A 56,058-nucleotide genomic window follows, 5' to 3' on the forward strand; every position below is an offset into this window, starting at 1 on the left:
GAGCGCATGGGAACGTGCTTGGCAATCATGGCTCCGCCCTCGGCCGTACTACTTTTTCCATGATGCGGCTCATCTCATCCCGCATCGTTTCGATCTTGGACAACAACGCGTGGATCGTGGCCGGAGTGAACCCCGCCACGCGGGCATCGTTCGTGAGCCAGAGTTTCAAGAGGCCTCCAAGACGACCCAGATCGCCATTCACGCGAACCATCTCGCGCACCTGCGCTGCGTCGATCACGCCTTGGATGCGATAGCCCATCCCGACCAAGCGCAAATAGGTCGATGTGCTGTGTCCACCTGCATTCGCCATCGCCTCAATTTCGGCACGTTCTTCCGGCAAGCAGTAGACCTTGATCGGCGAGCAACCCTTCCGGGTCACGTCCTTCGCTTTGATTTCCACAAATGTCCCCATTACTCGTTGCCGGCTCTGCCGACTTGCCTCGCAAAGCGGGATTTCCGTTGAGCACCGAAGGTGCGAATAAGGAAAGTGAAGTAGGAACGCCGGCTTGCCGGTGGGACTACTTCACACATCCTGCCCGCTAAACCCATCTGTTTTCTCCATGCATAGACTTGCAAAACGCTGCAATTGCATTTGCATTTCCTAGGTCGAATCTGCGAAGAACTCTGTTTCTCGCTGGAACAGCCGGTCCTTTCCGGTAAGACGCCAGCGATGGACGACGCCGATCCGCCCTTCGCTCTTTCTAACGATCGTCGCGAATCTCTGAACCAGCATCGAGAATGCGAGCGACTGCTTCGATAGGGAAATACACACGACGCCCGATGTACACCTTGTGGGCGTTGAGACATCGTGCCCATTCGCTCGTCGGTTTTAGCAACGCCATTCGCAGCCCCTCCGGCTTGCGACTCAGGGTTGTCGCAAGTTGCTCCAGCGTCATGACCGCACCGTACTGCTCTTTCAGGATGTCGAATGTTGTACGCACACACTTGGCCAGACTGGTGTTGATTGATGTCGATATGTGAATTCTTGGGTAAGCAGGGATAGAATTGCAGCGCGAGTAACTAGGGGTTTTCTTACTAGGACTTAAAGACCTATGGCACGGCCTGCTAGGACTGATTCAGAGAAGAAGCGAGGTGGAATGCGTGCGGCCGCACTACTGCACGCACTCGCTCGTCACGTCGGCGCCGAGAATCCATATCAGTTCGCCACGCGTTTCGATGCTCGGATGAACAGCACTACGCACACGTCTGGCAAGTGGCGATTGAATTTCGGAGGCGGTCAAGCCTTGTCGATCAATCAGCTCAAGCTGCTATCTCAATTTGACGCCAGAGCTAACTTGTTGCACGAACGCGGCCCGGCCGATCTATGGATTGCGTTGTGGGGCGATGCGCATGATCTTTGGCAACTCTGTAGATCTCGCCTTTGCCACATGGGGCCGAGTCTTGATGACCGAATCTGGTCAGAGGTCGCTGACGAATTCGCCGACGAGAAAGCGTTCGATGTGACGCTTGCTGATTTCGAGGGTGAGGTTTTGTTGGCGGAGGCCAACCAAGCGCTACTTCCGTTACGTTACCTTTCCGAGGCCGTGGCGTTGCATCGCTTGTTTCAGACGATGAGCACACTAGCCTTGCTCAGTTTCGACGGCGTGGGAACTTACCGTTGCGTGCGTATTTGTCTCGACAACGCCAACGTGACGGCTGAGCTATCGCACCACGGCATATTGGAGAGCATACGAGACGAGCTGGCTGCTATCGTGACGCGACCGGAGGCTACAGTACCTGCTGAAGAGCGGTGGGAAACACTGAGGTCCAGGCTCGATTGGATTGGCTAGCCACCGCGAGAAATTTTAGCGGCTAAAACACCCGCACATTCTTGACAGATGAGGGACAAGAGCCAATGAACAGCTGTAGCCGAGTTCGCGCCTCAGACGCATGACGCGACATCGGTCCCTCAAGTGTCAAGTAACACGGATGAGTTGTATAACGCTGGACTAGACCAAACAGACAGCGCCAGATCGTCTGACTTAGATCGGCCTAAGCGGCCGATAGCCGTGCAGCGCCTAAAGACCGGTCTGAGTCATTCGCAGCCAGGGGGCTGAGCGGCCACCGTCACCGGACATTCACTGGGTAGCAGCTCGTTTGACAGCTGAGCGCCGACACCGGGCACCCGCCACAGCACGACCGCGGAGTGGTCGTCAACGACCGACTCAGCGCGGCGCCAAAGGCGGTACGATGCGACCGCAGATGAGCAACTGCCCATGGCCGAAGGCAGCTGCGTGAGCCGAAGGATCTCCGCTACAGCGGGCTCTCCGCCTGGGTCGCCTAGTTTGCGTCTTGGGCGCTACTCGTGCCGAGAGCCGGGCTTCGCCCGAGGCTGCCTGACGGCACTCAGCGGGTGTGCCGGCAGATCTTGACGTCGCCTTGCTGCAGTGCGACTGAGTTCAGTCAACGCGCCGCAGTGTGTTGTTGGCCAGCGGCGCGGCCAACAAGTGGCTGGGCCCGCCGTGTTCCTTAGAGCTCGCCAGCAGGATCTTGAATGCGGCCCGGCTGGCGCCGAGGTATACGCGCGACACATAGCGCCTTCGCGTGCCTTGGCCCTGGTCCTCGTCGTAGTCCGCACTATCCGCATGGATGAGGAACACGGTGTGGAACTGCAACCCTGCCACAAATTCCGGCATGCTGAAGACACATTTGCTCTTGGCGTAGCGCAGCTCCTTGAGGTCTTCGCGGGTGGTGATTGGCACGAATTTTTCGCGGACCCGGCCGGCGACTTGGATCTTGTCGAACAGCGCCTCGTTCAGGCACAGCACCGCCACCTGGCTGCCGCCACCGTCGATGTCGCGCGCCAAGCGGGTAGCCTGCTCAAAGACGTTGTCGACTAGGCTGATATCAGTTTCGTAGACGGTCAGGGTCGGCGTTTCGCCGTCGTCCTGCTGCGACTCGGCCACGTAAGTGGCGTACTCGCCCTCCAGGTCCATGGCCGGGAAGGAAGCGTCGAGGTCGCGCAAGAATGCGGTGATCTGAGGTGTCGAGCGATAGACCTGCTTAAGTTCGGTAAGCACGGATTCGCCAACGCCCGGGTTGCGGAATTTCTCCATCCCGCCGCTGAAGGCGACGTCGTTGGTTCCTTGCTTGATGTCGTACGCCATGAGCAAAGGCCAGCGGCCGCCGACCTGCGCCCGCGTTTTAAACAGGTTATGGAGCAACATGGCCTCGGCGCGCGTAAAGTAGTGATATTCGTCGACGAACACTAGGTCAAAGCCATCACGCTCGCGCAAGGCCCCCCACTCGTGCGTGCCGAGGTAGCCGCCAAAGTCCGCGATCATCTGATCCATGCCCAGCATCTTCGCCGCCCGCAGCAGCGCCCGGTAGATGTCGTGGATTTCCAGGACCACGCGGCGATGGGCTTCGCTTGGTAGAACCATTTGCCAAGGCTCCCTAGAAGCGGCACGCGCATAGCGGTTAGCCTCGTGGGTGTCCTTCTTGATAGCTTCCAGGTCCAATACACAAGCAAACTCGTTCATTAGTTCGTCAATGAGCGAGGCGTCTTCGCCGCGATTCTTCAGGCGCTTTTGAAAATCCGGACAACCGGGGAACAAGTCCAGCACGATCCGAGGATCAGTCACAACTTGGTCAATGGCCTGCTCGATGAGGATCCGCTGGTATTCTCGTCCGTCACGGCCGTCCAGCGACAAGGGCCTCAAGCCCTTTTTCTCGTAACCCAGCTTCTCTTGCGCCAGCTCGTAGATGGTGCCGATCCACAGCCTGGATTGTCCGGAGGGCGTCCTCAACGATGTCCAGCGCTCCGTGGGGTCCAGTGCGTGCAGCATGCCTCGCACGGCCGTATGGGCCAATGCCGAGCTGTGGGTCAAGAATGCGAACGTTTTGTCGCTGTCAGCGTCGGCGTACAGATCGCGCAGGCACTTCACCACCATCGCTTGCGTCTTGCCAGTGCCGGCGGCGCCACGTAGCCGCACGGGCCGATCATGCGGACGATCGACAAATTCAAGTTGTTCCTGATTCAGGCGCTGTTCGTACCACTCCTGCAATGTCCCCGTACTCGCCAGCCGGACTGCCAAGGGCTCCGACAGCAGAACGCCGAAGTTGCCGACAGGGGGGGCTGCCGGCGGGTCCGCCAAAATGGCATCGCAGATGCCCTCTATCGCGCGCTGATACAGCGCATTGTCCTCCGGCACTCCATCGAGGTCTTTTGGGCTGCTAGTCACAGCAAACGCGTAGAGATTGCCGGTGCCGTCCGGTGATTGGTCGAAGTAGACCCGTTGCTGGGCGTCCCGGGAGGACTGTGCGAAAACCGAAAGCCGAGAGCCGCTGTGGTACGGCTGCCACTGAACGGGAATCGCAATGCTGCGGTCGAAGTGGCGCAATGCCACGCGGATCACCCGCTCGAACGCCGTGCGTGGCTTGGCAAGCCCGGACGCAGGCGTGAACACGGTGGTGTTGATTACCAGGTAGCCATCATCCAGGTCTGCATCGTCGGACAGCAGATAGACGATGTCATTCGATTCCACACGGCGTAGGCCATCGGTATTCTGTGGCACCTCGAATTTCTGGAGCCAGGCATCCTCGATGAATGCCCGGTCCAGAATGCTGATTGCTTTCTGGTCAATGACGAGGGCGGATACGGTCATCGTCATGGTCAAGCCTCCTGCTCGTTTTTCTTGAAGAATTCCTCGACCGTCAGTTCGGTCGCTGTTTCGCAGGCGGATTCGAAAGTCTTGGGCATGCCGATGCGCGAGAACAGGAATGCTAGCTTTTGAGTGATCGAGAAACGGATGCCGTCATTGAGGCGCCCCAGGCGATGGAAGGCATCCGGGCGGTCATGAATGCGCGCGTCCTGCTCGGTGAGATACAGTTCGGAGGCAAAGATGGTCCACATCGAACGCAGCATCACCACAAAGCCGAGACCGGCCTGTCGGGGCAGCTCTGGAAGCACGAAATAGTCTTGGAAGCCGCCGCTGTCCTTGAAGGCATTGCGCACGCTTTCCTGCTGGTTTTTTTCTTCGACACCGAAGAGTGTCCAAGCAGCTTTCAAGCGGCTGAAAGCGCTCTGGGTTTCGTCGGCGCTGACCGTGAGTGCGAACGCCTGGAGGTCGCGCAGCGGCTTGCCATTTTCGGTTGGCGCCTCGCCGGTGGCGCTCGCCAGGATTTCTTCGGCAGTCTTGCTGCGCAACCATTGCACCAGTGACTCATGTGTCAGTGACGCAAGGCCCAGTTGCCGTTTGCGGATCTGGCTATTGAGATGCTCGCATATTGCCTTGGAACGCTTCTCAGATAGCTTGCGCAACTGCTCCTGCGCCCACGGGCCTTCGATATAGACAGGCATGGGCACGATTTCCAGCCAGGTGTAGCGTTCGCCCGCTTTCCTTAGGGCGATATCGCAATCGGCCGTGATCAGGATTCCCAGCTTCTCAGCTTCGCCGGTCTTGGGATTAAGCTTGCGGATGATGTCGCCTTGGCGCACATCTTCGGTGTCTTCGATCTGCGTGAAAAAGCCCGTCATGTACCTTGTCTCTGGTCTGGATGGGGCAGCTACGCCCGTTTGTAAGCAAATGTTACATGATGGTAGCTCTCGCGTGTTGCAGCTTCGGCACAAAATCGAGCGATCAATAATCCTTGCGTTGAGGTGAGTTCAAACAGCAGAGAGACGGTCTCGAGCGCGGCTCGAGCGTTGCGTGAGAGGCCAATCGACGGCTGCACCTCGTACAGCCGGTATTCGGGGCATCGCATGTCGGCTGGTTCAAGGACCGCTTAGCACCAGACAGCGCAAATAAGCTCGTCAGCGACCACCGACAGCAACGGCCGCATACTGACCGCTGGCTTCGAGATAGTGAACAACTAGTGACGGTCAAGCGATCTCGGACCTGATCTGATGCTGACTGAGAGATCAGGTGTCGACTTACGCAGATGAGTTGACGGCGATGCCGACAGCAATACCGACCAATCCCTGGCGTTCAACATCAAACGCGAGAAATGATGACTCGCTCGGACAAGCCCCCCCACCACTTATCCCCAGGCTGGAGGCCCCTTCCTACTTGTTGAATACATGGAAGGCTATTTGAAAGACTACTTGCCCACGCACATTCACGGTCGAGATTGATTTCAAATCAAACACTTGGAAGTCTGTCGAGCGCCCTCCGTATCGGTGTTTCAGCGCTGCCGTATCGGTACTTCAGCGCAAGCGTATCGGTGTTTCTGCGCGCAGCTTCGTTGTGCAAACGCCCGCGGCACGAACTCCCACAACGGCTCGCACCTGCTGACCTTGGTATCGGTGTTTCAGCGTGGATAAGTTGCGCCGTCCACAGACCTATCCACACACGAATCACTGCGACACCGAGATCGGGATGATGTGAGGAGGGCTAGGAATCAAGCTCAGCCCATCCCTCCCGGACGATACCTTTGCTGCCGGGTACAACATGCACACGTCCTTCAGACAGCGATTGAATTCCGCGCGGAAGTGCGCCATACCCTGCGGAGTGAGGGCGTACCCTGCGCCAAACTGCATGCGCAATGCTTCCCATGGAATCCGCACCCTCCCTCGCAGAATGAACATTCGCCATGTAAGCCAGAGGTACAGGTCGATCGCCAATGGCGCACGCAGAGCATGCAATACACGCAGGTCGAACGGCACCGCGTAGTCCATGCACTGTCGGTAGAAGGCTTCCGACAGCGTCACAGTGCTCTCCCACATTGATTGCTCGTGTGGCCTGTTAGGGTTCCAGAGCAACATCCCGCTGTCGGAAAGACTGACGTTTTTGTAGGCGAAGTCATCTCCGTGGTTTGCCTTCAACGTTACGAACGTGCTGAACAATTTTGTCGCCTGAATCTTCAGCCGCGTGGTGTCGCCGCGGCGGCCGCCGCTGTTTGATAGCCCGAGTTTTCCGGCGAACTCGTTGAGGCTTCGACCAAGTGTCAGCTCGCGCGATTTGGTCCGCTTGGCCTCGCGCGTCAACCAGGCAGAGATAAGCCGAGGAAATTTTCCATATGGCAGACCGATCTCGGGATCGACCAGCATCGTGACGGTAGCGATGCCGTTGTCGCATCTGAAATGAGCACCATCAACCTTTTTATGAGGCATGGACGCCCAGATCATCGCTCGCGCCATGTATCCGATTTGCCCTGATGCAGCAGCGTCTTCTTCCTGAATCGCCAGCGCCGTGGAAATCAGGCTGGAAACCTTCGTCGAGCTGGATTTCGGCGGACCACTTCGCGCGTCCACTTCGCCCCCCAGCTCGTGCAGGGTGACTTGAGAGTCGTCCACGGATCACCTCCGGCTATCCGTGGCAGCGGCGGCATTTTGAGATTGCACCGTCTGCCGCGCCGTGCCCTGACGACGTCGCGCCACTTGCTCCGCTTTCGTTGGCCGACCTCGGCGCGATCGTTGCAACTCGGCAACATCGCAAGCTGTCGGTGCCGTCCCTCCTTCGACATGGGCGGCAAGCCAGCTCTCGACGTCCTCAAGCCGCCAAAGCAGCCGTTTGGTGTTTGGCAGACGACAAATTGGGGGAAGCGACTGCGGGTTGCGAGTAGCGTCGCTGCGGATGCTTGCGACAGACTTATGGAGGTAGTTGGAAAGTTGTTCTACGGTGAGCAGAGATTTCATGGGCGAACCACTCCGATCCCGGCTGGTCGATGACCAGCCAAGTTCGGATGAGTCCGCGGTTCCGTACCTTGCCCAGATGGACGAAGACTTTACGCTTATCGCTACTTGCCCAAATTAGCAGCGAGCACTTGTACGGCGGGGTTGTCCCCCATGTTCGCCTCGCTCTCCAAGCTATGCTGTCCCGTTAGTTTCCGGCCTCATCCTGACCGGCGGAAGTCATAAACCTGGCGATTGCCTTCGGCATCCTTTCTGGCTCACCCACCAATCCGCTTATGGCGGGGGCTGCTGAACAGTCCGTGGCTCCACGCTTTGTGGACAAGGTCCAGTTTGCTAGACCCCTTGCCCTTTGCTTTTGTCTCGTAGCCGTTCTGTACGTCTTCAGCGCGATTACCAAGGATCGTACCCGCAATTTGCTGCAATGTCATGCGCGCGGTGCGGGGCAAGCGGTGCAACCCTGGCACAAATTTGGCACACATGGCGTGCCAAAACCTGCTTCCAAATGCAAAACAACGCACTACATCGTGAGACGTAGTGCGTTGTTTTTACTGGAATTTATGGTGGAGCGGAGGAGGATCGAACTCCCGACCTTCGCATTGCGAACGCGACGCTCTCCCAGCTGAGCTACCGCCCCAACAGACAACCATCATACACACGCATTTCCGCGCTTGGCAATAGGGGTTCGCTACCCAAATGCGTCACTTCGACGGTGCGCCCGCGAGCACCCATTCGACCACGGAACGCAGATCCGCATCGCTCATGCGCGGGTGCGCCGGCATCGGAATCGCCCCCCACACACCCGAGCCGCCGTCCTTCACTTTCTTCGACAGCTTCGCGACGGCCTGCGGATCGGACTTGTAGCGCGCGGCGATGTCCTTGAACGACGGGCCGACGAGCTTGCGGTCCACTGCGTGGCAGCCCATGCAGGCGTTGCCGCGCGCGACCCTCAGGCCATCGGCGACATCGGCATGCGCGGTGCCGAGCGCACCGGCCGCGAGTGCCGCAGCCGCGGCGCCCTGCACCATCCAGTGTTTGATCTGTATCAGCTTCATTGCGGCGTCGCCTTCGGGTTGCCCGGGTGCACGCTCGACGAATTCGAGATCGGCGCGGGCGGTTGCAGCGGGGTGGACTGGACCGACGCATCGGGCACCGCACCGACCGTCGCGGAATCTGCGGGTGCGGCGGCGGCCTGCGCGCCGGACGCATCGCTCGGCGACGCAGCCTGCAACGCCTGCGCGTCCTGCGGCTGGATGTACTGGAACACCTTCACGACCTTCTCGACGCCCGGCACCTGGCTCGCCGCATCGGCGCCGCGATTGCCTTCGTCGACCGTCACGAGGCCCATCAGGTAGATATTGCCGCGCTCGCTGACGACCTTGTAGTAGTTCGCCGACACCCCCTTCGTCGCGATCAGCTCGGACTTCACCCGCCCTTCGAGATACGAGTCGTTCGCGCGCGACGACAGCGACGACGCCGGCTCGACCGACAGCTCGTTGACGATCCCGTTCACGTTGTTGATGCCGCGCACGATCTCTTCGGCGCGCTGCTTCGATGCATCGTTCGGCACTTCGCCCGTCAGCAGCACGCGGCGGTTGAACACCGTCACGTTCACGTGCGACTGATCCGGCAGCCCGTTGTTGATCTGCGTGAGCGACTTGACCTGGATCTCGCGATCCTCCGTCTGCGCGCCGAGCGTACGGCGGTCGGTCGCGATCAGCGCGCCGCCGCCTGCCGCAGCACCCAGCACGCCGAGCACGCAGCCCTGCAGCGACACGGCAAGGCCCGCCGTCAGCGCGACGAGCAACGTGGTTCTGACGAGCGTCCCTTTGACGCGGCTTTGATTCATCGACGGCTCTCCTTCGTTCAATCCTCACCCAGCAGCATCGCGTCGATGCCGTCGCACAGGCAGTGGATAGTCAGCAGATGGACTTCGTGGACGCGCGCCGCGCGAGAGGCGGGCACGCTGATCGGAATATCGGTGTCGGACAGCGCGGCCGCGACTGCGCGGCCGTTGCCGCCGGTCAGCGCGACGACGGTCATCTCGCGCTCGTGCGCCTCGTCGATCGCGGCCAGCACGCGTGGCGACGCGCCGCCCGCGTCGAGCACCAGCAGGATGTCGCCCGTCTGCCCGAGCACGCGCACCTGCTGCGCGAACAGCTGATCGGCGGCCGCCGCACCGGTGAGCCCGCCCTGCGACGCATCGGTGGCCAGCGCAATCGCCGGCAGGCCAGGACGCTCGCGCTCGAAGCCGCCGACGAGGGACACGGCAAGGTAGTGCGCAGCGGCAGCCGACGGGCCGTCGCCGCACGCGACGATCTTGTTGCCGTTCGCCAGCGCGGCGAACATCGCATCGACCGCGGCTGCGATCGGCAGCGACAGCGCATCGGCCGCCTCGGCGTGAAGCGCGGCACTGTCGCGGAAATGTTGCTGAATACGTTCGACTGACATCGATTCCTGGTGAACTGGGCGCGTGGCACGCAGCGCGCGACATCATGGGTGCGGCGAGTTTACCGCACTCCGGCGCCCTGTCCGGGGGTACGGCAAGAACTCTTTACATCTCGTCACAGCTCGCGGCTACACATCGTCGGCACGAAATGCGTCGCACAGCCAGTCGAGCCGGCCGGCCTCGAACGCGACGACGTCGAAGCGACACGCGGCGCCCGCGCCGTGCCGCGCCCAGAAACCAAGCGCCGCCGCGATCAGACGCCGCCGCTTGCGCCAGCCGACGCTCGCGGCCGCGCCGCCGTGCCGCGTGCTGCGCCGCGCACGCACCTCGACGAACACGAGCACACCGTCGGGCGCACGCATCACGAGGTCGAGCTCGCCCCCGCGCATCGTCACGTTGGCCGCGACGAACGCGAGGCCGCGACGCTCGAGGAACTGCCGCGCACGCTGCTCGAACGCCGCGCCGACCGGTTTGGATCGCGCGGCGCCGGAAAAGTTGTCGCCGGTGGCCGGCAATCCGCGCGCGCCGCCCGGCGCGGCCGGCTGCGCGTGGCACAATGCCGTCCTTGTTCCGCTTGCGCCGCGATTGCGCGCATTGCCTGCCATGACTGCCCTCCTCGAACTCGCGCAAACGCAGCATTACCCGAGCGCCGCGCTCTACGTGGTCGCGACGCCGATCGGCAACACCGCCGACATCACGCTGCGCGCGCTGCACGTGCTAGCCCTCGCCGACCGCATCGCCGCCGAAGACACCCGCAACACGGGCCAGTTGCTCGCCCGTTACGGGATCTCGAAACCGCTCGTTGCCGTGCACGAGCACAACGAACGCGAAGCCGCACTGCGCGTGATCGAGCAGCTGCGCGCGGGCGAACGCGTGGCGTACGTGTCGGACGCCGGCACGCCCGGCATTTCGGACCCGGGCGCGCGGCTCGTCGACGCCGTGCGCAACGCGGGCTTCGCGGTAGTCCCGCTGCCGGGCGCGAGCGCGGCCGTGACCGCGCTGAGCGTGGCAGGCGACTGGGCCGGCACGTTCACGTTCGCGGGCTTCCTGCCGCCGAAGTCGAAGCAGCGCGCCAGCGCACTGCAGGCACTCGTGCAACATCCGTACGCGCTGGTGTTCTACGAAGCGCCGCACCGGATCGCCGAAACCGTCGCCGCACTGGCCGACGCATTCGGCCCCGCGCGTCGGCTGCTGATCGCGCGCGAGCTCACCAAGCTACACGAGCAGTTGTTCCAGGGCACCCTGGCCGAAGGACAGACCTGGCTCGGCGGCGATGCGAACCGGCAGCGCGGCGAGTTCGTGCTGGTGGTCGAAGGCGCGCCGGCCAATCGCGACGAGGCGGACGACACCGCGCACGACGCGCTGCTCAAGCTGCTGCTGGAAGAAGTGCCGGTAAAGAGCGCGGCGAAGCTCGCGGCGGCGCTGACGGGCGCGTCGCGCAACGCGCTGTATGCGCGCGCGCTGGCGCTGAAGGATGGTTGACGCGCGGCGTGCGCGGCACGAGCCGCTGAAACGAAAAAGGGCTGCCCGAAGGCAGCCCTTTCTGCATGGGCGGACGAACCGTCGCGTTACTTGGACGACAGCGACGCTAACATCTCGTCGCGCGCCTCGCGCGCTTCCTGCGGCGACAGCCCTTCGATCTTCACGCGACCCGTGCCGGCATGCACGAGACCGATGATCTTGGCGGCCGCATACGACAGGTCGAGCACACGCCCACGCTTGAACGGCCCGCGGTCGTTGACCTTCACGACGACCCACTTGCCGGTCGACGCGTTCGTCACCTTGATGTACGAAGACAGCGGCAGCGTGCGATGCGCGGCGGTCAGCGCGTTCATGTTGAAGCGCTCGCCGTTCGCGGTGCGGCGGCCGTGGAAATCGCGGCCATACCACGATGCCCGGCCCGTCTGACGGAAATCCGATACGTCCTTGCCGTCGATCGGCTCGGCATCCGCCAGCGAAGACTTGTTCGCGTCCTTGCTGTCGGCTGCCGGCATCGATGCCAGCGCGGAATCGAAATTGAGTTGTTGCTTGTCGTCGTCCGCTTTCGCGGCGGCGGCCGTCCTGTCGACCGCACCCTTCTGATTGGCGTTGCCGGTGGTCTGGCTGGATGGCACCGCACAGCCCGTCAACGCAAAAAATAATGCAATGGTCCCGAATCGAGTCGGAAATCGAAAATTCATCGACGTGTCGCCTTCTGGTTCGGGCCGCACCGATACAACGCTGCTCAACAACGCGGATACGCGGCCCGGACGGCAAATGCGTGCACGCCCCGCTCGGATGCGAGCAGGCGGCTAGCATGGGCGCGGCTTTCGTCTCGGCCGCAACCGTCCTGATTAGTTTTCACGTCTGGCGCAACCTGTCCCCGGCAGCCTGACCAGACCCCACATGCCGCCATCGAACATGGCTTTCACGTTCGCGCGCGTCGCGTACAGCCAACGCACAGGAACGGCGGCACAGGCCTCATCCGGCGGCGCGGCAGCAGGGCCGCAGGCGGGCGCGCAGCACCCGGCCGGACAAGACGTGAGCACCGAATGCTCGGTGCTGGATACACCGCCGGACTCCCCGGCGGTCGATGCTTGACGGTGAATCCGACGCCCCATTTAACGGGGCCGAAACACCAGCGAATTGCGTGAAATTCACGCGCAATGGGGCGCATTATACATAAATCAAAACCCCATCTCGAAATTCGCCCCTCCCCAGCCATTGATTCTCACTATGGCGGTAACAATCGGATGCTCCGGGATTGCCCGCACGGCGTGCGCCGGGCGGCCCGAAGCTGGGCCGGCGGGCGGCTCGCGCGACCGGTACAATCGGTCCTTTTAGCCGCCGGTGCCCTCATGAAAGTCACGCTCATCCCGGTCACGCCGTTCCAGCAGAACTGCTCGCTGCTCGTCTGCGAAAAGACCGGCCGCGCCGCCGTCGTCGATCCGGGCGGCGATCTCGAACGGATCGAACAGGAGATCGCGCGGCAGAACGTGCAGGTCGAGAAAGTGCTGCTCACGCACGGGCACGTCGATCACTGCGCAGGTGCAAAGGCGCTCGCTACGCATTACGGCGTGCCGATCGTGGGGCCGCAGGAAGACGAACGCTTCTGGATCGAACAACTGCCGATGCAGAGCCAGCGCTTCGGCTTTCCGGCCGCCGAAGCGTTCGAGCCGGACCACTGGTTGAACGACGGCGACACCGTGCAGTTCGGCGACGAGACGCTCGAGGTCTATCACTGCCCGGGCCACACACCCGGCCATGTCGTGTTCTTCAGCCGCGCGCATCGCGTCGCGATCGTCGGCGACGTGCTGTTCGCCGGCTCGATCGGCCGCACCGACTTCCCGCGCGGCAATCACGCGGACCTCGTGCGTTCGATCAAGGAAAAGCTGTGGCCGCTCGGCGACGACGTCACGTTCGTGCCGGGCCACGGCCCTGTGTCCACCTTCGGCGACGAGCGCCGCACGAATCCGTTCGTGTCCGACAAGGCATACGGATGAACCAGACCGCCATCCCCGAAATCTACGTCAGCACCGACGTCGAGGCCGACGGCCCGATTCCCGGCCCGCACTCGATGCTGAGCTTCGCGTCGGCCGCCTATACCGAGGACAAGCAGCTGATCGCGACGTTCTCGGCGAACCTCGAGACGCTGCCCGGCGCCCACGCCCATCCGGTACAGGAAGCGTGGTGGAAAACGGAGCCCGACGCGTGGGCCGCGTGCCGGCGCGATCTGCAGGCACCCGAGGCCGCGCTCGTCGCGTACGTCGAGTGGGTCGAGGCGCTGCCCGGCAAGCCGGTGTTCGTCGCGATGCCGGCCGGCTTCGATTTCACGTTCATGTTCTGGTACATGATGCGCTTCGCGGGCCGCTGCCCGTTCTCGTGGTCGGCACTCGACATCAAGACGCTCGCGTTTGCGATGACGGGCCTGCCATACCGCAAGGCCATCAAGCCGCGCTTTCCGAAGCACTGGTTCGACGATCACCCGCATACGCACGTCGCACTCGACGACGCCATCGAGCAGGGCGCGCTGTTCTGCAACATGCTCGCCGACCTGCGCCGTCAGCAGGCTGCGCTCGCGGGCCTCGCGGTATCCGACACCGACCGGACGGAACACGCGGGGGCGGGGCAAAATCCCACGGATCCACGCGCAAATTAGCGAATCTCGCTCATCGGCACGCCGTCAGATTGCCTTTCCTTTCCCGGCCCTCTAACATTCAGCGTGTTGTAGCTGCCGCATGGAGGCGCAGGTGACGCTCGATTCCTTTTCGCAAAAAATCCTTCGCCTGTTGCAGCTCGACGCGCGCCGTTCCGTTCAGGAAATTTCCGACCAGGTCGGCCTGTCGAGCACGCCGTGCTGGCGCCGCATCAAGGACATGGAACAATCCGGCGTGATCCAGCGCTATACCGCGCTGCTCGATCGCGAGAAACTCGGCCTGCACGTGTGCGCGCTCGCGCACGTGCACCTGACCCGCCACAACGAAGGCGGCGTCGAACAGTTCGAGCGCGAGATCGCGACCTGCCCGGAAGTCACCGAGTGCTACAGCACGACGGGCGAAGCCGATTACATCCTCAAGATCGTTGCGCCCGACATCAAGGCCTACGACGTCTTCCTGCACGAACGGATCTTCAAGATCCCGGCGGTGTCGCAGGTACGCACGAGCGTCGTGCTGCGCGAAATCAAATTCGACACGCAGTTGCCGCTGTAACGCGCGGCGCGCTTCGCGAAAACGCCGGCGTCACGCCGGCGTGGGCAGCGCGCGCGTGAAGCCGATCCGGCGCGCGCCGAACTGACGCTTCAGCGTGTCGACGTCGAGCCGGCCGGCCAGCGCCGCGTCGGTATCGCCCGCATCCACGGCGAGCGTCACGTCGATCTCGAGCCCCGTGCTCAGGTAGTGCAGGTCGATCGCGTCCGCATGCAGCCCGCGCTGCGCGAGCGCGTCGTCGAGCCGCGCCGTGATTTCGACGCGCGGAGGCAGCGCGAGCGCCGGACGGCGCGCCGCATCGTTCTCCGGGTCGACGTGAATCAGCGCATCCAGCACGCGCGGGTCGCGCAACACGCGCGCACGCGCGGTTTCCGCGATGTAGTGTCCTTCCGATACCGAGATCATCGGATCGACCAGGATGTGCGCGTCGACGAGCGCGGCATCGCCCATCTTGCGCGTGCGCAGGTCGTGCACGTCGCGCACGCCGGGGGTCGCCGCGAGCAGCGCACGGATCTCGTCCGTATCGGTCGTGTCGAGCGCGCGATCGGACAGGTCCTGCAGCGCGTCATAGCCGAACGTCCAGCCCATTCGCGCGACCATGAAGCCGACGATCGCGGCCGCGATCGGATCGAGCAGCCGCACCCCGGCCAGGCTGCCGACGATGCCGATCGCCACGACGAGCGACGACGCGGCATCCGAGCGCGCATGCCAGGCGTTCGCAACGAGCATCGCCGAGCGCACGCGCCGAGCCTCGCGCAGCATGTAGCGAAACAGCGCCTCTTTCGACACGAGCACCGTCAGCGCGACGATCAGCGCGGAGAAATGCACGGCCGGGATGTTTTCGAGATTTACGAGGCGATTGCCGGCGCGCCAGAGCATGCCGATACCGACCGCGATCAGGATCGCGCCGAGAAACAGCGATGCAACTGTCTCGTAACGGCTGTGCCCGTAATTGTGGTCGGCGTCCGGCGATGCACCACTATGACGATTCGCAACCAGCACGACAAAATCCGAGATCAAATCGGAAATCGAATGAACACCGTCAGCAATCAATGCCTGCGAATGCGCAACCACGCCCACGACGATCTGAAACGTCGCAAGCACGACATTCAGCACAATACTGACGAGGGTGCTCTTGCGCGCGACCGCGTGCTTATCGGCGCTTTGCGCGTCACCGGAAAACGTGGACATGAAATACGAGATATCGGTTGGGGCACGGAATTCTATCAAACGAAGCCCTCCGGGCATTCCGATAACCCTAAATTTTCCAGTTAAATCAACCGGTTATGCGAACGGGTCGCATTTCCATTCACATGGCATTTCTGACATTTTCATGACATCCCGCATACATTCCGATACCGCCATACAAAAAAGCCGCGCTCCTACACGGATACGCGGCCCTTTTGAGACAACGATTTAAACGTTTGTTTAAATCGAAAATTGTTCGCGGTCCTTGCCGGCGATCCAGCGCGGCGGCTTGCCACGGCCCGACCACGTCGCGCCCGTTTCCGGATCGCGGTATTTTGCCGCCACGCCTGCGCGCGGACGACCGACCTTGCCTGCCTTCGCACGGCTCAGGCCGAGTTCGGCGAGCGAAAAGCCGTAGTCGGCAATTTTCTGCTTCACGTCATTCAGCACTTCAGCGTATTCGCGCGACTTCGCTTCTTCGATTTGCTTCTCCAGCTTCTCCCGCTGGGCCAGCAGGTCCTTGTAAGAAGACATAGTTTCCCTTTCTATATGACCAATGGCACCGGTCTGTAGCCGGCTAGCCATTCATGGAATATTGGTGCCTCGGATTTTCGAAGGCAGAGATTAGCACAAAAAAGATTTGATAGAAGCGGGATTCACGAAAATCCCGAGATCAATTGTAAATCACGTACGCCATTTTGGGCCGCCACGGCCTTTTCTCAAATTTTCTCGCGGTTACATAGAGATTAGGACATTACCAATGGCGTATTAGGCCTATCAGCATACGCAATTACCCTGCATGCGCAAAATCGAAGCTTTCATCCGGCGACAAGTTCGCGAAAATCGCGGCTCGCGGCCTGCCAAACGCTCAAACCGGCATGCGCGACGTCACGTCGCATCACGCGCGCATGCAATCAGCCGATCGCGCAATGCGTCCGAATCCGCCGGAGATACATCGAATGGCGTTCGTACGCGGCGGCCGTCGCAGCGCCAGTCGGCGCCGTGGCGGTCGACGCCGAGCAGTTCGAGCCCGTCGCGACGCGCATCGCTCGCATCGTAGGCGTCCCAAAGCGCCCGTTCTTCGTCGAACCCGAGCGGCGGCAGCGTGTCGAGCCCCGTGCCGTCCACCCAGCCCATCCGGCCGAAGCCGCCGATATAGCGCAGCCGCTCGATGTCCAGCGCCCAGAACGTGAAATCGCCGAGCGCGAGATAGCGCGCGGCGTCCGGTTCGTAGCGCACGTAGCGTGCGGCGACATGCGGATCGTCGCCGAGCGGCACGAAACGGCCGAGCAGCGTCGCGCGCTCGGCATTGAGTACGTCGCCGTCCGGTGCGTCGACGACGAGAAAGCCCGCGCGCGGATCGGCGGCGAGATTGCGCGTATGTTCGGCGAGACTGCTCACGAGAATCACGGGCCGATGGTTTGCATCGGGCGCAAACGGTACGACCGTCGGATACGGAAACCCTTGCGGGTCGCGCGCGTGGGTCGCGAGTGTGCCCAGCGCGCAGCGGTGCAGCAGGTGCAGGGCAAGGGCGGGATCGATGTTCACGGTAACTCCTACGGTCGAAAGACTGACGCGGCGATGACGGCGGACGAGCACGCAATGCGTGCCGCGCGCCGGGCACCGCGCATGCGCATCGATGTTACCTGCGCGCGCGGCATGCCGCGCATCGGCCGGATGGATGGCGGATGCGCCCGTACCGGCGCCACGCAAGGCGGTCCCGATCGGCTGAACGGCAAGTGCGCCGGCAAGACCGTAAGCGGTTCGATAGAATCGGACGAATCAGACGGGCGCGACGCGCCCGCGCATTTTCCATCGAAGAGCATTCCGTGTCCGAATCTTCCTCCCGATCCTCGTCCGATTTCGCCGCCCCGCCCGACGCGCATCGCGTGCTGGCCCTGCCGGTCCGCCAGCGCGCGCGCACGGCGACGATGGCGCTGTTTTTCGTCGCCGGCATGATGTACGCGTCGTGGGGCGTGCACGTGCCGACCGTGCGCGACAAGTTCGCACTGAGCCCGGGGCTGCTGTCGATCGCGCTGTTCGCGGTCGCGGGCGGCTCGATCGCCGCGATGCTGACGATCGCGCGCTGGATCGCGCGCGTCGGCTCGCAAACCGCGTGCCTCGCGGGCGGCCTCGCGCTGTCCGCGTGCGCGGCGCTGATCCTCGTCGTGCCCGACTACTGGACGCTGCTCGCCGTGCTCGCGCTGTTCGGTTTCTCGATGGCCACGCTGGACGTCGCGATGAATGCCGAGGCGAGCGCAGTCGAGATCGCGCTCGGCAAGCCGATCATGTCGTCGCTGCACGGGATGTTCAGCATCGGCGGAATGTCGGGTGCGGCGGCCGGCGGCGCGCTGCTGTCGGCCGGCATGGCGCCGGCCGCGCACCTGGCGCTCGCGGCAGCCGTCAGCGCGGCGGTGCTGCTAGCCGCGAGCCCGGCCGTGCTGCCGCACGTGCCGCATCACGAACACGCGCATGGCGGCGGCAATCGCTGGCGCTCGTCAGCGCTGTGGATGCTCGGCGGCATCGCGCTCGTCGCACTGATCGCCGAAGGCGCGATGTACGACTGGGCGACGGTCTACATGCGCGACGTGGTCGCGGCGAGCCCAGCGCTCGCGAGCGCAGCATATGCCGCATTCTCCGGCGGAATGGCGATCGCGCGCTTCGCGGGCGACGCCGTGCGAGCGCGCTTCGGCGCGCCGCAGCTCGTGTTCGTCAGCGCGTCGCTAGCGTGCGCGGGGATGGCCGGCGCCCTGCTGCTGCCGAACCCGGTAGCGGTGCTGACGGGTTTCACGCTGATGGGCCTCGGCCTCGCGAACATGATGCCGGTGCTGTTCGCCGCGGCCGCGCGCGTGAAAGGAATCCACGCGGCCGAAGGTCTCGCGCACGTGGCCGGGCTCGCGTATTTCGGACTGCTGTTCGGTCCGGTCGTGATCGGCGCGGTCGCGCAAGCCGCGAACCTGACGATCGGGCTGTCGGTGGTCGCGCTGTGCGCGGCGCTCGTCGCGGGCGTCGCGCCGAAGGTGCTCACGCATCTGAAGATCTGACGGGCGCGCCGCGCCTGCTGCGGGGCTCCAAAAAGAAAGCGCGCCTGCATTGCCGCAGGCGCGCTTTCACCCCTTCTGTCGACCGCTTTTCAGCTTACATCTTCACTTCGTCGAGCAGCGTCTTCTTGCCGCTCTTGTAGTTGTACAGCGAAATCACGCCGTGTTGCAGATCGCCCTTCGAGTCGAAGGTCGTCGTGCCGATCACGCCCGTGTAGTTCGTCGCCGGCATTGCCGCGAGAATCTTCGCCGGGTCCGTCGAGTTCGCGCGCTTCATCGCATCGACGATGATGTACACGGCATCGTACGTGAACGGTGCGTAGATCTGGATCGGCTGGCCGAAACGCTTCTCGTACTTCGCCTTGAACGCGGCACCGCCCGGCATCTTCTCGAGCGACGCACCGGCTTCCGAGCACACGATGTTGTCGGTCGCATCGCCGGCCAGGTCGGCCAGCTTTTCCGTGCACACGCCGTCGCCCGCGAAGATCTTCGCGCGCAGGCCGAGCTGCTTCGCCTGTTTCGCGAACGGGCCGCCGGTGGCGTCCATGCCGCCGTACATGATCGCGTCCGGATTCTCGCCCTTGATCTTGGTCAGAATCGCGCGGAAGTCGACCGCCTTGTCGTTGGTCGCGTCGTGCGACATCACCTTCAGGCCGAGCGCCTTCGCCTTCTTCTCGAACTCGTTCGCGAGACCCTGGCCGTAAGCGGTCGAATCGTCGACCACCGCGACGCTCTTGATGCCCTTCGAGTGCGCGTAGTTCGCCAGTGCCGGACCCTGCTGCGCATCGGTCGCCACCACGCGGTACGTGGTCTTGAAGCCTTGCTGCGTGTACGCCGGGTTGGTCGCCGACGGCGAGATCTGCACGATGCCCGCATCGCTGTAGATCTTCGAGGCCGGGATCGACGTGCCCGAGTTCAGATGGCCGACCACCGCGACGACCTTGTCGTCGACGAGCTTCTGCGCAACCTGCGTGGCCTGGCGCGGGTCGGCCGCGTCATCCTGCGCATCCAGTTGCAGCGTGATTTTCTGGCCGCCGATCGTGAGACCCTTGGCGTTGATCTCCTCAACCGCGAGACGTGCACCGTTTTCGTTGTCCTTGCCCAGGTGTGCAATACCGCCCGTCAAGGGCGCGACGTGGCCGATCTTGACGACTTGATCGGCGGCCGCGTTGCTTGCAGCTGCAACGCACAGCATCGCCGCGGCGGTGATCGGCAACAGCTTTTGCATCTTGATATTCATGTAAGTCTCCAGTTTCGGTCCCAATAAACGCCATCGCCCGGTGCCCCGCTGCCATCCCTGTGTTTGCATTCACTGGACGATTCGCCGGTTGCATCGTTCATGCACTTGGCCTCAAGCACGTGGAGAAACAGCCGCTTTTAGCAACTGCCCGCCCGTACTTGCGCGCAAGTGTAGGTGATCAAATTAATTTGTGGGACTTTTTTGGGGTAGTGGTAACACTACCGATACGGCGCTTTGGAATAGCTACTCGAATATCGCTGCAAGCCCCGCCGGATACGGGTTTCCGCTAATCGCCAGAAGCTGGATGAAAGCTCGCTTTGAAGCATTCCCGTGCCATTTCGATTCGGTATTTTGTGCACGGGATCATTGAATGAAACGCGCGTGACAGCACGCGCGTTTCGGGCTCGGCAAAGCACCGTTCAGGCAGCTTTCGAACGGCTCACGCAGGCATCGACACGTTCATGCGGGCGTCGCACGCCATTCGGCATCGAGCGCCGCGACGAGTTGCGATGTCGTCAGCGCAGCGTCGCGGTGCCGCGCGAGCGGCGCGCCCTGCCCGGCCCACAGCGACAGATAGTCGCCGTCGTTCGCGCGCGCGGCCGCCTGGCGCAGCGGCTGCGTCAGCGCGTTCTGCACCGGATACGGCGCGGCGTCGGCGACACGCTCGCCGAGCCGCGTCATCAGCGCGTTGCGCAACCCGCGCGCATGGCGCCCGGTGATCGCGCGCGTCACCTGCGTCGACGTATCGGCGCTCGCGAGCAGGCGTGCCTTCCAGTCGGCCGCGATCGCGCTCTCGGCGCAGGTGAGGAACGCGGTGCCGAGCTGTGCGCCCTGGGCGCCCAGCGCGAGCGCGGCGGCGATCCCGCGGCCGTCCATGATGCCACCCGCGGCGAGCACCGGCAGGCCGGTCGCGTCGACGAGTTGCGGCACCAGCGCGAGCGTGCCGATCAACGCATCGTCGGCCGGGCCGATGAAGGTGCCGCGATGCCCGCCGGCCTCGGCACCCTGAGCGGACAACGCATCGGCGCCGGCCGCCTGCCACGCGAGCCCTTCGGCGACGTGCGTCGCGGTACCGATCACGTAGGTGCCGACGGCCTTCAGACGAGCGACGTCGGCCGCGTCGAGCACGCCGAACGTGAAGCTCGCGACCGGCACGCGCAGTGCGACGAGCGCATCGAGCTGCGCGCGGAAGTCGGGCGCATACCGCGCGGGCGTGGTGCCCGGCGGCAACCCGAGCGATGCATTCAGCGGATCGATCGCGGCGAGCGCACGCGCGACCGTCGCCGCGTCGGGCGATGCATCGGGCAGCACGAACAGGTTCACGGCGAACGGACGATCGGTCGCCGCGCGAATGGCGTCGACTTCGGTCGCGAGGCGATCGGGCGCGAATGCGCCGGCGCCGAGACTGCCGAGCGCGCCGGCATTGGATGCGGCCGCGACCATTGCGGCCGTGGTCGCGCCGACCATCGGCGCCTGCACGAGCGGCAGGCGCAGGCCGAAGCGTGCCGAAAACGGTGTGGAGAATGAACGGGCGGACATGGCGAATCCTTCGATGATGATGCGCGAAAGCGCTTTGTAAAGGCCGACCCATCGACTCTATCGAAGCGGCGCGGCGCCGAAAAATGAATAATCGAGATCGAAACGATCGCTGCGCGAGAAACGGGTTCGACAGCACGCGGGAGAAGCACGTCCGCATCGCGGGCGCGAGCGCTGCACCGCCCGGGGATTGGTGGCACACTAGGCCGCCCCTCTTCCACCCACGGCGCGCATCTCGCACGCCCGTTCGCCAGGAGTTCAAACGTGACTGCCCAATGGATCGACATCCCGACCGGTAACGACAGCTTCGGCGGCTATCTCGCGCTGCCCAAGCGCGGCAAAGGTCCCGCCGTCATCATCATCCAGGAGATCTTCGGCGTGAACTCGCACATCCGTGCGGTCGCGGATCAGTACGCGGCCGACGGTTTCGTCGCGCTCGCGCCGGACGTGTTCTGGCGCACGCAGCCGCGCGTCGAGCTGACCTATGAAGGCGCCGATCGCGACAAAGGCATCGAGCTGATGAAGAAGACCGACATCGGCCTCGCGGTCGCGGACATCGGCGCGGCCGCCGACGCGCTGCGCGCGCGCCCCGAAGTCGCCGGCAAGATCGCCGCGATCGGCTACTGCTTCGGCGGCCAGCTGGCGTACCGCGCGGCAGCCGCGGGCAAGGTCGATGCGGCGGTCGCCTACTACGGCGGCGGCATCCAGAATGCGCTCGACCTCGCCGGCAAGGTCACGCAGCCGATCCTGTTCCACTACGCGGAAAACGATCACGGGATCCCGCTCGAGGCCGTCGAACAGGTGAAGGGCGCATTCGCGGGCCGCGGCAACGCGTCGTTCCACGTGTACCCGGGCGCCGAGCACGGCTTCAACTGCACGGACCGTGCGTCGTACCATCAGCGCGCATCGGCGCTCGCGCACGGCCGCACGCTGACGTTCCTCGCCGAGCAGCTGTAAGAGTAAGCGGGGCCGGCACGCCGGGCCCCGCGTTATTCTCCTTTCATCGCCACGAGTCACAACGGGGGTGACAGCGATGCACTCGGACTATCTCGCGCATGACGCGATCGGCCTCGCCGCGCTCGTGCGCGAACGCAAGGCGAGCCCGCGCGAACTGCTCGACGCCGCGATCGGACAGGCCGAAGCGGTCAATGGCGCGGTCAACGCGATCGTGCTGCAGGACTACGAGGCCGCGCGCAAGCGGACGGAGCCGACCGGCGATGCCGGCGCCGACGCACCGTTCGCCGGCGTCCCGTATCTCGTGAAGGATCTCGGCGCGGCTGTCGCCGGGCTGCCGCTGTCGATGGGCAGCCGGCACTACCGCTACTTCGTGCCCGCCGACGATTCCCCGGTGATCGCGCGAAGCCGCGCGGCGGGGCTCAACGTGTTCGGCAAGACCAACACGTCCGAGATCGGCCAGATGCCGTACACCGAACCCCAGTTGTTCGGCGCGTGCCGCAACCCGTGGAACCTCGATCACACGCCGGGCGGTTCGAGCGGCGGCGCGGCGGCGGCCGTCGCGGCCGGCATCGTGCCGATCGCGCATGCGTCCGACGGCGGCGGCTCGATCCGGATTCCGGCGTCGTGCTGCGGGCTGTTCGGCCTGAAGCCAAGCCGCAACCCGTTGCTGGTCGACCTGCCGTCGAACGGCGAGCTGGTCGTGCAGCACGCCGTCGCGCGCAGTGTGCGCGACAGCGCACTGCTGCTCGACGTGACGACCGGCCAGACGTTGCCGCCCGGCGCGCCGGGCACCTACCTCGGCGCACTCGACACGCCGCCCGGTCCGCTGCGGATCGGTCTCGTCGCCGATCCGATGCTCGCGCCCGCGCTCGCCGGCGATACGCTCGCCGCGCTGGACGACGCGGCCGCCCTCGTCGAATCGCTCGGCCATCACGTCGAACCGGCGACGCTGAACATCGACCATGCCCGCGCGGCCGAAACCTTCCTCACGCTGTGGGCGACGATCGCCGAGGAGATGGTGCTCGGCGCGCGCGCGCTGACCGGGCGCAACCCGAAGCGCAACGAGTTCGAACCCGCGACGTGGGCGATGGCGGTCGTCGGCCGGCGCCTGGCGCGTGCGCGCCTGCCGGACGTGCTCGAATGGCAGCGCCAGCTCACCGTGCAGGTGGCCGGCCTCGTGTCGCGCTACGACGCGATTCTGTGCGCGACGCTCGCGGGCCCGCCGGTCAAGATCGGCGAGCTGCAGCCGACGCCGTTCGAAGCCGCGCAGATGAAGCTGCTCGGCGCGCTACCGGTGAAGCCGCTGCTGCAGGAAATGCTGTCGAAGGCATCGGAGAAGGCGTTCGCGTGGGCCGGCTGCACCGAGCTGTTCAACTTGACCGGGCAGCCCGCGATGTCGGTGCCGCTCTACTGGAACGCGCGCGGGCTGCCGATCGGCGTGCAGTTCGTCGCCCGCCATGCCGACGATGCGCTGCTGCTCCGGCTCGCGCGCCAGCTCGAACAGGCGCGGCCGTGGTTCGACCGGCGCCCGCCGCTGATGCAGGCGCAGCGCTGAACCGGGTCGAGCCGAACCGGGCCGCGGCGATAAAAAAAGCCCCGCCGGAGGAACCGGCGAGGCTTTTCGCACGCGGGCGTCGCGCGGTGCTTAACCGGCGAGTCGATCGCAGATCGTCCGGGTCGCGGACGCCGCGTTCAGCGTGTAGAAGTGCAGTCCCGGCACGCCCGCGTCGATCAGGCGCCGGCACAGATCGGTGACGACATCCGCGCCGAATGCACGGATCGCGTCGCGATCGTCGCCGAAGCTCTCGAGCCGGCGCGCGACCCAGCGCGGCACTTCCGCGCCGCACATTTCCGAGAAGCGCATCAGTTGCGAGAAGTTCGTGATCGGCATGATGCCGGGCACGATCGGCACGTCCACACCCAGCTTGCGCGCATCGTCGACGAAGCGGAAATACGCATCGGCGTTGAAGAAGTACTGCGTGATCGCGGAATTCGCGCCGGCCTTCACCTTGCGCGCGAAGTTCTCGAGATCGGCCTTGGGCGAACGCGACTGCGGGTGGTACTCCGGATAGCCCGCGACTTCGATGTGGAACCAGTCGCCATGCTCGGCGCGGATGAAGCTCACGAGCTCGGACGCATAACGCAGCTCGCCAACCGCGCCCATCCCCGACGGCAGGTCGCCGCGCAGCGCGACGATATGCCGGATGCCGTGCGAGCGGTACTGGTCGAGGATCGCGCGCAGGCTGTCGCGCGACGAGCCGATGCACGACAGGTGGGGGGCGGCCTCGAGGCCGTCTTTCTGCATGTCGAGCACGGTATCGAGCGTGCCCTGCTGCGTCGAGCCGCCGGCGCCGAACGTCACGGAGACGAATTTCGGCTTCAGCGGCAGCAACTGCGCACGCGTCGCGCGCAGCTTCTCGACGCCCTCCGCCGTTTTCGGCGGGAAGAATTCAAACGAGAGTTCGATCGGTTTCATGATTCGGAAGAGAGGCCCGCGCCGTCAGCCGAAGTCGCGCTGCCCGAAGATCAGCGCGGACAGCAGCCACGACACGATGCTGTACAGGATCGAACCGAAGAAGGCGGACCAGAAACCCGACACCTCGAAGCCCTTCAGCAGCGACGACGCGAACCAGAAGCACAACGCGTTCACGACGAGGATGAACACCCCGAGCGTGACGATCGTGACAGGCAGCGTCAGCAGGATCAGCACCGGACGAATCACCGTGTTGATCAGGCCCAGCACGACCGCGATGATCAGCGCGGTGCCGAAGCTCTTGATGTGGATCGACGGCACGAGGTACGTGATGATCAGCAGCGCGAGGGCGTTGATGACCCAGGTGAGGATGACGCTCATGGAGGGCTCCGGTTCGGTTGTCGATCTGTGCGGTCAGGCGCCGCTGCCGCGCCGCGCGCCCCGTAACGGGGCACGCACGGCGCGGCAGCGGCGGCGCATCAGTAGCGGTAGTGGTTCGGCTTGAACGGGCCGTCCTTCTGCACGCCGATGTACGAAGCCTGCTCGTCCGACAGCACGGACAGGTTCGCGCCGATGCGCGCGAGGTGCAGGCGCGCCACCTTTTCATCGAGATGTTTCGGCAGCACGTACACCTTGTTCTCGTACTCGCCGCCGCGCACGAACAGCTCGATCTGCGCGAGCGTCTGGTTCGCGAACGAGTTCGACATCACGAACGACGGGTGGCCGGTCGCGCAGCCGAGGTTCACCAGGCGGCCTTCGGCCAGCAGGATCACGCGCTTGCCGTCCGGGAAGATGATGTGGTCGACCTGCGGCTTGATGTTTTCCCACTGGTACTGGCGGGTCGACGCGACGTCGATTTCCGAGTCGAAGTGGCCGATGTTGCAGACGATCGCGTTGTGGCGCATCGCCTTCATGTGATCGTGGTTGATCACGTGGTAGTTGCCGGTCGCCGTCACGAAGATGTCGGCCTTGTCGGCCGCGTATTCCATCGTCACGACGCGGTAGCCTTCCATCGCCGCCTGCAGCGCGCAGATCGGATCGATTTCGGTGACCCACACGGTCGCGCCGAGGCCGCGCAGCGATTGCGCGCAGCCCTTGCCCACGTCGCCGTAGCCCGCGACGACCGCGACCTTGCCCGCGATCATCACGTCGGTCGCACGCTTGATGCCGTCGACGAGCGATTCACGGCAGCCGTACAGGTTGTCGAACTTCGACTTGGTGACCGAGTCGTTCACGTTGAACGCCGGGAACGGCAGGCGGCCGTCCTTTTCCATCTGGTACAGGCGGTGCACGCCGGTCGTGGTTTCTTCGGTCACGCCCTTGATGTGCGCGAGGCGCTTCGAGTACCAGGTCGCATCGATGTCGAGGTGCTTCTCGATCGACTTGTACAGTGCGACTTCTTCCTCGTTGGTCGGCTTCGCGATCACCGAACGGTCCTTTTCGGCCTTCGAGCCGAGGATCAGCAGCAGCGTTGCGTCGCCGCCGTCGTCCAGGATCATGTTCGCGAATTCACCGTTCGGCCATTCGAAGATGCGGTGCGAGAACTCCCAGTATTCGTCGAGCGACTCGCCCTTGAACGCGAACACCGGCGTGCCCGATTCGACGATCGCGGCAGCAGCGTGGTCCTGCGTCGAGAAGATGTTGCACGAGGCCCAGCGGACGTCCGCGCCGAGCGCCTTCAGCGTCTCGATCAGCACGCCGGTCTGGATCGTCATGTGCAGCGAACCCGCGATGCGCGCGCCCTTCAGCGGCTGCTGCGCCTTGTATTCGTCGCGGATCTGCACGAGGCCCGGCATTTCGGTCTCGGCGATGTTCAATTCCTTGCGGCCCCAGCCGGCAAGCGCCATGTCGGCGACGACGTAATCCTTGGAAGCCTGGGAATCGATAATGGCGTTCATCACGCCCTCCTTTCTAAAAAGTTTCTAGATTGGTGACGTGAGCGCCGTTCAGGAAGCGGGGCCGGCGCGAATCCAACGTCTCGCCGCACGGCTGCTTGGTGAAGCTCTCCGAGCCTGGCGGACACAGAAGGTCCGTCGCAACGCTCCTCGGAAAACGGGAGGGATTGTAGCAAATCGGCGCGAGAATTGCGCGGCACGCGCGGCGTCGGCGCGCGTGGGCACAAGAAAGGGTCAGGTCTCCGCGCCGACCCACGCCTGTTCGCGCAGCCGCGCGCGCAGTCGCGCGACGGCCTGGCTGTGCAGCTGGCACACGCGCGACTCGCTGACTTCGAGCACCGCGCCGATCTCGCGCAGGTTCAGCCCGCGCTCGTAATACAGCGACATCAGCAGCTTCTCGCGCTCGGGCAGCCGCTCGATCGCGTCGACGAGCGCATCGCGCAGATGGTCGTCGAGCAGCGCCGACAGCGGATCGGCGTGATCGACGCGATAGCGGTCGAGGAACGGCTCGTCGTCGGCCGCGCGGTCGAAATCCTCGTAGTAGATGAGCTGGCTGCCGTGCAGGTCCTGCAGCATCCCCTGGTATTCGTCGAGCGGCATCTTCAGATGCTGCGCGATCTCGGCCTCGCTCGCCGAGCGGCCGAGCTGCTGCTCGACCTGGTGCACCGCGTGCTCGACCTCGCGCGACGTCTTGCGCAGGCTGCGCGGCAGCCAGTCGTTGCTGCGCAGCTCGTCGAGCATCGCGCCGCGAATGCGCTGCGTCGCATAGGTCTCGAACTGCGCGCCCTGGTCTTCCTTGTAGCGGCCGGCCGCATCCATCAGGCCGATCATGCCGGCCTGGATCAGGTCGTCGAGGTCGACGCTCGCGGGCATCTTCGCGACGAGCTGCAGCCCCAGGCGCCGCACGAGCGGCGCGTATTGCGCAAGCACGTCGGCCTGGGTCATCTTTCCTTGAGCGTTGTACATCATGGCTCTCTCCTTCGCTCACGCGGCGTGGGCCGCACCCGCCTCGTACGACGGCTTGCCGCCCGCATGGACGGCGCGGCCCGCCCCCGAGCGCGGGCGCATCGGCCAGTACAGCAAGTCGGCGGCAATCTGCCGGTAGTCGCGCGCGGCAATCGACGACGGGAACGCGTCGACCGCGGTGTGCGTCAGTTCGCGCGCCCGCTCGACGAGCGGGTCGGCGCTCACGCAGCCGGCATCCGCGATCGACACCGTCAGGTAGCGGCTCGCGACGCCTGCCAGGTTGTCGAATGCGGTCTTCGCGTCCGCGTGGTTGCCGACGTGGTTGGTCAGCACGCGGAACTGCGCGAGCGCTTGCGCGAAGTGCAGGCGCTTCATGCACGCGTAGGCTTCGGTGATCGCCTTCGCGGAAACCCGCGTGACGATCAGCACGTCGTGCGCCTCGCGCGCGAGCGCCGAGAGCGCGCCGTCGGCGCCAGGCCGCGCATCGACCAGCACGATGTCGGCCTGGCCGTCGATGAAGTCGCGCAACTGCGCATCGCTGTAGCCGGCCTGCCCGGCCGCGCACAGGCCGAAGCCGGCGGCCACCCGCGTGCGCTCGCCATCGCGCAGCCGTGTCCCCGCGAGCGTCGCGGTGGCCGAACGCGCGCCGGCGCGCTCGTCGACGACGAGCACGTCCTTGCCGAGCGCGGCCAGCGCCGCCGCGAGGTTCACGACGGTGGTGGTGCAGCCGACGCCCGCCGGGCCGCCCGTCACCGCGACGACGCGCGACGCGCGTCCGGCCAGCAGGCGGCGCAGCCCTTCGGCCTGATCGATGATCCGCTTATCCAAATCGCACCTCGTGCAGTTCGGCGGTGGAACGTGCGGTCAGTGCGGAAAGCAGCGTCGGCATGTCCTCGTCTTGCGGCACGAAGGGTGAGCCGTCGCGCGGCACACAGAACGCGCTTTTCAGCAGGAAGCGGGTCGTCGCGACATACAGGTTCTCCGGCACCTTCTGGCCGGTCGACACATAGTGGACGGGCAGCTTGTAGCGGATTACCGTATCGAGCACGCCGCCCAGATGCGTCGCCTCATCGAGCTTGGTCAGGATGCAGCCGGCAAGGCCCGGGGATCCCGCCTGCGGATGTTCGCCCGCGCTGCGGTACGCCTGGACGACTTCGTTGAGCGTGTCGCCGTGGCTCGTCGCGTTGAGCAGCAGCAGGCGCTGCACCGGCGCGTTCGCGCCGTGCAGCATCGCGATCTGGTCGGACAGCGCGCGATCGCGCTGGCTCATGCCGATCGTGTCGATCAGCACAATGTGCTTGTTGCGCAGCTCGGACAGCGCGAGCGCGAGATCGCCCGCATCCTTCACCGCGTGCACCGGCACGCCGAGGATCTTGCCGAAGATGCGCAGCTGCTCGTGACCACCGATCCGGTAGCTGTCGGTGGTCAGCAGCGCGACCTTGCTCGCGCCGAAGCGCATCACGCAGCGCGCGGCGAGCTTCGCGGTGGTGGTGGTCTTGCCGACGCCCGTCGGCCCCATCAGTGCGAACACGCCGCCGCGCTCCATCAGCGCATCCTCGCTGTCGAGCACCGGCAGGTTCGCCGCGAGCACCGACTGCGCCCATTCGAGCGCCTGCTCGAAGGTCTGCGTGCCGGCGCCCGACGGCAGGTTGTCGACCAGCATCCGCACGAGCTGCGCGGAGAAGCCGGCCGCGAACAGGTGCTTGGTCAGCGCGCCGTGCACCGGGCTGCGGCGCTGGCGGTCGTGCCACATCAGGCTGTCGAACTGCTCCTGCATCATCCCGCGCATCGCGCCGAGCTCGTGCATCACCGTGTCGTTGACGACGCTCTCGATGCGCGACTTCACGGCATCGGCGACCGCGGCAGCCGCGTCGGCGGACAGGCGCGCACGCTCGGCCGGCTTCGCGGCGTCCGCGTCGTTCGCACGGGCGGCGGCGGTGTCGTTCGCACGGGCGGCGGCGGTGTCGTTCGCACGGGCGGCCGCGGCCGGCATCCGGCGTTCGGCGTCGCGCACGATGTCGCGCGCCCAGCCGGCCGGCGCCGCGTCCTGCGGTGCGGGGGCCGGTGCTTGCGGCGCGGCGGGTGCCGAGTGCGTACGGATCATCAGCGCGTCGCGCTGCTGCGTCAGGCGCTTCGCGTGCTCGACGAGCCAAGGCGCGGGTTCGGAGGCCGCCGCGGACGCCGACGTGGCGCGCGACGGCGACAGCCCGGCCGGCGCATTCGTGTCGGCGTCGAATGCAGCCGGCTCCGTCGCTTCGGCACTGGCGCCGAATACCGACGAGAACACATCCGGCAGGCCGCCGGCGCCAGCTGCATACGGATTGCCGGCCGGACGTGCGGGTGCGGGCGCGGCACCGGGGCGCGACACGATGCCCGGCACCGCGGCAGCCGGCACGGACTCCGGCACACGCGGCGCGCTCGCACGCGGGCGGACGGCAGCCGACGGCGCGACCGCGGCGAGGTCCGAATCGGCGAGTGCAACGATTTCGACGCTACCGTCATCGAGCGTGCGGTTCGACAGCACGACGGCGTCGGCGCCGAGTGCCTCGCGCACGAGGCGAAGCGCGTCGCGGCTGGTCGCGCCGGTGAATTTGCGAATGTTCAAGCGGGGCCCCCGATGACGTTAACAACTTTGATCGTGCGTGTATCCGGCACTTCGGCGTACGACAACACTTTCAATTGCGGCAGGCTGCGGCGCAGGAAACGCGCGAGCATCGCGCGCAACGCGTGCTGCACGAGCAGCACGGGCGGCAGCCCGAGATTCTGTTGACGCAGCATCGCTTGTTGCGTGCCGGTCAGAAGGTTGTGCGCAAGGCCCGGCTCGAGGCCCGGATTTGCGCCGGTGGCGAGCGCCTGCGACAGCACGCGCTCGAGATTCGAATCGAGCCCCATCACCTGCATCTCGCCCGCACCCGGATACCACTGCTGCGTGATCGCGCGGCCGAGCGACAGCCGCACCGCGGCGGTGATCTCGTACGCGTCGCCGCGGCCCGCGTGTTCGGACACGGATTCGAGGATCGTGCGCATGTCGCGGATCGGCACGCCTTCGTCGAGCAGGTTCTGCAGCACTTTCTGCAGCGTCGTGAGCGAGATCGTCTTCGGCACGAGGTCCTCGACGAGCGACGGCGCGTCCTTGCCGGTGCGCTCGACGAGCGCCTGCACTTCTTGGCGGCCGAGCAGTTCGGCCGCATGCTGGACGACCAGATGGTTCAGATGCGTCGCGACCACCGTGCTCGCATCGACCACCGTGTAGCCGTACACCTGCGCCTGCTCGCGCATCGCGACGTCGATCCACACGGCCGGCAGCCCGAACGCCGGATCCTGCGTGACGGCGCCCGGCAGCGCGGCCGTCACCTGGCCCGGGTTGATCGCGAGCCACTGGCCCGGGAACACTTCGCCGGTACCGATCTCGACGCCCTTCAGCGCGATCCGGTATGCGTTCGGCCGCAGCTCGAGGTTGTCGCGGATGTGGATCACCGGCGGCAGGAAGCCGATTTCCTGCGCGAATTTCTTGCGGATGCTCTTGATGCGCTTGAGCAGCTCGCCGTCGCTGTTCTTGTCGACGAGCGGAATCAGCCGGTAGCCGACTTCGAGGCCGAGCGGATCGATCAGTTGCACGTCGTCCCAGGTCGCTTCGTGGCTTTCGCCCGGCAACGCGGCGGGCGGTGCGATTTCGGTCACGTCGCCGGCCGCCACGCGGGCCGCCGCGCGGCGGGTCTGCGTGCGTGCCAGCCAGATCGCGCCGCCGCCGAGCGCGAGGAACGCGAAATGCGGCATGCCCGGGATCAGCCCCATCAGCACGATGATCGAGCCGGTGATGACCAGCACGCGCGGGTTCGCGAACAGCTGGCCGGTGATCTGGGTGCCGATGTCCTCGTCGGTCGCGACGCGCGACACGATCACGCCGGCCGCCGTCGAGATCACGAGCGAGGGGATCTGCGCGACGAGGCCGTCGCCGATCGTCAGCAGCGTGTAATTGGTGCCCGCCGCGGCGAAGCTCATGTCGTGCTGGACCATCCCGACGATCAGCCCTCCGATCACGTTGATCGCCATGATGATCAGGCCGGCGATCGCGTCGCCGCGCACGAACTTCGACGCACCGTCCATCGACCCGTAGAACTCGGCCTCCTGCGCAACCGCGGTGCGGCGCTTGCGTGCCTGCTCTTCGTTGATGAGGCCCGCGTTCAGGTCGGCGTCGATCGCCATCTGCTTGCCCGGCATCGCATCGAGCGTGAAGCGCGCGGACACTTCGGCGATCCGCCCGGCGCCCTTCGTGATGACCATGAAGTTGATGATCATCAGGATCACGAACACGACGATGCCGACCGCGAAGTTGCCGCCGACGAGGAAGTGGCCGAACGCCTCGATCACCTGGCCGGCCGCGTCGGGGCCGGTGTGGCCCTCGAGCAGCACCACGCGCGTCGACGCGACGTTCAGCGACAGGCGCAGCAGCGTCGAGAACAGCAGCACGCTGGGGAATGCCGCGAAATCGAGCGGCTTCATCGTGTACATGCTGACAAGCAGCACCATCACCGACAGCGCGATATTGAACGTGAACAGCAGATCCAGCAGCAGCGGCGGCAGCGGCAGGATCATCATCCCCAGGATCATGCAGATGAGGATCGGGCCGGCGAGCGCGCGCAGGTTGGTGCCGGCGAACGGGTTCGGGCGCTTGCCGAACAGGCCGGTGGTCGGGGTGCTCATGCCGCGCCTCGCGTGCCGAGTGCGTCGTCGGCTTCCTCGCGCGCGTCGTCGGTCGACACCGACGTGCCCTTGTCGAGCTCGGCCGGCACGGCGAGATCGACCGGCGCCGCCGGGAACGCTCCGCCTTCCGCGCGGAAGCGCTTGAGCTGGTAGACCCACGCAAGCACCTCGGCGACGGCCGAGTACAGCGAGCCGGGAATCTCGCGCTCGAGTTCGACGTTGTGATACAGCGCACGCGCGAGCGGCGGCGCTTCGAGCAGCGGCACGTTGTGCTCGGCCGCGAGCTCGCGGATGCGCGCGGCGACGAGGTTCACGCCCTTCGCGACGACCTTCGGCGCGCGCATCTCGCCATCCGTGTACTGCAGCGCGACAGCGAAGTGCGTCGGGTTCGTGACGACCACGTCGGCCTTCGGCACGGCGGCCATCATCCGGCGCCGCGCGATCGCGCGCTGCTGCTGGCGGATACGGCCCTTCACGTGCGGATCGCCTTCGTTCTCGCGATGCTCGCGCTTCACTTCTTCCTTCGTCATGCGCAACTTCTTGTTGTACTGCCAGATTTGGTAAGGCACATCGAGCGCGGCGACGACCAGCATCCCGGCAACGGTCGTGCCGCAGCACACGGCGACCAGATGCAGCGCGTCGGCGAGCGCCGAACCGAGCGGCTGGGTCGCGAGGCCGAGCAGTTCGTCCTTGCTGCGCCAGATCGCAATCCCGCCGATCCCGCCGACGACGAGCGTCTTCGCGAGCGACATCCCCAACTGGATCGGCCCCTGGATCGAAAAGATGCGGCCGAGGCCGGAGATCGGGTTCAGGCGGTCGAACTTCAGCTCGAAGGTCTTTTGCGAGATCAGCCAGCCGCCGAGCGCCATCGGCGCGGCCAGCGCGGCCACGCCAGTCAGCGCGAGCAGCGGCAGCAGCGCGGCGAAGCCTTCGGCGCTCGCGCTGCCTGCCGCGGACAACATCCGGTTCGTGTCGAACGCCGTGGCGCGGTCGAACGAGAAGGCGCCACGCAGCATCGTCTGCAGATGCTCACCCGACGGACCCGCGAGCAACCATGCACCGTAGAACCCGGCCGCGAGCAGCGCGAACGAAGCCAGTTCGCGCGAACGCGCGACCTGCCCCTCCTCGCGCGCCTTCTCGCGGCGTCTCGGAGTGGCGGCTTCGGTTCTGTCGAGATCGCTCTCGTCTGCCACGGGGCCTCCAGTCGGGTACGGCGACATGCCGCTTTCCAGTGACACCGATTATTCATGCGCGCGTCAAACGCCGATCGGTCGAGCAAAGCCGGGAAAGGGGGGTATTTCGGGGAATCGGACGGGCTTGTGGCGGGGGCAATCAGGGGACGAACGGCAACGCGGCGGGGGTGGGGGCGGTGAAGGCGTCGACGGAGGAAGGGAGGAAGCGGCGATGCGGCGGATTCGCCCTGGAGCTGAAGCGACGAGGCAAGCCGCCCCGAGGCGGCAGCGCCGCACGCCAGGGCGCACCGGCCCGCATGCCGGCCACGCGAGGCCGGCATGCGGGCGCGGTTCCTACCCGGCCGCCGCCTGCTGCAGCAGCCCGAGATCGAGCTTCTTCATCTTCATCACCTGCGCCATCACGCGCTCGGCGCGCGCCGGGTCGCCCGTCATCAGCCCGGACATCTGCACCGGCACGACCTGCCACGACACGCCGAAGCGGTCGCGCAGCCAGCCGCACTGCTGCGCGCGCTCGTCGCCGCCTTCGGACAGCGCCGCCCAGTAGCGGTCGATCTCGCGCTGGTCGCGGCAGTTCACCACGAACGACACGGCCGGCGTGAGCGGAAACGCCGGGCCGCCGTTCAGCGCGAGGAACGTCACCCCGTCGAGCTCGAACGATACGGTCATCACCGCGCCCTCGGCATGCCCGGACACCTGGGCACCGGCCTTGCCGTAGCGCGCGACGTGCACGATGCGTGCGTCGTCGAACACCGAGACGTAGAAGTTGGCGGCGGCCTCGGCGTCGCGGTCGAACCAAAGGAACGGCGTGATGCGTTGAAAGCGCTGGCTCATGATGCTGCCTCCTCGATGTCTTGTGGGCATCCGTGCCTGGCCTCATATCGTGGGCGCTGGATCCTTACGCCGCGCGAGGCCGCCCCGGGGATAAAAAAAGGGGCGATCGCTCGCCCCCTTTTGCTGCGGTGCCGCGTGCGCGATCAGAACGCGACGTAGGGTGCCGCGCCGCCGCTCGCGGTCTTGTCCATCCCGAAGTAGATCGTCTTGCCGTAGAAGTGCGGCATGCCGAGATCGAGCCATCCCGATGCGCCGAACGGGCCGGCGATGTCGTTGAACGCGAACGTCGACGGGTTCGCGAACAGCGAATCGGCGTTCTGGATCGACATCGACACGCCGCCCGTGGTCCCGTTCTGGCCGGTCAGCGTCGCCGTGTAGGTCGCCGTCGACGACGGGCAGTAGAACTGCGGGTTGGTCGAGCACATCGTCTGCGACGAGTCGTTGAAGAAATACGCGTTCGAGCCCGTATCGAAGAACGCGGTCGCGCTGCCGCCGAGGAACGTCGCGCTCACGTCGCCCGTCGTCGTCGACGTCATCACCGTCGACGCGGCGAGCGCGTTGTTGCTCTGCGTGCCGATCCCGAACGTCAGCTGGCCGGTCGCGCTGCTCTGCCCGCTGTTGGAAATGCTCGGCATCTGCACGATCACGCCGTTGTTGTCCGTCGCGAAACGATGGACCGGGTTGGCCACCTGCTGCGTAATCGGCACCAGCGCGACAGCACAGCTCGAATTGCCGTTCGGGCACGCGTAGTAGTTGTTGTAGGTCGCCGACGTCGACGTCGCGCAGTTCGTGCCGCAGTCCACCGGCGCCGGCCCGATGCCGAGAATGCCGTTCGCGCCGAGATCATTGGCCGAGTTCGCCGACGTCCCGCCGTTAATGCACGAGCTCGGTACGCCGGTCGTGCCGAGGTCGCCGATGATCTGCACCGGCAGCGAGCTCGCCTGCTCCGAGCCGATCGTCAGGTCGACGGTACGCACCGTGCCCCATGTGTAGCTGGACACGAACTTGCCGCATTCGGCGACCGGCGCGCCGCCGCTCGTCACCTGCGGCAGGTTGCCGAGCACGCCCGACACGGCGCTGCCGACCAGCCGCAGCCCGTACGACGCCGTGTCGACGAGCACGTTGTTGACCACCTGGCAGTTCGACGTGCCGGGCACGCAGATCTTCACGTTGACGGTCGGGATGTTGATCACGCGCGCGACGCCGGTGCCGACGGTGATCGCGGCCGTATTGGCGGTGTTGCCGTCCGATACGCCGGGGTTGCCGCCGCTATTACCGTTGTTACCGTTGTTGTCGCCGCCGTCGCCGCCGCCGCATGCTGTCACGAGCGCGGCCGTCGCGGCAGCCAGGCTCAGCAGGCCGAGCCAGCGCTTGAATGTACGAGGAATTCTCAAGGTCGCTCTCCCGCTGTCACTGGATGTCGGTGCCGGTCAGCCCGGCAGGCAGCGCCGCCGGCAGCCATGCCTGGCCCGCGAACGCGCCCATGTGGCCGCCCGTGCGGATCACGAGGTTGCTCGTGTCGACGGACACCGGTGCGCGCCAGCCGCGCGCGGCGTGGGCCGCCTGGACGCCGGCGGTGTACTGCGGGAAATAGCTGCCGAGGAGCGACGCCAGATCCGGCATCGTCGGCCCGCGCCACGCGAGGCCGAACACGGTGCCGGCCGTGGACGTGTATTCGTGGATGACGGTGCCCGATCCGAGCGCGATCTCGCGCACGGTATAGGCGGCCGCGCTCGCCTGCGCGCCGTCGGCCGAGCGCATCGCGCGCTGCAGCGCGCGCACGGTGGCCGCGTGATCGTCCGCCGGCGGCGACATCGGCGCGCCGCCCAGTTCGGCCTGTGCGTGGACGGTCCACAGCACACCCATTGCAACCGCCGCATGCGCGGCGGTCCAGCCCAAGCGTTTCAGCTTCACGTTCCCCCCCAAAGGGACTGGCTTCGTTGCCGTCGGCCCCGCTGTCAAGCTCGGCGCCGCAGGTCAACCAATGAAAGTCGTACGAATGACGCTTCGTTGCTGCTGACGCGTAGTATGCCTGCGGAGTGCGCCGGAGTGTCAAATCGACGCAGCGCGGCCCGCTCGCGGCAGACCCGGGGGGACGTGGAAGCCATGTGCACCGGGCCGCGCCACGACAGGGACGGACCGGCGCGACGCCGCAGAGTCAGAAGCCCAGGCTCGCGAGCAGGTCGTCGACCTGCGCCTGGTCCTGCACCACGTCGGACTTGCCTTCGGGCGCGACCTGCGGCCCGTTCAGCAGCGACTCGGGACTGCCGGTCGTGCTCACGTGCTCGGCCGCGAACGCGGCCGCGGTCGCCGCGAACTGCTCGCGCCGCTCGGGCGCGATGTTCTCGACGAGCACGGTGAGCAGTTGCTGCTCGATCAGGTAGACCATGTCCATGATCTTCTTGATCACCTGCCCGGTCAGATCCTGGAAATCCTGTGCGAGCATGATCTCGAGCAGTTGCGCGCTGGTCGCGGACGTCGCTTCGGGCAAACCGTGCAGGAACGCGCGCGTGTCGCCCATCAGCTCGCGCACTTCCGCGTGCTCGATCGGCGCCGCGTACCACTGCGCCCAGCGCGCGTCGAGCGCCTCGGCCTCGTTCTGGATGCGCTCTTGCACGGGCTTCGCGATCTCGATCGCGTTCAGCACGCGCTCGGCCGCCTGCTCGGTCATCGTCGCGACGTAGCGCAGCCGGTCGCGCGCGTCGGGCACGGCTTCGGCCGCGCGCTCGACATGCTTGTCGAGCCCGAGCTCGCGCATCGAATCGCGCAGCGTACGCGTAAGCTGGCCGATGCGCGCGAGGATGCGGTCGCTCGCGAGATCGGCGCCTTCGGCGTGGCTGTCGGCGTTGAACCCCGCGCCGGCGAGCGCCGCATGAATCGGCTCGTTCACGTCAGCTCCCGGCCTTCGCCATCTTGTCGATGATCTTGTTCAGCTTCTCGTCGAGCGTCGCGGCCGTGAACGGCTTCACGACGTAGCCGCTCGCGCCTGCCTGCGCGGCCGCGATGATGTTCTCCTTCTTCGACTCGGCCGTGACCATCAGCACCGGCAGGTGCGAAAGCGCCGCATCCCCGCGGATTTCCTTCAGCATCGCGAGACCGTCGAGGTTCGGCATGTTCCAGTCCGAAATCACGAAGTCGAAGCCGCCGCCGCGCAGACGCGCGAGGCCGGCCGCGCCGTCCTCGGCTTCGTCGACGTTCGCGTAGCCCAGTTCCTTGAGCAGGTTGCGGACGATCCGGCGCATCGTCGGGAAATCGTCCACCACCAGGATTTTCATGCTCTTGTCCATCGTCGTTCCTTTGCAGATTCGTTACCGTCGGGCCACGCAACCTTGCACGCGCCCCGTGACATTTCATTCAGACACGCTGTACGCGGTCGCCCATCGTCGCGAGGCGCGCCATCACGCGCCGGCTCATCTCCGCAAGCGGCGCCACCTCTTCCGCGCCGCCGAGCGCGATCGCCTCGCGCGGCATGCCGAACACGATGCAGCTCGCCTCGTCCTGCGCGAACGTGTGCGCGCCCGCGCGCTTCATGTCGAGCAGCCCGGCCGCGCCGTCGCGCCCCATCCCCGTGAGGATCACACCGATCGCGTTCTTGCCGGCGTGCTGCGCCGCCGAGCGGAACAGCACGTCGACCGACGGCCGGTGACGGTTCACCGGCGGTTCCTCCGACAACTGCGCGATGTAGTTCGCACCGCTGCGCGCGAGCAGCAGGTGCGCATGGCCGGGCGCGATGTACGCATGGCCCGGCAGCACGCGCTCGCCGTGCTCGGCTTCCTTCACCGCGATCCGGCACAGGCCGTTCAGCCGCTGCGCGAACGATTTCGTGAAGCCCGGCGGCATGTGCTGCGCGATCAGCACCGCCGGCGCGTCCGGCGGCAGCGGCGTCAGCACTTCGCGGATCGCCTCGGTGCCGCCCGTCGATGCGCCGATGATGATCAGCTTCTCGGTACTGACGAGCGGGTTGTTGATCATCGGCGCGGCCGACGGGCCGCCCGCCGCGCGCGCGGCGGCCTGCGGCTGCGGCGCCTGCCGCACGCGGGCGCGCGACGCCGCGCGGATCTTGTCGGCGAGCTTTTCCGCGTATTCGAGCATGCCGTCGCGGATCCCGACGCGCGGCTTCGTCACGAAATCCACCGCGCCAAGTTCGAGCGCGCGCAGCGTGATCTCCGAGCCGCGCTCGGTCAGCGACGACACCATCACGACCGGCATCGGCCGCAGCCGCATCAGCTTCTCGAGGAAGTCGAGCCCGTCCATGCGCGGCATTTCGACGTCCAGCGTGAGCACGTCCGGGTTGTGCTGCTTGATGAGCTCGCGCGCGACCAGCGGGTCGGGTGCGGTCGCGCACACCGTCATGTCGGGCTGGCTGTTGATGATCTCCGTCATCAGGCTGCGAATCAGCGCCGAGTCGTCGACGCACAACACTTTGATCTTCTGCACTGCGGTCATGCCTCCTGCTTTCTCGAAAGGTTGGCCGCATACGGGCCGCCGGCATTCCCGCCCGTCGCCGGCGCGCCACCGGCGCCGCGCGCGCCGAACAGCTCGATGCGCGGCCGCACCGGCGGCGGCGCGGCCGGCCGCTTCGCCGCGAACAGCTCGACGTGCGCGCGCGTCCGCGCGGCGCGCACGCGGTTGGCCTCCGCGGCTTCGCGCTCGGTCACGCCCGGCACCTGCAGCCGCAGCTTCTTCACCAGCGCGCGGCCGGTATGCGGCATGAACGCGACCTTGCGCGGATGCACGCCCTGCAGATCCTCCGCGGTGATGCGAATGCGCTCCAGCGCGAGATAGCGGCGCACGAAATCCGCGTTGCGATCGCCGATGTTGATGGTCGTCATTCCGGCCAGCACGGCGGCACCGCCGAACACCTTCGCCTCGAAGCGTTCGCGGCGCCCGCCCGCCTTGATCAGTTCGTTGATCAGCACTTCCATCGCGTACGCGCCGTAGCGCATCGAATCCGACGCGGCCGCGCCCGCATCGGCGCCGTCGTCGGGCAACATGAAGTGATTCATCCCGCCGATGCCCGCGAACGGATCGTGCAGGCAAGCGGCGACGCACGAGCCGAGCACGGTCATCAGCACCATGTCCTCGGACGTCGTGTAGAACTCGTTCGGCAGCAACTTCACGCCGGGGCGTTCGAAGTGATTGTCGAAGTAGCGATTGGTCGCGATCGGTAAGGCGCTCATCCGCGGCCTCCATAAGCGAGCATGGCGCCCGCGGCGCGGGCGGGCGCGCGCGCCCGCGTGCCCGGCACGGCATCGCGCGTCAGTTCGTACACTGTCTGCCCGCGCAGCCGGAATGCCTGCGTGACGTACGTGAAGTTCTCCGAATGACCGGCGAACAGCAGCCCGCCCGGCTTCACGAGCGGCTCGAAGCGCGCCAGCACCTGCCCTTGCGTCGGCTTGTCGAAGTAGATCATCACGTTGCGGCAGAAGATCGCATCGAACGGCTTCGCGATCCCGTAGTCGGCATCGGTCAGGTTCAGTTGTTCGAAGCGGATCATCGCACGCAGCTCCGGGCGCACCTTCACGCGGCCGGCCTGCGCGCCGGTGCCTTTCAGGAAGAAGCGCTTGAGCCGCTCCGGCGCCAGATGCTTGACCTGGTCGTAGGTATAGATGCCGGCCTCGGCCTTCGCGAGCACCTGCGTGTCGAGGTCGGTCGCGAGGATCGATGCGCCGCGCGCGGCCGATTCGCCGAGCGCCTCGATCAGCGTGATCGCGATCGAATACGGCTCTTCGCCGGTCGACGCCGCCGAGCACCACACCGACACCGGCGCGGCGCGCCCCTTCACGAAGTCCGCGAGGATCGGAAAATGGTGCGACTCGCGGAAGAACGCGGTCAGGTTCGTCGTCAGCGCGTTGGTGAACGCCTCCCACTCGAGCGGATCGTTCTCCTGCTCGAGCAGGTCGAGGTAGTCGCGAAACGTGTCGAGTCCGCGTGCGCGCAGCCGGCGCGCGAGACGGCTGTATGCCATGTCGCGCTTGTGCTCGGACAGCGAGATCCCCGCGCGTTGATGAATCAGCGCGCGGATGCGTGCGAAATCCGCGCCGGTGAACGCGAAGTCGCGCCCCGGTTCGCCCGCGCGAGGCGAGACGTCCGGTGCATCGGGTCGAAACTGTGCGCGCGCGTCCGGCATGACTTAGAAGGTCTCCCAGTCGTCGTCGGACGTGCCGGCAGCTGCCAGCGCAGGCTTCTCACCGTTCAGCGCCGGACGCAGCAGCGCAGGCTTGTCAGCCGCCTTGGGCGCCGCTGCGGCGGCCGTCTTCGACAGGCGCGGGCCGTAGCCGCTCGCGGCCGGCGCGTCCTTCTGCGCGCGCGCGCCGCTCTCGGCCGCGCGCTTCGGTTCGTGGCTCGCGGCCGGGCCCGCCGCAGGCGAAGCCGGCGCGGCGCGGCGCGCGTGCTGGGCGGCAGCCTGCGGTGCCGGCAGTGCGGGCGCGGTTTCGTAACGGCTTGCCGACGGCAGCTCAGGCGCCGCGGCCGGTTCGCGCGCGGCCGGGCGCACGGCGCTGCGCGACGGCGCGAGTGCGATGCCGCCGATGACGTGCCAGCTCGACACGACCGACTTCATCTGGCGCGTCTGCTCCTCGAGCGACGCGGCCGCCGCCGCGGCCTGCTCGACGAGCGCCGCGTTCTGCTGCGTGACCGAATCCATCTGGCCGACCGCGCGATTGACCTGCTCGATGCCGGTCGACTGCTCGTCCGACGCGGCGCTGATCTCGCCCATGATGTCGGTGACGCGGCGCACCGCCTGGACGATCTCGTCCATCGTCGAGCCGGCGCGCGCGACGAGTGCCGACCCGCTTTCGACCTTCTCGGCCGAATCGCCGATCAGCTGCTTGATTTCCTTCGCGGCACTCGCGCTGCGCTGCGCGAGCGAGCGCACTTCGCCCGCGACCACCGCGAAGCCGCGGCCCTGCTCGCCCGCACGCGCCGCTTCGACCGCCGCGTTCAGCGCGAGAATATTGGTCTGGAACGCGATGCCCTCGATCGTGCCGATGATGTCGACGACCTTGCCCGAACTTGCCGCGATGTCCTGCATCGTCGACACGACCTGGCCGACCACCTCGCCGCCCTGCGTCGCGATGTCGGACGCGTTCACCGCGAGCTGGCTCGCCTGCCGCGCGTTCTCCGCGTTCTGCCGCACGGTGCCGGTGAGCTGCTCCATGCTCGACGCGGTCTCCTGCAGCGATGCGGCCTGCTCTTCGGTACGTTGCGACAGGTCGGTGTTGCCGGTCGAGATCTCGCGCGCGCCCACGTCGATCGACTCGGTGCCGCGATGCACGGCCTGCACCATCGTCGTCACGGCGTCCTGCATCCGCTTGATGCCGCCGAACAGGCGGCCGATCTCGTTCTTGCTGAACACGTTCACCGGTTGCGTGAGGTCGCCGCCGGCGATGCGCTCGAAGTGCGCGATCGCATCCTCGAGCGGCTTCACGATCAGCCCGCGCAGCGCGAAGCGGATCGCGATCACGACGATGAACGCGATTGCGATGCCGGCCGCGATCAGGCCGATCATCAGCGAAATCTGCGACTGCGTCGCCGCCTGGCGCTCGTTCGCATGCTTTTGCAGCGACGCGATCACGGCCGACGCGGCCTGGTCGTAGGCGACGAACATCGGGCTGATCCTGGTGTCGGCGACCGCGTGATACGCGGTCATGTCGCCCGCGCGCGCGGCCGCGAATTCCGGCTCGACGCCGTCCTTCACGATCGCCGTGTAGCGCGTCGAAAGCTCGTCGACGAGCGCCTGGTCGACACCGAGCTTCGGTGTCGCCTGGAACGTCTGCCAGTTCTCGTTCGACTTCGCGTAGAGCACCTGCGCGCGGTCGAGCACCTTGCCGGCCTCGGCCGTGTTGCCTGCCTCGGTCAGCGAACGGAAGCGGTCGAGCGACACGCGTGCGCGCAGCAGGTACGACGACGTATCGTCGAGCGCGTGGATCGCCGGCAGGTCGACGTGCGCGATCTCGTCGAGCGAGCGGCTCGCATGATTGAGCGCGTAGAGGCCGAGCCCGCCGACCGCGGCAGCCAGGCACACGAGGATGAGTCCGACCGCCGTGAGCGTCGTGCGGATCGACCAGTTATGCAACATTGCGGATTCTCCCGAAGTTCCTGCGCGCTCGGCGCGCTTACGCGCCGAGCGCCTCGATCAACGCCATTTCCCGGCTCGACATCAGCTTCTCGATGTCCATCAGGATCAGCATCCGGCCGTCGACCGTGCCGAGGCCAGTCAGGTACTCGGTCGTCAGCGTCGCGCCGAATTCCGGCGCCGGCATGATCTGGTCGGCCTGCAGCGTGAGCACGTCCGACACGCCGTCGACCACCATCCCGACCACGCGATGCGCGACGTTCAGGATGATCACGACGGTCTGGTGGTCGTACTCGACGCGGCCCAGATGGAACTTGATCCGCATGTCGACGATCGGCACGATGATGCCGCGCAAGTTGATCACGCCCTTGATGAAATCCGGCGCGTTCGCGATGCGCGTGACGCTCTCGTAGCCGCGGATTTCCTGCACCTTCAGGATGTCGATCCCGTATTCCTCGTCGCCGAGCGTGAACACGAGGAATTCCTGGCCCGTCGCATCGCCTTGCCCGGCGTCGCGGCGGCTGCTGGCCGCGTTCGCCGCGGCCGGATTGATCATTTGGACTTCAGCAGACACGTTTGCCCCCAGTGGGTTGAATGGCGAGAGTCAGAAGATCGCGAGCTCGGCGCCGGCTCGGGCGCCGTGCGTCGCACGGGTTTCGCGGTTCAGCGCCGCGACGTCGACGATCAGCGCGACGCTGCCGTCGCCCAGGATGGTCGCCGCCGAGATGCCGTGCACCTTGCGGTAGTTGGTTTCGAGGTTCTTCACGACCACCTGCTGCTGGCCGACCAGTTCGTCGATCAGCATCGCGAAGCGGCGCCCTTCGGTTTCCATGATCGTGACGATCCCCTGGGTCGGGTCGGTGCGTGCGCCCTCGACCGAGAACACCTCGTGCAGCGCGACGAGCGGCAGGTATTCGCCGCGCACGCGCACCACGCGCTCGCCGTTGCCGACTGTGTAGATGTCGTCGATCGACGGCTGCAGCGACTCCATCACGAAGTTCAGCGGCAGGATGAAGATCTCGCTGCCGACCTTCACCGACATCCCGTCGAGGATCGCGAGCGTGAGCGGCAGCACGATCCGCGTGGTCGTGCCGCGGCCGGCCTGCGACGTGATCTCGACGTGACCGCCCATCGACTGGATGTTGCGCTTCACGACGTCCATCCCGACGCCGCGGCCCGACACGTCGGTCACCGTCTCGGCGGTCGAGAAGCCCGGCGCGAAGATCAGGTTCCACACTTCGTCGTCGGACATGTTGTCGGGCACCTGCATGCCCTGCTTCGCGGCCTTCGCGAGGATCCGTTCGCGGTTCAGGCCCGCGCCGTCGTCGCTGACCTCGATCACGATGTTGCCGCCGTGATGCGCGGCCGACAGCACGAGCTGGCCGACCGCATCCTTGCCGGCAGCCACGCGCTTGTCGACCGTCTCAATCCCGTGGTCGAGGCTGTTGCGCACGAGGTGCGTAAGCGGGTCGATGATCCGCTCGATCAGGCTCTTGTCGAGCTCGGTCGCCTGGCCGAACGTGACGAGCTCGACCTGCTTGCCGAGCTTGCCGGCGAGGTCGCGCACGAGCCGCGGGAAGCGGCTGAACACGTAGTCCATCGGCATCATCCGGATCGACATCACCGCTTCCTGCAGGTCGCGCGCGTTGCGCTCGAGCTGCGCCATGCCGTTGAACAGGCGATCGTGCAGCGCCGGATCGAACGCGCTGGCCGTTTCCGCCAGCATCGCCTGCGTGATCACGAGCTCTCCGACGAGGTTGATCAGCTGGTCGACCTTCTCGACGCCCACGCGGATCGAGCTGCCTTCGGCGCCCGACGCAGCCACGGCGGCCGGGCGCGCGCGCTTGTCGTCATGGTGCGCGGCGGCCGATGCGGCGGGTTCCGCGTGCGGAGCCGGTGGCGCCGGTTGCACCGGCTCCGGGGCGGCGGGCGCCGGCGATTGCGGCGCGGCAGCGGCCGGCGCGAACACCTCGCCCCGCGCGGCGGGTTCGGCCGCGGCCGGCGCCGCAGCGGGTGCGGCCGGCGCGGTGCCGCGTGCGACGCGGATCTGGCTGTCGTCGATCACGAAGCAGCACACGGCGACGATGTCGTCGGACGGCACGTCCGATTCGAGCCACAGCGTCAGGTCGGCACCCGCTTCCTCGCGGCCGACGATCACGCCGAGATTGCCGAGCTCTTCGGTGAGCAGCGCCTGGTCTTTCGCGTCGACGCCCTTCAGCGTGATCTTCAGGTGCGGGCCGTCTTCGGCGGCGCCGGCGGCAGCGGTCAGGTCGGCCGCCGGATGCGTGGCCGCGACGGCCTGCTCGACCACGTGATCGGGCGCGCCACCGGTGATGGCCGGCGCCGGTGCACGCGCCGGTGCGGCCGCAGCGACGGCGGGCGCGACAGGCGCGGCGTCGGATGCGCCCGCGCCGCTCTCGGCCTTCAGCCGTTCGAGCTTCGCGCAGATCGCCGCGGCGGCCGCCGCGTCCGGCTCGGCGCTCGCCCGATAGTCGACGAGCTGGTCGGACAGCACGTCCTTGGTCTCGAGAAATGCGTCGACCATTTCCTTGGTCAGCGTCAGCTCATGGTTGCGCGCGCGGTCGAGCAGCGATTCGAGGATGTGCGTCGTCTCGGTCAGCGCGGAAAAGCCGAAGGTCGCCGCGCCGCCCTTGATCGAATGCGCGGCGCGAAAGATCGCGGCGAGATCCTCGGGGTCGGGCGAGCCGACGTCGAGGTTCAGCAGCAGTTGCTCCATCTGCGCGAGCAGCTCGTCCGCTTCGTCGAAAAAGGTCTGGTAGAACTGCGTGATGTCGAGAGTCATGCCCGGTCACCGGTTGGGTTCGTCGCATTCATGTCAGGAAGCCGCCGGCTCGGAGAGCGTCGCGACCAGATCGACCAGCACGGCCGGGTCGATCGGCTTTTCGATCCAGCCCGTCGCGCCCGCGTCCCGCGCGGCGTTCTTGAAGGCATCGCTGCCCTCGGTTGTCAGCACGAGGATCGGCGTGTCCGCATACGCGGTGAGCTTGCGCAGCGCGGTGATCACTTCGAGCCCGTTCTTGCGCGGCATGTTCTGGTCGGTCAGCACCAGGTCGTACGCAACGGTGGCGGCCATGTCGAAGCCGGCTTCGCCGTCCGGCGCCACCGTCACGTCGTAGCCCGCCTGCGCAAGCGTCGCCTGCAGCAGCGCACGCATGGTCGCGGAGTCGTCGATGGCGAGAATGGTTCGGATCATGTCTGTCTCGGAATCTGGGAAACGTCAGGGTTTCGGCGCCACGGCGGCGGCGCTCGCGAGCGCCGGTCGCGCCGCCGCCGACGGGCCGCCGAGCTGCTGCGCCAGCAGCTTCGAGCCCGCCGCGTCGGCCGACAGCGTCGTGGTCGTCTGGTCGTCGCGCATCAGCGCGTCTTCGGATTTGCGGTTCAGCACGATCACGCTGATCCGGCGGTTTTCCGGATCGAGCGGATCGGCCTTGTTCAGGTTCTGCGTCGATGCGAGGCCGAGCACGCGCATCACCTTCGCCTCGTCCATGCCGCCCGCGATCAGCTCGCGGCGCGACGCGTTCGCACGGTCGGCGGACAACTCCCAGTTGCTGTAGCCGCCTTCGCCGCCCGCGTACGGCACGGCGTCGGTGTGGCCCTGGACGATGATCCGGTTCGGCACATCGTTCAGGGTCTTGCCGATCTCGCGCAGGATGTCGCGCATGTACGGCTCGACGTGGTCGCTCGACATCGCGAACATCGGCCGCTTCTGCGTATCGACGATCTCGATGCGCAAGCCCATCAGCGTCGAATCGATGCGGATCTGCTGCTTGAACTGGCGCAGCGTCGGGTTCGCCTCGATCGCGGCCATCAGCTTGATCTGCAGGTCGTGCAGGCGCGCCTGCTCGAGCCGCTCGAGCGCACCCTGCGCCTGCGCGTGCGACTGCTCGTCGATCGGCTTCGCGACGCGCTCCGCAAGCGGCGTCGTGCCGTCCGTGCGGCGCAGCGTGCCCGCATCGAGGCTCGACAGGTCGCGCCCCCCGCCGTTGATGATGCTCGCTTCCTGCGAGCTGCGATCGCCGCTGCCGAACAACGCGGCCTTCAGCGGCGTGTTGAAATAGTCGGCGATTCCCTTCAGCTGCACCGGCGTGACCGAGCCCAGCAGCCACATCAGCAGGAAGAACGCCATCATCGCGGTCATGAAATCCGCATACGCGAGCTTCCACGCGCCACCGTGGTGGCCCTTCTTCTGCGGCGCCACCCTCTTCACGACGATCGCGCGATCCGTGTTCTTGCTCATCGGGCGCTCCGTGTCACTTCGCCTTCACGCGGCGCACGTGCTCTTCGAGCTCGGCAAACGACGGACGCTCGGTCGAGAACAGCACCTTGCGGCCGAACTCGACCGCGATCGCCGGCGCATAGCCGTTCAGGCTCGCGAGGATCGTCACCTTGATGCACTGGAACATCTTGGTCGATTCGGCGACGCGCTGCTCCGCGAGGCTCGCGAGCGGCCCGATCAGCCCGTACGACAGCAGGATCCCGAGGAACGTGCCGACCAGCGCCTGCGCGATCATCGCGCCGAGCACCGCCGGCGGCTTGTCGGCCGACGCCATCGTGTGCACGACACCCATCACGGCCGCGACGATCCCGAACGCCGGCATCGCGTCGCCGACGCGCATCAGCGCGTGCGCGGGCGCTTCGCCTTCCGTGTGGTGCGTCTCGATCTCCTCGTCCATCAGGCTCTCGATCTCGAACGCATTCATGTTGCCCCCCACCATCAGGCGCAGGTAGTCGGTCAGGAATTCGACGATGTGGCGATCGGCGAGGATCTTCGGGTATTGCGTGAAGATCGGGCTCTTGTCCGGATCGTCGATGTCGGCCTCGAGCGTCAGCGTGCCTTCCTTGCGCGCCTTCGCGAGCACGACGTACAACAGCGCCATCAGCTCCATATAGACGTCCTTCGTGTACTTCGAGCTCTTGAAAAGCGTCGGGAGCACGCGCAGCGTCGCCTTGATGGTCTTCATGCCGTTGCCGAGGACGAACGCGCCGACGCCCGCGCCCACGATCATCAGGATCTCGAGCGGCTGGACCAGCGCGCCCAGATGCCCGCCTGCCAGCGCATAACCGCCGAAGACGGACAACAGCGTCACGAGTGTTCCCACGATAATCAGCACTGCCTGTCCCTCACGAAAGACCGGCGGGGAGACCGCCGTTAAACAGGTTTACGGCAGTCGTCGGGAAAACTTTGGCTGTCGTGGGACGGCGGCGCGGCGGTGTTTACCAGCAATCCCGGGCGGTTCGCGCGGCGCGCGGGAGCCGCCCGGCTCCGCCCGCCCCGCGCCCGGCGGCGCTCAGGCGGCCGCGGCGGCCAGCTCCGCGCGTGCGGCTGCGGCCTTGCGGGTCTTGCCCGCGCGCGACGGCGGCTGGCACAGGCCGCAGACGAAACCTTGATGCGGATCATGTGCATGCGCGACAAAGTGACCGCCGCAGCGCGTGCACGGGGTCGTCTGCAGCATCCCGGAGTCGAAGAAACGCACGAGCGTCCACGCGCGCGTGAGGCTCAGCGCAGCCTCGTCGCCGGACAGGTTCACGTGCTCCAGATATAGCCGGTACGCCTTCACGATCGACTGGATCGGCTCGCATCCACCGTGGTCCTGCATGAACCGGTAGATGTTGTAGAACAGCGACGAGTGGATGTTCGGCTGCCACGTCATGAACCAGTCGGTCGAGAACGGCAGCATCCCCTTGGGCGGCGACACGCCCTTCAGTTCCTTGTACAGCTTGATCAGGCGGTCGCGCGACAGGCTCGTCTCCGCCTCCAGCAGTTGCAGCCGGGCGCCCAGTTCGATCAGTTCGATGGCGAGGGTGATTTCCTTCACCTCGATCACGACGCTTTTGCTTGCCATGGTGAATAACCGTCCGCTTGACGTTGTTCGGATGAGTGGCCAATACGCTGCCCGCCGGCGCGCTGCGCCGGGACGAACCGCAAGGCGGGGAAGGATCAGCGGATGCTTTCGACCGGCTGGCCGGCCATCAGGATGGCCGAATGCGCGTGCGCGACCACATCGCTGCGCCCTTTGTCGGCGAGCGAGGACAGCAACGCGTGATCGTCGAAGCGGAAACGGCACAGCATCTGGTTCGACGCGGCGAGCTTCACGGTCTGGGCGAGCGTGAGGTTCGCGAGCACGTCGGCCAGTTCCTGCGAGATTCCCATGCGGAACATGCCCATCGCTTTGTCTTCCCGCAGCAGGCGCTGCGCGAGGAGGAGGTACGACAGGTTGACCTCTTTGATCTCACTGAGCATTTCGCTGGTAGCGCTCATGATTCCCCCGTTAAAAACTTTGCTTTGGCCTTTCGTGTTATGAAAACGTTTGCTCGATCAGGGCGCCCTCGGCGCCGGGTCGGCACGTTTATAGTCTTACAGGGCGAATTTTGGCCAAACGGCATTTACGCCGGTATCAGCGAAGTGGCGTATGCCATGCAGGATTTGTCTGTAAACCGTGTAGGAATTTTTCCGACAAGGCAAATTGAAAGGAAGAAAGCGGAGGGGCATGCGGGGCGCGGATTCGGCCGAATGGGTTTCGGCGTCGGGCGAATTCGGCAAAAGACCGTCCGGCAAGGCTGCCGGCGAGCGAATCGGTAAAAATTATAGTGCTTTTTCACGATAGCGCAACAATAGTTGCGGCCATCCCGCTTCGTGTTTCTGCGCCCTTTTTATCGGGGTTTTCGCGTATTTCATCGTGTAACAAGCCTTAAGTGTTTGAAAAAACACTCGAACCCCGGAAGGCGGTATCGATAATGGACTCCAATAGGCGGCGGCGTCAGCCGCGCCGGCCCGCCCCGCAGCTTGCCGCCCGGCGTCCCGCGCACCGCGCCACGGACCCGGCCACGTACCGCAGAAAGCATGCGTCGGCGAGTTCCGCAACCCTTTCATCGGACCAGCATACGCATTCGAGCGCTCATGCTGGTCGACACTGGAGAACGCCCATGCGTATTGCCCAGATCGCGCCGCTTTACGAAGCTGTCCCGCCGAAACTCTATGGCGGCACCGAGCGTGTCGTGTCCTACCTCACCGAGGCGCTCGTCGAGCTTGGCCACGACGTGACGCTGTTCGCCAGCGGCGACTCCGTCACGACCGCCCGTCTCGAGGCGGCGTGGCCGCGCGCACTGCGGCTCGACCCGTCGATTCGCGATTCGATGGCGCCCCATATGCGGCTCATCGAGCAGGTCGCTCGCGTCGCGCACGAATTCGACGTGCTGCACTTCCACCTCGACTACCTGCCGTTCGCGCTGATGTCGCGTCTCGATACGCCATACGTGACGACGCTGCACGGCCGGCTCGACCTGCCGGAACTGCAGCCGGTGTTCGACGCGTTCCCGGAATCGCCGGTCGTGTCGATCTCGAACTCGCAGCGCAAGCCGCTGCCGCAGGCCGCGTGGGCCGGCACCGTGTATCACGGACTGCCCGACACGCTGCTCACGCCGCAGCCCGACGTGAAGCCCGAATATCTGGCCTTCCTCGGCCGGATCTGTCCCGAAAAGCGCGTCGACACCGCGATCAGGATCGCCGCACAAAGCGGGCTGCCGCTGAAGATTGCCGCGAAGGTCGACAAGGCCGACGCCGACTACTTCAAGGAAGTGATCGAGCCGCTGCTCGGCGAAGCGCACGTGGAATTCATCGGCGAGATCAATGAGGCGCAGAAACCCGCGTTCCTGTCGGGTGCGAAGGCGCTGCTGTTCCCGATCGACTGGCCGGAGCCGTTCGGCCTGGTGATGATCGAGGCGATGGCCTGCGGCACGCCGGTCGTGGCGTTCAACCGCGGCTCGGTGCCGGAGGTGATCGAGGATGGCCTGACCGGCTTCATCGTCGAGGACGTGCAGGGCGCAGTGGGTGCGCTGCACCGGATCGACAGCCTGTCGCGCGACGCGATTCGTGCGCGTTTCGACACGCGCTTCAGTGCTAAAGCGATGGCGCGACGTTATGTCGAAACTTACGAATCGCTTTGCACGGCGGCAAAACAGCCGACCTTGCGCCGGGTCGCGAGCGCCTGACGCCGAAATTCATCCGGAAATATTCTGTAAAATTCGCGCCGAAATTCGGCGTGTAAAAGCAAAGAGCCGCATCCTCGATGCGGCTCTTTCTTTTTTACCGGTCATTCGATCAGGAAACGATCGCGGTTTTTTCCGACGATCCAATTCGGCGGCTTGCCGCGGCCACTCCAGGTCGCACCCGACTTCGGATCCTGATATTTCGGCGGCAACGGTGCCTTTTTCGGCGGGCGACCGCGCCGCGCTCGTTCCGCGAAGCCCAGGTCCTGGGCCGTGAGGCCATATTCGGCAATCATTCGCTGGACGTCGGCAATCACCGCCGCCACTTCCTGACGCCGCACATCTTCCGCCTGTGCCTGCAGATCCGCGATCTGCGCCTTGAGTTTCGCGTATTGAGACATTTTTCGACTCCCCTTTTCCATGATGCGGTTCCGGCGAGTCCGGCCGGAACATCGACACCCGTTACGTCATCTGCACTGACGCGCTGCCCTTCGAAATTAATACCGTCATCTTTAACCAATTCAACTATATCGAGAATGCGGACTTATTCTAATAAGAGCCATTCGTCAGCCATTCAAATTTAACAATCGTTGACCCTCGCCGAGCCGATTCATTTCCTATAATCCAGACCAATTCCGGGCGACGGGATTATTCAGCGCGTCGTCCGATTGTCATCAATCCACTCGAACGAGGTCCTTACATGAATCTTTCTCAGCGCCTGGCTGCAGAGGTATTCGGCACGTTCTGGCTGGTGCTCGGCGGGTGCGGAAGCGCCGTGCTGGCTGCCGCCTTTCCGGGCCTCGGTATCGGTTTTGCCGGTGTCGCCCTTGCATTCGGCCTGACCGTGCTGACGATGGCATTCGCGATCGGCCATATTTCGGGTTGCCATTTGAATCCCGCCGTGAGCGTCGGCCTGACGGTCGCCGGCCGCTTCCCGGCACGCGATCTCGCACCGTACATCGTCGCGCAAGTCGTCGGCGCCACGATCGGCGCGTTCGTCCTGTATCTGATTGCTTCCGGCAAGCCGGGCTTCGACGTCGTCGGCAGCGGTTTTGCGACGAACGGCTTCGGCGATCGCTCGCCCGGCCACTACTCGCTCGGCGCGGCGTTCATCTGCGAAGTCGTGATGACGGGCTTCTTCCTGTTCGTGATTCTCGGTGCGACCGACAAGCGCGGTGTGCCGGCCGGTTTCGCGCCGATCGCGATCGGGCTGTGCCTGACGCTGATCCACCTGATCTCGATTCCGGTCACCAACACGTCGGTGAACCCGGCCCGCTCGACCGGCCCGGCGCTGTTCGTCGGCGGCGATGCGATCGGCCAGCTCTGGCTGTTCTGGGTCGCGCCGCTGATCGGCGCGGTGCTCGCCGGGATCATTTACCCGCTGGTCGCCGGGCGCGACGATACCGTCGACCTGTTGCCCGCATCCGCTCGCACAAGCGAATAAAACACTACGGGGTCACGCGAGCAGAGCAGCGAGCCTCACGCTGTCCAACAATATCGAGGCAGGTCATTTCGACGGGCGCCATGGGCGCCCGTTTTTCATTTCCGTTCAGGAAGCGGCGACGCCGCCGAGGGTGTCCTCGAGCGAGAACAGCGTGCGCAGGTGCCGGGCGACGCCCGCGTCGAAGTTGTTGCCGATGCGCGGGATGTGCGGCAGGTGGGCGATCAGATCGGGATTCGCGTTGTTCATCATGAACGCGTGACCGGCGGTTTCGAGCAGATCGATGTCGTTCATGTTATCGCCGAACGCGATGCAGTGGCCGGCGTCGACGCCGAGCCGCTCGAGCACCGCGCGCAGCGCACGGCCCTTCGACACGTTCGCGGTCATCACTTCGAGGCAGTCGGGCAGCGAGTACGTAACGTACAGCGCATCGCCGAACTGCACGCGCATCTGCTCGGCGACTACCGCCAGATCGGCCGGCTCGCCGATATACAGTACCTTCGCGATATCGGCGCCGTCGTGCGCGGCCATGTCGATCACGTCGTACTGAAAACCCGAATCCTGGTGGAATTCGAGCAGGTGCGGCGCGTCGCGATCGATCAGCCAGCCGCGGTCGGTGAACAGGTTGACGATCACGCGCCCGTGCGCGCCGACCACGCCCGGCTGCACGAGGCCGCGGACGATCGCCGGATCGATGTCCTGCGCATGGATCGCCGTGTCGTCCGGCGCATGCACGCGCGCGCCGTTCGACGTGATCAGGTACGGCCGAATGCCCAGCACGTCGCGGATGCCGGCGACGTCCGCGTAATGGCGCCCCGTCGCGATCACGAACTGCAGGCCGTCGCGGTCGAGCCGGCGAACGGTCTCGATCGTGTACGGATCGAGCTGGTGGTCGCTGTTCAGCAGGGTGCCGTCGAGATCGGTGGCGATGACTTTGTACATGGCGGGCGGGCTAAAAGGCGCGCAGGATTCTGCGGAACCGTCATTTTAACGTCGCGCCCGGAGGCGCGTCGGGCGGTTGGGGAATGGGGACGGTGTGCCGGGATTCACCCTTCACCCTTCACCGGCAAGGCTGGCGTTTTTTCGTTCAGCCCGCTTCGGCTTCTTTCAACGCCCGCAGCGCGAGCCGCAATGCACCGTGTGCGGAGTCCGCGATCGGTGCGCACAGCCGGGCGGCATAGCGCGCCGGTACCGCCGGCGCGAGCGCGTCGGCCAGCCCGCCGCACAGCGCGACCGGCAGCGCCTGATGCGGATCGAGGGCATCGATCATCTTGCCGATCTCGTCGCCGGCCTGTGCGATCAGCGCGGCAGCAAAAGGATGTGTGCGGTGTGCAAGCACGATCGGCGCAAGGCTCGCGTAGATCGTCTGACTCGCATCGCACGACCACTGGACGAGTGCGTCGCGGTCGTGCGCGCCCGTCTCCGCGAGCAGCGCGTCGGCGAACGCGTCGCGCGGCACGCGACCGTCGAGCGCCTGCTGCGCGTACGCGAGCGCGCGCATGCCGAGCCATGCGCCGCTCGCCTCGTCGCCGGACGGAAAGCCGAAGCCGCCCGAGATGCGGCAGGTGCCCGTTGCATCGAGCGACGCCGCGATGCTGCCCGTGCCGAGCGCGACGATGAGCCCCGGCGCGCCGCCGTGCGCGCCGACGACGGTCGTATAGGCGTCGCTCTCGATCGCGAGCGCGCCGAGCGGCGCCTGCGCGCGGAACGCGGCGAGCCACGCGGCATTGTTGACGCCCGCGAGCCCGCAGCCGAGCGCGCACTGCGACCAGTCGAACGCGAATCCCGCGCGCCCGAACGCGTCGGCACAGGCCGCGCCGATCGATGCCCACGCGCGCTCGATGCCGAGACCAAGGCCCGACGGACCGCCACGCCCCTGCGCGAGCTCTTTCCCGTGCCGATCGGCCAGTACCACGCGGGTGCCCGTGCCGCCGCCGTCGACCCCGATCGCAAAAAGTAATGCCGTCATGCCTTGACCCCGCTGATTCGAACAGGCGCCAAGCTTAACCGGATCGGCACCGCGCGCCCATCTGCCGTTCGCCAGCTATCCCGTGCAGGGGGCTTCCGCTATGCTGACGCGATCGAATCGACACTGGAACGAGGCTGACGATGTCGCAGCGGTGCAATTGGGTGAAGACGGAAGCGGATGCTCACTATCACGATACCGAGTGGGGCGTGCCGTCGCATGACGACCGCCATCTGTTCGAAATGCTGATTCTGGAGGGTGCGCAGGCGGGGTTGTCATGGTCGACGATCCTGAACAAGCGAGCCGGCTATCGCGAAGCATTCGCGGACTTCGACGTCGACGCGGTCGCACGCTTCACGCCGAAGCGCATCGAGAAACTGCTCGAGAATCCCGGTATCGTGCGCAACCGCGCGAAAGTCGAATCCACGGTGACCAATGCGCGGGCCGTGCAGCGCATTCGCGACGAGCACGGGTCGCTCGCGCAATTCCTGTGGTCGTTCGTCGACCATACGCCAATCCAGAACGCGTGGGAATCGTATCGCGACGCCCCCGCGTCGACCGTCGAGTCCGATGCGCTCAGCAAGGCGCTGAAGGCGTACGGCTGCAAGTTCGTCGGCTCGACGATCTGCTATGCGCTGATGCAGGCTACCGGGATGGTCAATGACCACGAGGTCGGCTGCCCGTGCCACGCGCAATGCGCGGCGCTCGGCGGCAAGCAGTCGGCACGGCGCCGCAACGCGGGCTGAAAGCGGCGAGGCCTTATCGGCCCGCCGGATCGGCGACCCGCCGGGCATCGGCAGTCGCCCGCGCCCCGTCGCGACCGGGCCTGTCGCCGGGCGCGTCACGCGTGACGACGTCGGCGCGGCTGCCCGCACGCACGCTGCGCGCCGCCCGCCCCCGTGCGCTGCGCTTCTTCACCCAGATACAGATACCCGTCACGCTGAGCATCGCGATGACGATGCCGAGCACACTCACCGCAATACGGCCCGCCACGCCGGCTATCCGCCCCGAGTGCAGCGGAAACTGCGCCTGCATGAACAGGTCGCCGGCCGAGCCGCGACCCGGCACCTGTGCGGCAACGGGCTTGCCGGTCACCGCATCCCAGTAGAGCCACGCGTTGCCGAGCCCGACGTCGCCGTGATCGTTGCCGGGCGTAAAGAACCCGACCGCGTAAACATTCATCGCCGGCGCGAACAGCAGCGCGCCAGGCGGTGCGGCGATCCCGGCTTCGCGTCCGGCCGAGCGCGCGAGTTCGACGATCCGCTCACGCGGCAGCACCTGACTGCCCAGCGGGGCCGGCGGAAAATGCTCGGGATTCGTGTACGGCGTCTCGGCAAGCGGTGAAACCAGCGACACGAGCGGACGCACGACCGGGACGGCGAGATTCATCGAGATCGATGTGACCGCAACGACCAGCAGCAGCCCCCACACCCAGACGCCACCCGAGCGGTGCAGGTCGAACACGAGCGGATAACCGCCGCGCCGCACGCGAAACGCGAACGACTTGCGCCAGCTCTTCGGGCTCGGAAACGCAAGCACCAGCGCGATCAGGCTGTCGAGCGCCCAGACGATGCCGACCATGCCCATCACCCAGAACCCGAAGTTGATCCCGCCATACATGGGCAGAAACAGCGAATAGTGCAGCCGGTAGATGAACGGCATCAGATCGAGCCGCGCGAGCGACAGCGCGCCCCATTCGCGGCGCGCCTGCACGGCGCCCGTCGCGGGATCGACCGCGATCTGGTTGAAGTCGAGCACGGGCAACCGGCCGGTCTTCGAATCGGCGCGCGGCATCACGCCCGCCTGCAGCGTGTGTCCCGGCTCGGTCGCCAGCGG

General features: G+C 65.9%; 56 protein-coding genes, 1 tRNA gene and 1 riboswitch (2 of these 58 running past the window's edge). Of the genes, 11 read left to right on the forward strand and 46 right to left on the reverse strand.

The window, feature by feature from the left end:
* From traI to DIE13_RS20255, 3 genes are all read right to left on the reverse strand, one after another.
* A protein-coding gene (traI, locus tag DIE13_RS20245; protein WP_124828754.1) for a TraI/MobA(P) family conjugative relaxase crosses the window boundary here: on the reverse strand, window positions 1-29 show its start. Its footprint begins 1,957 nt before the window's first position; the window shows 29 of its 1,986 coding nt (coding positions 1-29); it begins with the start codon at window positions 27-29; its stop codon lies beyond the left edge, outside the window.
* Window positions 26-412 (reverse strand): conjugal transfer transcriptional regulator TraJ, encoded by a 387-nt coding sequence (gene traJ, locus DIE13_RS20250; protein ID WP_124828755.1) that lies wholly within the window; start codon window positions 410-412, stop codon window positions 26-28. Before traJ ends, traI begins: the two co-directional genes overlap by 4 nt.
* A gap of 289 nt (window positions 413-701) precedes the next feature.
* Entirely contained in the window at window positions 702-941 is a 240-nt protein-coding gene (locus DIE13_RS20255) for a hypothetical protein (RefSeq protein WP_124828756.1), read from the reverse strand.
* Window positions 942-1,097: 156 nt separating this feature from the next.
* On the opposite strand from DIE13_RS20255, the gene DIE13_RS20260 reads away from it, so the two are divergent.
* Window positions 1,098-1,790, forward strand: coding sequence for a hypothetical protein (locus DIE13_RS20260; RefSeq protein WP_175787111.1), 693 nt, complete (start codon window positions 1,098-1,100; stop codon window positions 1,788-1,790).
* A gap of 609 nt (window positions 1,791-2,399) precedes the next feature.
* Here DIE13_RS20260 and DIE13_RS20265 read toward each other — a convergent pair.
* The 9 genes from DIE13_RS20265 to DIE13_RS20305 form a co-directional block, all read right to left on the reverse strand.
* Window positions 2,400-4,613: a UvrD-helicase domain-containing protein gene (locus DIE13_RS20265; RefSeq protein ID WP_124828758.1), complete on the reverse strand. Its 2,214-nt coding sequence runs from the start codon at window positions 4,611-4,613 to the stop codon at window positions 2,400-2,402.
* A 2-nt stretch (window positions 4,614-4,615) separates the two neighbouring features.
* Window positions 4,616-5,479: a hypothetical protein gene (locus DIE13_RS20270; RefSeq protein ID WP_124828759.1), complete on the reverse strand. Its 864-nt coding sequence runs from the start codon at window positions 5,477-5,479 to the stop codon at window positions 4,616-4,618.
* Window positions 5,480-6,298: 819 nt separating this feature from the next.
* Complete coding sequence (locus DIE13_RS20275) at window positions 6,299-7,237, reverse strand: replication protein RepA (protein WP_124828760.1); 939 nt, start codon at window positions 7,235-7,237, stop codon at window positions 6,299-6,301.
* A gap of 3 nt (window positions 7,238-7,240) precedes the next feature.
* Window positions 7,241-7,579: a DNA-binding protein gene (locus DIE13_RS20280; protein ID WP_124828761.1), complete on the reverse strand. Its 339-nt coding sequence runs from the start codon at window positions 7,577-7,579 to the stop codon at window positions 7,241-7,243.
* A gap of 555 nt (window positions 7,580-8,134) precedes the next feature.
* Window positions 8,135-8,210: transfer RNA gene (locus tag DIE13_RS20285), tRNA-Ala, on the reverse strand.
* A gap of 64 nt (window positions 8,211-8,274) precedes the next feature.
* Window positions 8,275-8,628 (reverse strand): c-type cytochrome, encoded by a 354-nt coding sequence (locus DIE13_RS20290; protein ID WP_124828762.1) that lies wholly within the window; start codon window positions 8,626-8,628, stop codon window positions 8,275-8,277.
* Complete coding sequence (locus tag DIE13_RS20295; RefSeq protein ID WP_124828763.1) at window positions 8,625-9,422, reverse strand: BON domain-containing protein; 798 nt, start codon at window positions 9,420-9,422, stop codon at window positions 8,625-8,627. The genes DIE13_RS20290 and DIE13_RS20295 overlap by 4 nt, the downstream gene beginning before the upstream one ends.
* Window positions 9,423-9,439: 17 nt before the next feature.
* Window positions 9,440-10,024 carry an SIS domain-containing protein gene (locus tag DIE13_RS20300; protein ID WP_124828764.1) on the reverse strand — a complete coding sequence of 195 codons (585 nt, stop codon included), beginning with the start codon at window positions 10,022-10,024 and terminating at the stop codon, window positions 9,440-9,442.
* Between the two features lie 126 nt (window positions 10,025-10,150).
* Window positions 10,151-10,579, reverse strand: a complete 429-nt coding sequence (locus tag DIE13_RS20305) for a YraN family protein (protein ID WP_175761677.1) — start codon at window positions 10,577-10,579, stop codon at window positions 10,151-10,153.
* Window positions 10,580-10,625: 46 nt separating this feature from the next.
* Here DIE13_RS20305 and rsmI point away from each other — a divergent pair, with 46 nt between their 5' ends.
* A complete protein-coding gene (rsmI, locus tag DIE13_RS20310; protein WP_124828766.1) occupies window positions 10,626-11,504 on the forward strand; it encodes a 16S rRNA (cytidine(1402)-2'-O)-methyltransferase in 879 nt (292 codons plus the stop codon).
* Window positions 11,505-11,590: 86 nt separating this feature from the next.
* Here rsmI and DIE13_RS20315 read toward each other — a convergent pair whose 3' ends face one another.
* Window positions 11,591-12,202, reverse strand: coding sequence for a septal ring lytic transglycosylase RlpA family protein (locus DIE13_RS20315; protein WP_124828767.1), 612 nt, complete (start codon window positions 12,200-12,202; stop codon window positions 11,591-11,593).
* A 657-nt stretch (window positions 12,203-12,859) separates the two neighbouring features.
* Between DIE13_RS20315 and DIE13_RS20320 the strand changes: the two genes are divergently transcribed.
* The 3 genes from DIE13_RS20320 (at window position 12,860) to DIE13_RS20330 (ending at window position 14,710) form a co-directional block, all read left to right on the forward strand.
* Window positions 12,860-13,504: an MBL fold metallo-hydrolase gene (locus DIE13_RS20320; protein ID WP_124828768.1), complete on the forward strand. Its 645-nt coding sequence runs from the start codon at window positions 12,860-12,862 to the stop codon at window positions 13,502-13,504.
* Complete coding sequence (locus DIE13_RS20325) at window positions 13,501-14,160, forward strand: exonuclease (protein WP_124828769.1); 660 nt, start codon at window positions 13,501-13,503, stop codon at window positions 14,158-14,160. The genes DIE13_RS20320 and DIE13_RS20325 overlap by 4 nt, the downstream gene beginning before the upstream one ends.
* Window positions 14,161-14,239: 79 nt before the next feature.
* A complete protein-coding gene (locus tag DIE13_RS20330) occupies window positions 14,240-14,710 on the forward strand; it encodes an Lrp/AsnC family transcriptional regulator (protein ID WP_006477376.1) in 471 nt (156 codons plus the stop codon).
* A gap of 30 nt (window positions 14,711-14,740) precedes the next feature.
* Here the strand turns inward: DIE13_RS20330 and DIE13_RS20335 are convergent, their stop codons facing one another.
* The 3 genes from DIE13_RS20335 to DIE13_RS20345 all read right to left on the reverse strand — a co-directional run bounded on the left by DIE13_RS20335 (window position 14,741) and on the right by DIE13_RS20345 (window position 17,443).
* Window positions 14,741-15,898: a cation diffusion facilitator family transporter gene (locus DIE13_RS20335; RefSeq protein ID WP_124828770.1), complete on the reverse strand. Its 1,158-nt coding sequence runs from the start codon at window positions 15,896-15,898 to the stop codon at window positions 14,741-14,743.
* A 237-nt stretch (window positions 15,899-16,135) separates the two neighbouring features.
* Window positions 16,136-16,429 carry an H-NS family nucleoid-associated regulatory protein gene (locus DIE13_RS20340; RefSeq protein ID WP_096508184.1) on the reverse strand — a complete coding sequence of 98 codons (294 nt, stop codon included), beginning with the start codon at window positions 16,427-16,429 and terminating at the stop codon, window positions 16,136-16,138.
* Between the two features lie 354 nt (window positions 16,430-16,783).
* Complete coding sequence (locus tag DIE13_RS20345) at window positions 16,784-17,443, reverse strand: HugZ family protein (RefSeq protein ID WP_124828771.1); 660 nt, start codon at window positions 17,441-17,443, stop codon at window positions 16,784-16,786.
* Window positions 17,444-17,724: 281 nt separating this feature from the next.
* Between DIE13_RS20345 and DIE13_RS20350 the strand changes: the two genes are divergently transcribed.
* Window positions 17,725-18,939 carry an MFS transporter gene (locus DIE13_RS20350; protein ID WP_124828772.1) on the forward strand — a complete coding sequence of 405 codons (1,215 nt, stop codon included), beginning with the start codon at window positions 17,725-17,727 and terminating at the stop codon, window positions 18,937-18,939.
* Between the two features lie 94 nt (window positions 18,940-19,033).
* Here the strand turns inward: DIE13_RS20350 and DIE13_RS20355 are convergent, their stop codons facing one another.
* Both DIE13_RS20355 and DIE13_RS20360 read right to left on the reverse strand, forming a co-directional pair.
* The gene (locus DIE13_RS20355) at window positions 19,034-20,176 is read right to left on the reverse strand and encodes a branched-chain amino acid ABC transporter substrate-binding protein (RefSeq protein ID WP_124828773.1); all 1,143 of its coding nucleotides are present in this window, start codon (window positions 20,174-20,176) and stop codon (window positions 19,034-19,036) included.
* A gap of 459 nt (window positions 20,177-20,635) precedes the next feature.
* Window positions 20,636-21,715 (reverse strand): NAD(P)H-dependent flavin oxidoreductase, encoded by a 1,080-nt coding sequence (locus tag DIE13_RS20360; RefSeq protein ID WP_124828774.1) that lies wholly within the window; start codon window positions 21,713-21,715, stop codon window positions 20,636-20,638.
* Between the two features lie 261 nt (window positions 21,716-21,976).
* Between DIE13_RS20360 and DIE13_RS20365 the strand changes: the two genes are divergently transcribed.
* Both DIE13_RS20365 and DIE13_RS20370 read left to right on the forward strand, forming a co-directional pair.
* Window positions 21,977-22,669 (forward strand): dienelactone hydrolase family protein, encoded by a 693-nt coding sequence (locus DIE13_RS20365; RefSeq protein ID WP_096508180.1) that lies wholly within the window; start codon window positions 21,977-21,979, stop codon window positions 22,667-22,669.
* A gap of 76 nt (window positions 22,670-22,745) precedes the next feature.
* Window positions 22,746-24,224, forward strand: coding sequence for an amidase (locus tag DIE13_RS20370; protein WP_124828853.1), 1,479 nt, complete (start codon window positions 22,746-22,748; stop codon window positions 24,222-24,224).
* A gap of 90 nt (window positions 24,225-24,314) precedes the next feature.
* Here DIE13_RS20370 and metF read toward each other — a convergent pair whose 3' ends face one another.
* The 24 genes from metF to flhD all read right to left on the reverse strand — a co-directional run bounded on the left by metF (window position 24,315) and on the right by flhD (window position 49,088).
* On the reverse strand, window positions 24,315-25,145 hold the full coding sequence (gene metF, locus DIE13_RS20375; protein WP_096508178.1) for a methylenetetrahydrofolate reductase [NAD(P)H]: 831 nt from the start codon (window positions 25,143-25,145) through the stop codon (window positions 24,315-24,317).
* Between the two features lie 24 nt (window positions 25,146-25,169).
* The gene (locus tag DIE13_RS20380) at window positions 25,170-25,523 is read right to left on the reverse strand and encodes a phage holin family protein (RefSeq protein WP_096508177.1); all 354 of its coding nucleotides are present in this window, start codon (window positions 25,521-25,523) and stop codon (window positions 25,170-25,172) included.
* A 98-nt stretch (window positions 25,524-25,621) separates the two neighbouring features.
* Window positions 25,622-27,040, reverse strand: a complete 1,419-nt coding sequence (gene ahcY, locus DIE13_RS20385) for an adenosylhomocysteinase (protein ID WP_124828775.1) — start codon at window positions 27,038-27,040, stop codon at window positions 25,622-25,624.
* A 32-nt stretch (window positions 27,041-27,072) separates the two neighbouring features.
* Window positions 27,073-27,195: riboswitch (S-adenosyl-L-homocysteine riboswitch) on the reverse strand.
* Window positions 27,196-27,271: 76 nt separating this feature from the next.
* Window positions 27,272-28,006, reverse strand: a complete 735-nt coding sequence (locus tag DIE13_RS20390) for an RNA polymerase sigma factor FliA (protein WP_096508175.1) — start codon at window positions 28,004-28,006, stop codon at window positions 27,272-27,274.
* Window positions 28,007-28,021: 15 nt separating this feature from the next.
* Window positions 28,022-28,831 (reverse strand): AAA family ATPase, encoded by an 810-nt coding sequence (locus DIE13_RS20395; RefSeq protein WP_124828776.1) that lies wholly within the window; start codon window positions 28,829-28,831, stop codon window positions 28,022-28,024.
* Window positions 28,824-30,608 (reverse strand): flagellar biosynthesis protein FlhF, encoded by a 1,785-nt coding sequence (gene flhF / locus DIE13_RS20400; protein ID WP_124828777.1) that lies wholly within the window; start codon window positions 30,606-30,608, stop codon window positions 28,824-28,826. Before flhF ends, DIE13_RS20395 begins: the two co-directional genes overlap by 8 nt.
* Window positions 30,605-32,707 carry a flagellar biosynthesis protein FlhA gene (gene flhA / locus DIE13_RS20405; RefSeq protein ID WP_124828778.1) on the reverse strand — a complete coding sequence of 701 codons (2,103 nt, stop codon included), beginning with the start codon at window positions 32,705-32,707 and terminating at the stop codon, window positions 30,605-30,607. Before flhA ends, flhF begins: the two co-directional genes overlap by 4 nt.
* A complete protein-coding gene (flhB, locus tag DIE13_RS20410; RefSeq protein ID WP_175751686.1) occupies window positions 32,704-33,900 on the reverse strand; it encodes a flagellar biosynthesis protein FlhB in 1,197 nt (398 codons plus the stop codon). The genes flhA and flhB overlap by 4 nt, the downstream gene beginning before the upstream one ends.
* 333 nt (window positions 33,901-34,233) lie before the next feature.
* On the reverse strand, window positions 34,234-34,731 hold the full coding sequence (locus tag DIE13_RS20415) for a VOC family protein (RefSeq protein ID WP_124828780.1): 498 nt from the start codon (window positions 34,729-34,731) through the stop codon (window positions 34,234-34,236).
* 143 nt (window positions 34,732-34,874) lie between these two features.
* Window positions 34,875-36,125, reverse strand: coding sequence for a DUF3443 domain-containing protein (locus DIE13_RS20420; RefSeq protein WP_124828781.1), 1,251 nt, complete (start codon window positions 36,123-36,125; stop codon window positions 34,875-34,877).
* Window positions 36,126-36,141: 16 nt separating this feature from the next.
* Window positions 36,142-36,645, reverse strand: a complete 504-nt coding sequence (locus DIE13_RS20425; protein ID WP_124828782.1) for a DUF2844 domain-containing protein — start codon at window positions 36,643-36,645, stop codon at window positions 36,142-36,144.
* A gap of 244 nt (window positions 36,646-36,889) precedes the next feature.
* Window positions 36,890-37,621: a protein phosphatase CheZ gene (gene cheZ / locus DIE13_RS20430; protein ID WP_124828783.1), complete on the reverse strand. Its 732-nt coding sequence runs from the start codon at window positions 37,619-37,621 to the stop codon at window positions 36,890-36,892.
* 1 nt (window position 37,622) lies between these two features.
* Window positions 37,623-38,018 carry a chemotaxis response regulator CheY gene (gene cheY / locus DIE13_RS20435; protein WP_124828784.1) on the reverse strand — a complete coding sequence of 132 codons (396 nt, stop codon included), beginning with the start codon at window positions 38,016-38,018 and terminating at the stop codon, window positions 37,623-37,625.
* A gap of 67 nt (window positions 38,019-38,085) precedes the next feature.
* Window positions 38,086-39,177 carry a chemotaxis response regulator protein-glutamate methylesterase gene (locus DIE13_RS20440; protein ID WP_124828785.1) on the reverse strand — a complete coding sequence of 364 codons (1,092 nt, stop codon included), beginning with the start codon at window positions 39,175-39,177 and terminating at the stop codon, window positions 38,086-38,088.
* Window positions 39,174-39,911: a chemoreceptor glutamine deamidase CheD gene (gene cheD, locus DIE13_RS20445; protein ID WP_124828786.1), complete on the reverse strand. Its 738-nt coding sequence runs from the start codon at window positions 39,909-39,911 to the stop codon at window positions 39,174-39,176. The genes DIE13_RS20440 and cheD overlap by 4 nt, the downstream gene beginning before the upstream one ends.
* Window positions 39,908-40,861 carry a CheR family methyltransferase gene (locus DIE13_RS20450; protein ID WP_124828787.1) on the reverse strand — a complete coding sequence of 318 codons (954 nt, stop codon included), beginning with the start codon at window positions 40,859-40,861 and terminating at the stop codon, window positions 39,908-39,910. The genes cheD and DIE13_RS20450 overlap by 4 nt, the downstream gene beginning before the upstream one ends.
* Before the next feature lie 3 nt (window positions 40,862-40,864).
* Window positions 40,865-42,811 (reverse strand): methyl-accepting chemotaxis protein, encoded by a 1,947-nt coding sequence (locus DIE13_RS20455; protein WP_124828788.1) that lies wholly within the window; start codon window positions 42,809-42,811, stop codon window positions 40,865-40,867.
* A gap of 37 nt (window positions 42,812-42,848) precedes the next feature.
* A complete protein-coding gene (cheW, locus tag DIE13_RS20460) occupies window positions 42,849-43,364 on the reverse strand; it encodes a chemotaxis protein CheW (RefSeq protein ID WP_124828789.1) in 516 nt (171 codons plus the stop codon).
* Window positions 43,365-43,412: 48 nt separating this feature from the next.
* Window positions 43,413-45,611, reverse strand: coding sequence for a chemotaxis protein CheA (gene cheA, locus DIE13_RS20465; RefSeq protein WP_124828790.1), 2,199 nt, complete (start codon window positions 45,609-45,611; stop codon window positions 43,413-43,415).
* A 33-nt stretch (window positions 45,612-45,644) separates the two neighbouring features.
* Complete coding sequence (locus DIE13_RS20470; protein WP_124828791.1) at window positions 45,645-46,022, reverse strand: response regulator; 378 nt, start codon at window positions 46,020-46,022, stop codon at window positions 45,645-45,647.
* A 24-nt stretch (window positions 46,023-46,046) separates the two neighbouring features.
* Complete coding sequence (gene motB, locus DIE13_RS20475) at window positions 46,047-47,066, reverse strand: flagellar motor protein MotB (protein WP_124828792.1); 1,020 nt, start codon at window positions 47,064-47,066, stop codon at window positions 46,047-46,049.
* A gap of 13 nt (window positions 47,067-47,079) precedes the next feature.
* Window positions 47,080-47,940 (reverse strand): flagellar motor stator protein MotA, encoded by an 861-nt coding sequence (motA, locus tag DIE13_RS20480; protein ID WP_124828793.1) that lies wholly within the window; start codon window positions 47,938-47,940, stop codon window positions 47,080-47,082.
* A gap of 177 nt (window positions 47,941-48,117) precedes the next feature.
* On the reverse strand, window positions 48,118-48,672 hold the full coding sequence (flhC, locus tag DIE13_RS20485; protein ID WP_124828794.1) for a flagellar transcriptional regulator FlhC: 555 nt from the start codon (window positions 48,670-48,672) through the stop codon (window positions 48,118-48,120).
* A gap of 95 nt (window positions 48,673-48,767) precedes the next feature.
* Window positions 48,768-49,088 carry a flagellar transcriptional regulator FlhD gene (gene flhD, locus DIE13_RS20490; RefSeq protein WP_098550089.1) on the reverse strand — a complete coding sequence of 107 codons (321 nt, stop codon included), beginning with the start codon at window positions 49,086-49,088 and terminating at the stop codon, window positions 48,768-48,770.
* Window positions 49,089-49,753: 665 nt separating this feature from the next.
* Between flhD and DIE13_RS20500 the strand changes: the two genes are divergently transcribed.
* Complete coding sequence (locus DIE13_RS20500) at window positions 49,754-50,818, forward strand: glycosyltransferase family 4 protein (RefSeq protein WP_124828795.1); 1,065 nt, start codon at window positions 49,754-49,756, stop codon at window positions 50,816-50,818.
* Between the two features lie 101 nt (window positions 50,819-50,919).
* Here DIE13_RS20500 and DIE13_RS20505 read toward each other — a convergent pair whose 3' ends face one another.
* Window positions 50,920-51,216, reverse strand: coding sequence for an H-NS histone family protein (locus DIE13_RS20505; RefSeq protein ID WP_124828854.1), 297 nt, complete (start codon window positions 51,214-51,216; stop codon window positions 50,920-50,922).
* A 299-nt stretch (window positions 51,217-51,515) separates the two neighbouring features.
* Between DIE13_RS20505 and aqpZ the strand changes: the two genes are divergently transcribed.
* Window positions 51,516-52,259 carry an aquaporin Z gene (gene aqpZ / locus DIE13_RS20510; RefSeq protein WP_124828796.1) on the forward strand — a complete coding sequence of 248 codons (744 nt, stop codon included), beginning with the start codon at window positions 51,516-51,518 and terminating at the stop codon, window positions 52,257-52,259.
* Window positions 52,260-52,364: 105 nt separating this feature from the next.
* On the opposite strand, the gene DIE13_RS20515 is transcribed toward aqpZ, so the two are convergent.
* Window positions 52,365-53,198: a Cof-type HAD-IIB family hydrolase gene (locus tag DIE13_RS20515; protein WP_124828797.1), complete on the reverse strand. Its 834-nt coding sequence runs from the start codon at window positions 53,196-53,198 to the stop codon at window positions 52,365-52,367.
* Window positions 53,199-53,343: 145 nt separating this feature from the next.
* Entirely contained in the window at window positions 53,344-54,225 is an 882-nt protein-coding gene (locus DIE13_RS20520) for a BadF/BadG/BcrA/BcrD ATPase family protein (RefSeq protein WP_124828798.1), read from the reverse strand.
* Between the two features lie 140 nt (window positions 54,226-54,365).
* Here DIE13_RS20520 and DIE13_RS20525 point away from each other — a divergent pair, with 140 nt between their 5' ends.
* Complete coding sequence (locus DIE13_RS20525; RefSeq protein WP_124828799.1) at window positions 54,366-54,968, forward strand: DNA-3-methyladenine glycosylase I; 603 nt, start codon at window positions 54,366-54,368, stop codon at window positions 54,966-54,968.
* A gap of 13 nt (window positions 54,969-54,981) precedes the next feature.
* On the opposite strand, the gene DIE13_RS20530 is transcribed toward DIE13_RS20525, so the two are convergent.
* Window positions 54,982-56,058: the 3' portion of a PepSY-associated TM helix domain-containing protein gene (locus tag DIE13_RS20530; protein ID WP_244097724.1), read on the reverse strand. Its footprint extends 237 nt past the window's final position; 1,077 of the gene's 1,314 nt are visible here — the last part of the coding sequence; its start codon lies off the right edge, out of view; the stop codon is at window positions 54,982-54,984.

The sequence above is a fragment of the Burkholderia sp. Bp9016 genome (genome assembly GCF_003857765.1).
Lineage (GTDB): Bacteria > Pseudomonadota > Gammaproteobacteria > Burkholderiales > Burkholderiaceae > Burkholderia.

What these genes read in the sequence shown, in the direction of transcription:
- traJ (WP_124828755.1), bottom strand. Translation starts at nt 412, where the DNA reads ATGGGGACATTTGTGGAAATCAAAGCGAAGGACGTGACCCGGAAGGGT.
- DIE13_RS20260 (WP_175787111.1), top strand. Translation starts at nt 1,098, where the DNA reads ATGCGTGCGGCCGCACTACTGCACGCACTCGCTCGTCACGTCGGCGCC.
- DIE13_RS20265 (WP_124828758.1), bottom strand. Translation starts at nt 4,613, where the DNA reads ATGACGATGACCGTATCCGCCCTCGTCATTGACCAGAAAGCAATCAGC.
- DIE13_RS20270 (WP_124828759.1), bottom strand. Translation starts at nt 5,479, where the DNA reads ATGACGGGCTTTTTCACGCAGATCGAAGACACCGAAGATGTGCGCCAA.
- DIE13_RS20280 (WP_124828761.1), bottom strand. Translation starts at nt 7,579, where the DNA reads ATGAAATCTCTGCTCACCGTAGAACAACTTTCCAACTACCTCCATAAG.
- DIE13_RS20290 (WP_124828762.1), bottom strand. Translation starts at nt 8,628, where the DNA reads ATGAAGCTGATACAGATCAAACACTGGATGGTGCAGGGCGCCGCGGCT.
- DIE13_RS20295 (WP_124828763.1), bottom strand. Translation starts at nt 9,422, where the DNA reads ATGAATCAAAGCCGCGTCAAAGGGACGCTCGTCAGAACCACGTTGCTC.
- DIE13_RS20300 (WP_124828764.1), bottom strand. Translation starts at nt 10,024, where the DNA reads ATGTCAGTCGAACGTATTCAGCAACATTTCCGCGACAGTGCCGCGCTT.
- rsmI (WP_124828766.1), top strand. Translation starts at nt 10,626, where the DNA reads ATGACTGCCCTCCTCGAACTCGCGCAAACGCAGCATTACCCGAGCGCC.
- DIE13_RS20315 (WP_124828767.1), bottom strand. Translation starts at nt 12,202, where the DNA reads ATGAATTTTCGATTTCCGACTCGATTCGGGACCATTGCATTATTTTTT.
- DIE13_RS20320 (WP_124828768.1), top strand. Translation starts at nt 12,860, where the DNA reads ATGAAAGTCACGCTCATCCCGGTCACGCCGTTCCAGCAGAACTGCTCG.
- DIE13_RS20325 (WP_124828769.1), top strand. Translation starts at nt 13,501, where the DNA reads ATGAACCAGACCGCCATCCCCGAAATCTACGTCAGCACCGACGTCGAG.
- DIE13_RS20330 (WP_006477376.1), top strand. Translation starts at nt 14,240, where the DNA reads ATGGAGGCGCAGGTGACGCTCGATTCCTTTTCGCAAAAAATCCTTCGC.
- DIE13_RS20335 (WP_124828770.1), bottom strand. Translation starts at nt 15,898, where the DNA reads ATGTCCACGTTTTCCGGTGACGCGCAAAGCGCCGATAAGCACGCGGTC.
- DIE13_RS20340 (WP_096508184.1), bottom strand. Translation starts at nt 16,429, where the DNA reads ATGTCTTCTTACAAGGACCTGCTGGCCCAGCGGGAGAAGCTGGAGAAG.
- DIE13_RS20355 (WP_124828773.1), bottom strand. Translation starts at nt 20,176, where the DNA reads ATGAATATCAAGATGCAAAAGCTGTTGCCGATCACCGCCGCGGCGATG.
- DIE13_RS20360 (WP_124828774.1), bottom strand. Translation starts at nt 21,715, where the DNA reads ATGTCCGCCCGTTCATTCTCCACACCGTTTTCGGCACGCTTCGGCCTG.
- DIE13_RS20370 (WP_124828853.1), top strand. Translation starts at nt 22,746, where the DNA reads ATGCACTCGGACTATCTCGCGCATGACGCGATCGGCCTCGCCGCGCTC.
- metF (WP_096508178.1), bottom strand. Translation starts at nt 25,145, where the DNA reads ATGAAACCGATCGAACTCTCGTTTGAATTCTTCCCGCCGAAAACGGCG.
- DIE13_RS20380 (WP_096508177.1), bottom strand. Translation starts at nt 25,523, where the DNA reads ATGAGCGTCATCCTCACCTGGGTCATCAACGCCCTCGCGCTGCTGATC.
- ahcY (WP_124828775.1), bottom strand. Translation starts at nt 27,040, where the DNA reads ATGAACGCCATTATCGATTCCCAGGCTTCCAAGGATTACGTCGTCGCC.
- DIE13_RS20390 (WP_096508175.1), bottom strand. Translation starts at nt 28,006, where the DNA reads ATGATGTACAACGCTCAAGGAAAGATGACCCAGGCCGACGTGCTTGCG.
- flhA (WP_124828778.1), bottom strand. Translation starts at nt 32,707, where the DNA reads ATGAGCACCCCGACCACCGGCCTGTTCGGCAAGCGCCCGAACCCGTTC.
- DIE13_RS20415 (WP_124828780.1), bottom strand. Translation starts at nt 34,731, where the DNA reads ATGAGCCAGCGCTTTCAACGCATCACGCCGTTCCTTTGGTTCGACCGC.
- cheY (WP_124828784.1), bottom strand. Translation starts at nt 38,018, where the DNA reads ATGGACAAGAGCATGAAAATCCTGGTGGTGGACGATTTCCCGACGATG.
- DIE13_RS20440 (WP_124828785.1), bottom strand. Translation starts at nt 39,177, where the DNA reads ATGACCGCAGTGCAGAAGATCAAAGTGTTGTGCGTCGACGACTCGGCG.
- cheD (WP_124828786.1), bottom strand. Translation starts at nt 39,911, where the DNA reads ATGAGCGCCTTACCGATCGCGACCAATCGCTACTTCGACAATCACTTC.
- DIE13_RS20450 (WP_124828787.1), bottom strand. Translation starts at nt 40,861, where the DNA reads ATGCCGGACGCGCGCGCACAGTTTCGACCCGATGCACCGGACGTCTCG.
- DIE13_RS20455 (WP_124828788.1), bottom strand. Translation starts at nt 42,811, where the DNA reads ATGTTGCATAACTGGTCGATCCGCACGACGCTCACGGCGGTCGGACTC.
- cheW (WP_124828789.1), bottom strand. Translation starts at nt 43,364, where the DNA reads ATGATCAATCCGGCCGCGGCGAACGCGGCCAGCAGCCGCCGCGACGCC.
- cheA (WP_124828790.1), bottom strand. Translation starts at nt 45,611, where the DNA reads ATGACTCTCGACATCACGCAGTTCTACCAGACCTTTTTCGACGAAGCG.
- DIE13_RS20470 (WP_124828791.1), bottom strand. Translation starts at nt 46,022, where the DNA reads ATGATCCGAACCATTCTCGCCATCGACGACTCCGCGACCATGCGTGCG.
- motB (WP_124828792.1), bottom strand. Translation starts at nt 47,066, where the DNA reads ATGAGCAAGAACACGGATCGCGCGATCGTCGTGAAGAGGGTGGCGCCG.
- flhC (WP_124828794.1), bottom strand. Translation starts at nt 48,672, where the DNA reads ATGGCAAGCAAAAGCGTCGTGATCGAGGTGAAGGAAATCACCCTCGCC.
- flhD (WP_098550089.1), bottom strand. Translation starts at nt 49,088, where the DNA reads ATGAGCGCTACCAGCGAAATGCTCAGTGAGATCAAAGAGGTCAACCTG.
- DIE13_RS20500 (WP_124828795.1), top strand. Translation starts at nt 49,754, where the DNA reads ATGCGTATTGCCCAGATCGCGCCGCTTTACGAAGCTGTCCCGCCGAAA.
- DIE13_RS20505 (WP_124828854.1), bottom strand. Translation starts at nt 51,216, where the DNA reads ATGTCTCAATACGCGAAACTCAAGGCGCAGATCGCGGATCTGCAGGCA.
- aqpZ (WP_124828796.1), top strand. Translation starts at nt 51,516, where the DNA reads ATGAATCTTTCTCAGCGCCTGGCTGCAGAGGTATTCGGCACGTTCTGG.
- DIE13_RS20515 (WP_124828797.1), bottom strand. Translation starts at nt 53,198, where the DNA reads ATGTACAAAGTCATCGCCACCGATCTCGACGGCACCCTGCTGAACAGC.
- DIE13_RS20520 (WP_124828798.1), bottom strand. Translation starts at nt 54,225, where the DNA reads ATGACGGCATTACTTTTTGCGATCGGGGTCGACGGCGGCGGCACGGGC.
- DIE13_RS20525 (WP_124828799.1), top strand. Translation starts at nt 54,366, where the DNA reads ATGTCGCAGCGGTGCAATTGGGTGAAGACGGAAGCGGATGCTCACTAT.